48 protein-coding genes and 1 tRNA gene (1 of these 49 running past the window's edge) are annotated in these 57671 nt (G+C 59.5%); 23 read left to right on the top strand and 26 right to left on the bottom strand.

Going from position 1 to position 57671, the window contains the following annotated elements:
• Window positions 1-483: the 5' portion of a response regulator transcription factor gene (locus GH656_RS00240; RefSeq protein ID WP_153074048.1), read on the bottom strand. The gene continues 60 nt to the left of window position 1, outside the view; the window shows 483 of its 543 coding nt (coding positions 1-483); it begins with the start codon at window positions 481-483; the stop codon falls past the left edge of the window.
• Between the two features lie 74 nt (window positions 484-557).
• Window positions 558-1808 carry an ATP-binding protein gene (locus GH656_RS00235; protein ID WP_153074047.1) on the bottom strand — a complete coding sequence of 417 codons (1251 nt, stop codon included), beginning with the start codon at window positions 1806-1808 and terminating at the stop codon, window positions 558-560.
• Window positions 1809-1994: 186 nt separating this feature from the next.
• On the opposite strand from GH656_RS00235, the gene GH656_RS00230 reads away from it, so the two are divergent.
• The 8 genes from GH656_RS00230 (at window position 1995) to GH656_RS00195 (ending at window position 10893) form a co-directional block, all read left to right on the top strand.
• A complete protein-coding gene (locus GH656_RS00230; RefSeq protein WP_153074046.1) occupies window positions 1995-3635 on the top strand; it encodes a tetratricopeptide repeat protein in 1641 nt (546 codons plus the stop codon).
• Between the two features lie 611 nt (window positions 3636-4246).
• Entirely contained in the window at window positions 4247-5146 is a 900-nt protein-coding gene (gene argB, locus GH656_RS00225) for an acetylglutamate kinase (protein ID WP_153074045.1), read from the top strand.
• Window positions 5143-5901 carry a pyrimidine 5'-nucleotidase gene (locus tag GH656_RS00220; protein ID WP_174769663.1) on the top strand — a complete coding sequence of 253 codons (759 nt, stop codon included), beginning with the start codon at window positions 5143-5145 and terminating at the stop codon, window positions 5899-5901. The genes argB and GH656_RS00220 overlap by 4 nt, the downstream gene beginning before the upstream one ends.
• Window positions 5902-5939: 38 nt before the next feature.
• Complete coding sequence (slmA, locus tag GH656_RS00215; protein ID WP_153074044.1) at window positions 5940-6683, top strand: nucleoid occlusion factor SlmA; 744 nt, start codon at window positions 5940-5942, stop codon at window positions 6681-6683.
• Between the two features lie 126 nt (window positions 6684-6809).
• The gene (locus GH656_RS00210; RefSeq protein WP_217352207.1) at window positions 6810-7391 is read left to right on the top strand and encodes an HdeD family acid-resistance protein; all 582 of its coding nucleotides are present in this window, start codon (window positions 6810-6812) and stop codon (window positions 7389-7391) included.
• Between the two features lie 288 nt (window positions 7392-7679).
• A complete protein-coding gene (metX, locus tag GH656_RS00205; RefSeq protein ID WP_153074043.1) occupies window positions 7680-8825 on the top strand; it encodes a homoserine O-succinyltransferase MetX in 1146 nt (381 codons plus the stop codon).
• Entirely contained in the window at window positions 8822-9451 is a 630-nt protein-coding gene (metW, locus tag GH656_RS00200) for a methionine biosynthesis protein MetW (RefSeq protein WP_153074042.1), read from the top strand. The genes metX and metW overlap by 4 nt, the downstream gene beginning before the upstream one ends.
• A 32-nt stretch (window positions 9452-9483) precedes the next feature.
• Entirely contained in the window at window positions 9484-10893 is a 1410-nt protein-coding gene (locus tag GH656_RS00195) for an AmpG family muropeptide MFS transporter (protein WP_153074041.1), read from the top strand.
• Window positions 10894-10984: 91 nt separating this feature from the next.
• Here the strand turns inward: GH656_RS00195 and GH656_RS00190 are convergent, their stop codons facing one another.
• The 4 genes from GH656_RS00190 to gatC form a co-directional block, all read right to left on the bottom strand.
• Window positions 10985-11764 carry an exodeoxyribonuclease III gene (locus GH656_RS00190; protein WP_153074040.1) on the bottom strand — a complete coding sequence of 260 codons (780 nt, stop codon included), beginning with the start codon at window positions 11762-11764 and terminating at the stop codon, window positions 10985-10987.
• Between the two features lie 270 nt (window positions 11765-12034).
• Window positions 12035-13504 carry an Asp-tRNA(Asn)/Glu-tRNA(Gln) amidotransferase subunit GatB gene (gene gatB / locus GH656_RS00185; RefSeq protein WP_153074039.1) on the bottom strand — a complete coding sequence of 490 codons (1470 nt, stop codon included), beginning with the start codon at window positions 13502-13504 and terminating at the stop codon, window positions 12035-12037.
• On the bottom strand, window positions 13504-15036 hold the full coding sequence (gene gatA / locus GH656_RS00180) for an Asp-tRNA(Asn)/Glu-tRNA(Gln) amidotransferase subunit GatA (protein ID WP_153074038.1): 1533 nt from the start codon (window positions 15034-15036) through the stop codon (window positions 13504-13506). The genes gatB and gatA overlap by 1 nt, the downstream gene beginning before the upstream one ends.
• Window positions 15037-15211: 175 nt before the next feature.
• Window positions 15212-15511, bottom strand: a complete 300-nt coding sequence (gene gatC, locus GH656_RS00175) for an Asp-tRNA(Asn)/Glu-tRNA(Gln) amidotransferase subunit GatC (RefSeq protein ID WP_153074037.1) — start codon at window positions 15509-15511, stop codon at window positions 15212-15214.
• Window positions 15512-16054: 543 nt separating this feature from the next.
• Here gatC and GH656_RS00170 point away from each other — a divergent pair.
• From GH656_RS00170 to rodA, 5 genes are all read left to right on the top strand, one after another.
• Window positions 16055-17098, top strand: a complete 1044-nt coding sequence (locus tag GH656_RS00170) for a rod shape-determining protein (protein ID WP_004189550.1) — start codon at window positions 16055-16057, stop codon at window positions 17096-17098.
• 118 nt (window positions 17099-17216) lie between these two features.
• A complete protein-coding gene (gene mreC, locus GH656_RS00165) occupies window positions 17217-18398 on the top strand; it encodes a rod shape-determining protein MreC (RefSeq protein ID WP_153074036.1) in 1182 nt (393 codons plus the stop codon).
• Entirely contained in the window at window positions 18395-18907 is a 513-nt protein-coding gene (mreD, locus tag GH656_RS00160; protein WP_153074035.1) for a rod shape-determining protein MreD, read from the top strand. Before mreC ends, mreD begins: the two co-directional genes overlap by 4 nt.
• 119 nt (window positions 18908-19026) lie before the next feature.
• Window positions 19027-21297, top strand: coding sequence for a penicillin-binding protein 2 (mrdA, locus tag GH656_RS00155; RefSeq protein ID WP_153074034.1), 2271 nt, complete (start codon window positions 19027-19029; stop codon window positions 21295-21297).
• Between the two features lie 9 nt (window positions 21298-21306).
• Window positions 21307-22455, top strand: a complete 1149-nt coding sequence (gene rodA / locus GH656_RS00150) for a rod shape-determining protein RodA (RefSeq protein ID WP_153074033.1) — start codon at window positions 21307-21309, stop codon at window positions 22453-22455.
• A gap of 23 nt (window positions 22456-22478) precedes the next feature.
• Here the strand turns inward: rodA and queD are convergent, their stop codons facing one another.
• The 12 genes from queD to def all read right to left on the bottom strand — a co-directional run bounded on the left by queD (window position 22479) and on the right by def (window position 33661).
• The gene (gene queD, locus GH656_RS00145; protein ID WP_153074032.1) at window positions 22479-22934 is read right to left on the bottom strand and encodes a 6-carboxytetrahydropterin synthase QueD; all 456 of its coding nucleotides are present in this window, start codon (window positions 22932-22934) and stop codon (window positions 22479-22481) included.
• A gap of 6 nt (window positions 22935-22940) precedes the next feature.
• Window positions 22941-23573 carry a 7-carboxy-7-deazaguanine synthase gene (queE, locus tag GH656_RS00140; RefSeq protein WP_153074031.1) on the bottom strand — a complete coding sequence of 211 codons (633 nt, stop codon included), beginning with the start codon at window positions 23571-23573 and terminating at the stop codon, window positions 22941-22943.
• Between the two features lie 70 nt (window positions 23574-23643).
• Window positions 23644-24375: a 7-cyano-7-deazaguanine synthase QueC gene (gene queC, locus GH656_RS00135; protein ID WP_153074030.1), complete on the bottom strand. Its 732-nt coding sequence runs from the start codon at window positions 24373-24375 to the stop codon at window positions 23644-23646.
• A gap of 267 nt (window positions 24376-24642) precedes the next feature.
• Window positions 24643-24718 (bottom strand) — tRNA-Phe (locus tag GH656_RS00130).
• A 106-nt stretch (window positions 24719-24824) separates the two neighbouring features.
• Window positions 24825-25550 (bottom strand): response regulator transcription factor EsaR, encoded by a 726-nt coding sequence (gene esaR / locus GH656_RS00125; protein WP_153074029.1) that lies wholly within the window; start codon window positions 25548-25550, stop codon window positions 24825-24827.
• On the bottom strand, window positions 25551-27959 hold the full coding sequence (locus tag GH656_RS00120) for a sensor histidine kinase (RefSeq protein WP_153074028.1): 2409 nt from the start codon (window positions 27957-27959) through the stop codon (window positions 25551-25553). It lies immediately after the preceding gene.
• Window positions 27949-28536, bottom strand: coding sequence for a DUF4390 domain-containing protein (locus GH656_RS00115; RefSeq protein WP_153074027.1), 588 nt, complete (start codon window positions 28534-28536; stop codon window positions 27949-27951). Before GH656_RS00115 ends, GH656_RS00120 begins: the two co-directional genes overlap by 11 nt.
• A complete protein-coding gene (rsmB, locus tag GH656_RS00110) occupies window positions 28533-29966 on the bottom strand; it encodes a 16S rRNA (cytosine(967)-C(5))-methyltransferase RsmB (RefSeq protein ID WP_153074026.1) in 1434 nt (477 codons plus the stop codon). Before rsmB ends, GH656_RS00115 begins: the two co-directional genes overlap by 4 nt.
• 440 nt (window positions 29967-30406) lie before the next feature.
• On the bottom strand, window positions 30407-31264 hold the full coding sequence (gene htpX / locus GH656_RS00105) for a zinc metalloprotease HtpX (RefSeq protein ID WP_153074025.1): 858 nt from the start codon (window positions 31262-31264) through the stop codon (window positions 30407-30409).
• A 134-nt stretch (window positions 31265-31398) separates the two neighbouring features.
• On the bottom strand, window positions 31399-32043 hold the full coding sequence (locus tag GH656_RS00100) for a LysE family translocator (RefSeq protein ID WP_153074024.1): 645 nt from the start codon (window positions 32041-32043) through the stop codon (window positions 31399-31401).
• 100 nt (window positions 32044-32143) lie between these two features.
• Window positions 32144-33127: a methionyl-tRNA formyltransferase gene (gene fmt / locus GH656_RS00095; protein WP_153074023.1), complete on the bottom strand. Its 984-nt coding sequence runs from the start codon at window positions 33125-33127 to the stop codon at window positions 32144-32146.
• Between the two features lie 30 nt (window positions 33128-33157).
• A complete protein-coding gene (gene def, locus GH656_RS00090; protein WP_153076492.1) occupies window positions 33158-33661 on the bottom strand; it encodes a peptide deformylase in 504 nt (167 codons plus the stop codon).
• A 239-nt stretch (window positions 33662-33900) separates the two neighbouring features.
• On the opposite strand from def, the gene dprA reads away from it, so the two are divergent.
• From dprA to GH656_RS00075, 3 genes are all read left to right on the top strand, one after another.
• A complete protein-coding gene (gene dprA, locus GH656_RS00085; RefSeq protein WP_153076491.1) occupies window positions 33901-35145 on the top strand; it encodes a DNA-processing protein DprA in 1245 nt (414 codons plus the stop codon).
• Window positions 35146-35203: 58 nt separating this feature from the next.
• Window positions 35204-35584: a thioredoxin family protein gene (locus tag GH656_RS00080; RefSeq protein ID WP_153074022.1), complete on the top strand. Its 381-nt coding sequence runs from the start codon at window positions 35204-35206 to the stop codon at window positions 35582-35584.
• Between the two features lie 275 nt (window positions 35585-35859).
• Complete coding sequence (locus GH656_RS00075; RefSeq protein WP_153074021.1) at window positions 35860-38475, top strand: DNA topoisomerase III; 2616 nt, start codon at window positions 35860-35862, stop codon at window positions 38473-38475.
• Window positions 38476-38714: 239 nt separating this feature from the next.
• Here GH656_RS00075 and GH656_RS00070 read toward each other — a convergent pair whose 3' ends face one another.
• A complete protein-coding gene (locus tag GH656_RS00070; protein ID WP_153074020.1) occupies window positions 38715-39821 on the bottom strand; it encodes a LysR family transcriptional regulator in 1107 nt (368 codons plus the stop codon).
• Between the two features lie 233 nt (window positions 39822-40054).
• Complete coding sequence (locus GH656_RS00065; protein WP_153074019.1) at window positions 40055-40960, bottom strand: alpha/beta fold hydrolase; 906 nt, start codon at window positions 40958-40960, stop codon at window positions 40055-40057.
• A gap of 284 nt (window positions 40961-41244) precedes the next feature.
• Here GH656_RS00065 and GH656_RS00060 point away from each other — a divergent pair, with 284 nt between their 5' ends.
• The 4 genes from GH656_RS00060 (at window position 41245) to GH656_RS00045 (ending at window position 46865) form a co-directional block, all read left to right on the top strand.
• Window positions 41245-42204 (top strand): NAD(P)H-dependent flavin oxidoreductase, encoded by a 960-nt coding sequence (locus GH656_RS00060; protein WP_153074018.1) that lies wholly within the window; start codon window positions 41245-41247, stop codon window positions 42202-42204.
• A 538-nt stretch (window positions 42205-42742) separates the two neighbouring features.
• Window positions 42743-43243, top strand: a complete 501-nt coding sequence (locus GH656_RS00055) for a (2Fe-2S)-binding protein (protein ID WP_153074017.1) — start codon at window positions 42743-42745, stop codon at window positions 43241-43243.
• Window positions 43240-45501 carry a xanthine dehydrogenase family protein molybdopterin-binding subunit gene (locus GH656_RS00050; protein WP_153074016.1) on the top strand — a complete coding sequence of 754 codons (2262 nt, stop codon included), beginning with the start codon at window positions 43240-43242 and terminating at the stop codon, window positions 45499-45501. The genes GH656_RS00055 and GH656_RS00050 overlap by 4 nt, the downstream gene beginning before the upstream one ends.
• 56 nt (window positions 45502-45557) lie before the next feature.
• The gene (locus tag GH656_RS00045; protein WP_153074015.1) at window positions 45558-46865 is read left to right on the top strand and encodes a cytochrome c; all 1308 of its coding nucleotides are present in this window, start codon (window positions 45558-45560) and stop codon (window positions 46863-46865) included.
• A gap of 112 nt (window positions 46866-46977) precedes the next feature.
• On the opposite strand, the gene GH656_RS00040 is transcribed toward GH656_RS00045, so the two are convergent.
• On the bottom strand, window positions 46978-48057 hold the full coding sequence (locus tag GH656_RS00040) for a porin (RefSeq protein ID WP_153074014.1): 1080 nt from the start codon (window positions 48055-48057) through the stop codon (window positions 46978-46980).
• A gap of 76 nt (window positions 48058-48133) precedes the next feature.
• Here GH656_RS00040 and GH656_RS00035 point away from each other — a divergent pair, with 76 nt between their 5' ends.
• Complete coding sequence (locus GH656_RS00035) at window positions 48134-48382, top strand: hypothetical protein (RefSeq protein WP_153074013.1); 249 nt, start codon at window positions 48134-48136, stop codon at window positions 48380-48382.
• A 16-nt stretch (window positions 48383-48398) separates the two neighbouring features.
• Here GH656_RS00035 and GH656_RS00030 read toward each other — a convergent pair whose 3' ends face one another.
• Together GH656_RS00030 and GH656_RS17945 are read right to left on the bottom strand one after the other, a co-directional pair.
• Window positions 48399-48749 carry a hypothetical protein gene (locus GH656_RS00030; RefSeq protein WP_153074012.1) on the bottom strand — a complete coding sequence of 117 codons (351 nt, stop codon included), beginning with the start codon at window positions 48747-48749 and terminating at the stop codon, window positions 48399-48401.
• Window positions 48750-49474: 725 nt separating this feature from the next.
• Window positions 49475-49768 (bottom strand): hypothetical protein, encoded by a 294-nt coding sequence (locus tag GH656_RS17945; protein WP_246184163.1) that lies wholly within the window; start codon window positions 49766-49768, stop codon window positions 49475-49477.
• 53 nt (window positions 49769-49821) lie between these two features.
• Here GH656_RS17945 and GH656_RS00025 point away from each other — a divergent pair, with 53 nt between their 5' ends.
• Together GH656_RS00025 and GH656_RS00020 are read left to right on the top strand one after the other, a co-directional pair.
• Window positions 49822-51555, top strand: a complete 1734-nt coding sequence (locus GH656_RS00025) for a S8 family serine peptidase (RefSeq protein WP_246184162.1) — start codon at window positions 49822-49824, stop codon at window positions 51553-51555.
• Between the two features lie 25 nt (window positions 51556-51580).
• The gene (locus GH656_RS00020) at window positions 51581-52063 is read left to right on the top strand and encodes a hypothetical protein (RefSeq protein ID WP_153074011.1); all 483 of its coding nucleotides are present in this window, start codon (window positions 51581-51583) and stop codon (window positions 52061-52063) included.
• 120 nt (window positions 52064-52183) lie between these two features.
• Here GH656_RS00020 and gyrB read toward each other — a convergent pair whose 3' ends face one another.
• The 3 genes from gyrB to dnaA form a co-directional block, all read right to left on the bottom strand.
• Entirely contained in the window at window positions 52184-54655 is a 2472-nt protein-coding gene (gyrB, locus tag GH656_RS00015; RefSeq protein ID WP_153074010.1) for a DNA topoisomerase (ATP-hydrolyzing) subunit B, read from the bottom strand.
• A 113-nt stretch (window positions 54656-54768) separates the two neighbouring features.
• A complete protein-coding gene (gene dnaN, locus GH656_RS00010) occupies window positions 54769-55872 on the bottom strand; it encodes a DNA polymerase III subunit beta (protein WP_153074009.1) in 1104 nt (367 codons plus the stop codon).
• A 266-nt stretch (window positions 55873-56138) separates the two neighbouring features.
• The coding region (gene dnaA / locus GH656_RS00005) for a chromosomal replication initiator protein DnaA (RefSeq protein ID WP_153074008.1) at window positions 56139-57671 on the bottom strand (1533 nt) is incomplete at its 5' end.

The raw sequence follows: 57671 nt of genomic DNA, 5'->3' as shown, positions 1-57671 counted from the left end.
CGCCCGGGCCGTGGCGGACACATTGCCCGCATGCTCCGCCAGCACGCGCTGGATATGCTCCCATTCAAGCCGTGCCACCGATAGCGGCACGGGATGTTCCAGCGCTGCATCTGCCTGCAGCTCGCTGGCTTCGCTTTGCAGCGCGGACAAGATGGTTTCGACGTTAGCGGGTTTGGCCAGATAGTTGTCAGCGCCTTCCTTCACCGCCTGCACCGCTGTGGCAATGCTGGCGTAGCCGGTTAGCACCAGCATCCGCGAGTCAGGCTGCAGGTCACGCAGCGGGGCAATTAGCGTGAGTCCTGAATCGTTGCCCAGATGCAGGTCAATCGTGATCTGGCCAAACGTGGCCTGCTGCGCCAGCCGCAGCGCTTCGCTGGCGCTATGCGCCTGCTCGACGACGTAGCCGCGCCGCGTCAGGCCGCGCGCCAGGATGCCGGCAAATACTTCGTCATCGTCGATCACCAGAAAATTCATGTTGTTCATACCTGCTTCTCCGTTTGCGAAGGGGGCTTCATGCCCCGTGTCTGGTTGATCGTGCGTTGCTTTCTGCTTCTTGTTCATGCGGTTAGTGGTAAGCGCAGCACAGCGCGCGTGCCACGTGTCTTGCCTTCCTGGATATCGCTTAATTCGATTGAGCCGCCTAGTTGCAACGCGGCGGAAAACGCTAGATATAACCCGACGCCATGGCCGCCCTGAGTGCTATCCACTGGCATCGTGCCTAGCGAGCCGCGCAGGGCTAGTGGAATGCCCGGGCCCGCATCCCGTACTTCGAACTCGATGAATTCGCCAGAGGTGCTTTGCGTGACCTTGAGCGTTACGTGGTCGCTGCTAGCGCGTGCAGCGTTGTCGAGCAGGATGGTCAGAATCTGGCTGACTGCCACGGTGTCGTCCAGGCTGAGCGAAGCCGGGGCGGTGCCCAGGCATTCGAATTTGACATGCGGGTGGCGCAAGCGCCATTGCTGCACAAATGATTCGAGCCACGCGCCGAGGGTTTGCCGGGTGTCCGCGGTTGACGCCTGGCTGCGTAGCCGCGCGAGCGCCGAGATGCACAGCGACATTTGCTGCTCAAGCAAGTTGAGATCGGTCGAATAGGGTTTAAGGCCAGGATCGGTGCGCACGGCTTCCTGTAGCTCTTCAGTCAGCATCGAGATGGTGGAAAGCGGCGTGCCGATTTCGTGAGCGACGGTGGCAGCCTGCACGCCGAGCGCGACCGCCCGTTCATCGCGCAGCAAACGTTGCCGGGCGTTGCCCAGCGCTGCATCGCGCTGGCGCAGCGCACGTGACATCCGGGCAACGAACCACGCGATCAGCACGACGCTCACCACGAAGTTGATCCACATCCCGGCGCGATAGTAGTCAAACAGGTTCGCGGGATTGTCGAGGTTCAGCGGCACAGAATTAAAGCTGAGCACCGCATAACAGGCAACGGCGAAGGCGGCGAGCCACGCCATCAGATACCACGGCAACACAGCCGCGGCGATGGCCAGCGAAGGCAGATAGAGCGAAACAAACGGATTGGTGGTGCCGCCGGAAAGAAACAGCAGCGCGGATAGCGCCCCCAGATCCACCCAGAGCTGACCAAATAGCTCGAAACTGGATTCGGGTTTTTGCCGTGCGACCCGCAGCCAGGTGAAGCCGTTAAACAACACTTCGAGGCTGATGACCAGCAACATGGCCGGAAGCGGTAGATGGACCCCAATAAAAATCTGGACGAACGCGATGGTGACGAGCTGGCCAATGATGGCGAGGCTGCGCAGCCAGAACAAATGCCCGAGATTGACCCGTCCGGTATTGGTTATGCGATGCATCGCGGCAGTTTACCCGTTTGCCCAGGTTTCTTCGGGATGGCGTGACGGTAATCGTTGCTATGATTGCCGGCGATTTTTTCTGGCATTTATCAGACGTTTCCTGGGTGTTTCCGAGAAATTTTCTGGGAAATGCCCTTAGGCATTGCATATTTATCTGATTTTCTATGCCTTCTTATCTGACTTTCTATGTCTTCATCTGACGCTAACTACTCTGGCTTGCCCATCTTCACCGCGTTCCTGAATCATGCTGACGAAGCGCAGCAACAAGGGCGCGCCGAGGTCTGCGCGACCTGGCTGCAAGCGGCGAGCTATTTCCATCCAGTTGCTGACGCTGACCTCGAAGCGCTGGCCTTACAACTGTCCAGGGATCAACAGCAAGACGCTGCGCTGAAGGTGATTGGCAGTCTGGCCAGCATGCGGCCGGACAGCGTGGCGGCACAGTTTTTACATGGCTATCTGCTGCAACTGGCCGGGCTGCATGCCGAGGCGCTGGCACCCTACCAGCGCGCGCTCGAATTGAACCCCGATCATCCCAAGTTGCGCAATAACCTGGCATCTGCCCTTCAGGTGGTGGGCGAGAGCGTGGCGGTAAGGCTCCAGATGCTCGAAAGCGCCGCCCAGACTGACCCAACGGATGTCGACGTTCTGGCCAACCTGATGGGTGTGAGACGCGAGAGCGGGGATTTGCCGAGGGCGCTGGAGGATGGGCGTCGCGCGCTCGAACTCGATCCCGATCATCTGAAAGCGCTAAACAACTATTCGCTGGTGCTGAAAGAAGCGCAGCTTTGGGAGGAGGCCGAGCGCTGTGCGCGGCACGCTTCTGAGCTTGTGCCAGATGAAGCGATATACCGGTTGAATCTGTCGCTGCTGCAACTGGTCCGCGGAAATTACGCCGAAGGCTGGTTGACGCATGAGGCACGCTGGCTCGGTGCAGAGGAGCTTCGCGGCAACCGCCCGCCAATACCGGGTGCCCAGTGGCGCGGTGAGCCGCTTGCGGGCAAAACCTTGCTGGTCTGGGGGGAGCAGGGCGATGGCGATCTGCTGCAGTTTTGCCGCTTTATTCCATTGCTCGCCGAGCGGGTGCATCGGGACGGCGGCCGCATTGTGTGGAATTCATTTGCGCATATGGGCGCGCTGCTTGAACGCAACCTGGGCACATATGTGGATGCCTACTCGTCGGATCCCAGAGTCGAAGCGCTGCCATCGTTCGATTACGAACTCTCGCTGGCGAGTGCGCCGCTGGTACTCGACACGCGCGTAGACACGATTCCTGCCAAGGTGCCTTATCTGGCGCCGCTGCCTGAGGCACTGGCGGCATGGCGTCAGCGTCTTGCCGGAGAGAAGCGGCTGAAAGTCGGCCTGACATGGACCGGCAGTCTCAGGCATCAACGCAATCCGTTTCGCCGGGTGGGTTGGGAGCGTTATGCCGAGTACTTCGGCGGCATGGACAACGTGGTGTTTTATTCGCTTCAGCCAGGTGCGCAAGCAGATGTTGCCGCCGCGCGTGAGGCGGGCTTTGAGATCGTCGATTTCAGCGCGGAATGGCGCAGTTTTGATGACACAGCGGCTTTTGCCAGCGCGCTTGATCTGGTGATTACGGTGTGTACCTCAGTGGCCCATCTGAGTGGTGCGCTGGGGCTGCGCACCTGGGTGCTGCTCGATGTCAATCCGCACTGGACGTGGCTGCTGGAGCACGAAGACACCCCGTGGTATCCCACTGCACGGCTGTATCGGCAAGCAGAGTTTCTGCAGTGGGGGCCGGTATTCGAGCGTGTCAAGTCGGACCTCACCGCACTGGCGGCGCAGCACCGGCCATCTGGCGTTTAGTCTGGCTCGCTGCGGTCATTCAGCGGGGCTGGCGGGTTAGCGCTGCGAGCCAGTTCTGCTGCGAGGCAGGCTGGACAAAGGCAGCCCGTACCGGCCAGCCGATGCGCTGGCGCAAGCACCGGTAAAGCCTCACACCAGCAGGCAAACGGCGCGCTTGCCTCTACGCTTGCCTCCGCTTTTGCCATGCTCATGCCACAGATAAATTCAGCACCACAGCTGGCGCAATGGTTGTGGTTAGCGCTGAGGTGGGGCGGGGCGTCTGGCTGATTCATTGGAACCATTGGAATTATTGGCGTATTCGTGCGGTGGCGGGCTAGTCCGCCAGGGCAGCGCATCATGCCACGCGCCGTCTGCATTTTCGTTGGCCACATAAGGACATGCGCCGCGCAACAGGCATCGGCATAGCCATGCCGGATACGCGCTGAAAACCATATTGAACGGGCTTCTGCCGCTGATAGCCATCGGTGGCGGTGACTGCGCCTCAAGCCCTGCACGCATCTTCTGACAGCGCTTGAGCCGGTCTTTACCCAGCCTTGTCTGAACCCGGTTGTCAGGCACTACTCCTGTACAATCCGCCGTTGTTTTAACCGTCCGTGCCTGAGTCAGCCGCCATGTCCGAGCTTCCCGCCCTTTCGCAGATTGCGCCCACCCTGAAGGCAGAAATACTTGCCGAGGCGCTGCCTTATATCCGCCAATACCACGGTAAAACCGTGGTCATTAAATACGGCGGTAATGCGATGACTGAAGAGCGGCTGAAGCAGGGCTTCGCTCGTGATGTCATCTTGCTCAAGCTGGTTGGCATTAATCCGGTCATCGTGCATGGCGGTGGTCCGCAGATCGATCAGGCGCTCAAGAAAATCGGCAAGCAAGGCACCTTCGTCCAAGGCATGCGCATTACTGACGAAGAAACCATGGAAGTCGTCGAATGGGTGCTGGGCGGTGAGGTGCAGCAAGACATCGTGACGCTCATCAACCATTTCGGTGGTCAGGCCGTTGGCTTGACAGGCAAGGACGGTGGCCTGATCCACGCCCGCAAGCTGATGCTGCCGGATCAGGAGCATCCAGGCCAGTACATCGACATTGGCCAGGTGGGCGAGGTGGATTCGATTAATCCGGCTGTGGTCAAGGCGCTGCAGGACGATGCGTTCATCCCGGTGATTTCCCCGATAGGTTTTGGCGTAGACGGCCTGTCGTACAACATCAACGCCGATCTCGTCGCAGGCAAGCTGGCCGTGGTGCTGAACGCCGAAAAGCTCGTGATGATGACGAATATTCCAGGCGTGATGGACAAAGCCGGCAACCTGCTGACCGATCTGTCCGCCCGCGAAATCGACGCGCTTTTTGCCGATGGCACGATCTCCGGCGGGATGCTGCCAAAAATCTCGTCGGCACTCGATGCCGCAAAAAGCGGTGTGCGCTCGGTGCACATCATTGACGGCCGGATCGAGCATTCTGTTTTGCTTGAGATTCTGACCGACCAACCGTTCGGCACGATGATCCGTTCGCATTGAAACCCACCCCCCCTTCAATTCACTCACGGCGGCGCGCTCGCACAGCTTCGCGCCGCCGTCCTCAGGTCGAAGCGGGCCAGCCGGTCTGGCTCTTCGATCTCGACAACACCTTGCATCACGCGACGCACGCCATTTTTCCGGCGATCAACAGCGCGATGACGCAATACATCATGGATACCCTGCAGCTCGAACGCGCCGAAGCCGATGAGCTGCGCACGGGTTACACGCAGCGTTACGGCGCCACGCTGATCGGCCTCGCGCGCCACCATCCCGTTGACCCCCACGAGTTCCTGCACTACGTGCATACGTTTGCTGACTTGCGTTCGATGCTGCGCAGCGAACGGGGCCTCGCGCGGCTGCTGGCCGCACTCCCTGGCCGCAAGATCGTGCTGACCAATGCCCCTGAAGCGTATGCCCGGGCGGTGCTGGCTGAACTGGGCATTGCCCGTCTGTTCGAGCGCGTGATTGCGATTGAACACATGCGCGAGCGCCGTCATTGGCGTGCCAAGCCGGATCTGGCCATGCTGCGCCAGACCATGCGTGCTGCGCGTGTGCCGCTGTCCGACGCGATTCTGGTTGAAGACACGCGGGGGCATTTGAAGCGTTACCGGCGGCTTGGCATCCGCACCGTGTGGATCGTGGGCCACCTGCCACTCAAGGCGCGTACCGCTGGCGGGGCCGCGCGGTTGCCCGGAACCGGCCGGCCGCATTATGTTGATCGCCGCATTCAGTCGTTAAAATCGCTCAGAGCCTGACCCTCTGAATTCGCCCACGGTGATGGAAAGGATGCCTCATGGCGCCAACCCGCAAGCTTGACGATGTCCCATCAGGATCAGCCGTCGCTAACGGCGTGCGTGCGAAACGGCTCAAGCCAGGTGAGCGGCGCGTGCAGATTTTGCAGACGCTAGCGACGATGCTGGAAACACCCAAAAACGAAAAAATCACGACCGCCGCGCTCGCGGCGCAACTGGAGGTTTCCGAAGCCGCGCTCTACCGGCATTTCGCCAGCAAGGCGCAGATGTTCGAAGGGCTGATTGAATTCATCGAGCAGACCATCTTTGGCCTGGTGAACCAGATCACCACCAAAGAGCCAAATGGCGTGCTTCAGGCGCGGGCGATCGCGCTGATGCTGCTGCACTTCGCCGCGAAAAACCCTGGCATGACACGAGTGCTGACCTGCGAGGCGCTAGTCGGCGAGCATGCGCGTCTGACCGAGCGCGTGAATCAACTGCTCGAACGTGTCGAGGCGTCGCTCAAGCAATGCTTGCGGCTCGGCTGGCAGGAGGCCAGTCGCGCAGAGGCCGCAGAAGCCTCTGCCGCGCAGGAGGCCACGGCGCTGGCCGCACCTGCGCTGCCCGCTGCTGTGCCCGTTGCACTGCCAACGGCTGTGCCGCTGCCTGCGGGCTATGACGCCGCGCTGCGCGCCAGCCTGGTGCTGAGCTACATCATTGGCCGCTGGCATCGCTATGTTCGTAGCGGCTTCGCGCGTGCGCCGGACGAACAGGCCGATGCCCAGCTAAGACTCATCCTGCAGTAATCCGGTAACTCAGTAATCCGTTCGTCATGGTTTGCTGCAAGTCGGCGGTGGCGCGGTACATCAGGTGAGGTACCGCGCCACCGCCATTTCAAAGCGTTGTTCTTGTTCATCAGGAGTTGCCACGTCATGAATCGTCCTATGTTGTCGTCCTTTCCCCCCAGTCTGAATGCGCTCACGGCGCATTGGGGCTGGCTTGCGGTTCGCGGTCTTGCCGCTATCGTGTTTGGCGTGCTCGCGTTCACCTGGCCGGGCCTCACGCTCGCTACGCTGGCGCTGTTCTGGGGGGCTTACGCGATCATTGATGGGGCGTTCGCCCTGATCTACGGGGTGCGCGGTAGCGGCGGCACACGGCGCTGGACCTATGCCGTGGTTGGCGTGCTGGGCGTGCTGGCGGGGCTGATCGCGCTCTTCTGGCCCGGTGAGACCGCGTTGATCCTCGTGATGATTATTGGCGCGTGGGCACTGGCCATTGGCGTGTTCGAAATCGTGTACGCGATTCAGTATCGGCGGGCCAATGCGCATCCGTGGGTGATCGGTCTGTCGGGGCTGTTGTCGGCAGTGGTGGGCTTTTTCATCCTGATGTACCCAGGCGCAGGCGCGTTGTCGCTGATCTGGCTGATCGGCGCCTATGCGATTTTTTATGGCGTGCTGCTGATCTTCGCCGCAGTGCAACTGCGCCGTTTCCGCCATCGCGCGGCACTCAACTAAACCCCATCTGGTGTGGCATCTCACTAGCGTCACCGCTAGCGATGCCGCACCGCAGGCTTGTCTCGATTTTTGACTTTCCGCTATACTCGCCACCTGTTTTGCCCTGCGCAGCGGGAATCCTCGCTGTTGCTGACGCGCCGATTTGCTGACTCGATTGCGGGCGCGCGAACCTGCCTGGATTGCTCCCGGGTTCACTAGAAATGCGGCTAAAGAGGTTGTCAGCCGCGCAGCTTTTCCCTCCCGCGCTTAGCCGACGCCATTTAGCCGCCCTGTCTGAAGGCGGAATGAATGGAATCAGTCGGTATCGTCACCCCCCAGAAAATGCATTTCCCCGAGCCGCTGCCGCTGCAAAACGGCAGCGCGCTCGCGGGCTATGACCTGATGGTCGAAACCTATGGCACGTTGAATGCCGCGCGCAGCAATGCGGTGCTGGTGTGTCACGCGCTCAATGCGTCGCATCACGTGGCCGGGGTGTATGCCAGCGAGCCCAAAGAGGTGGGCTGGTGGGACAACATGGTGGGCCCGGGTAAGCCACTTGATACCAACCGCTTCTTCGTCATTGGCGTGAATAACCTTGGGTCGTGTTTCGGTTCAACGGGCCCGATGAGCGCGAATCCTGCTACTGGCCGGCCGTATGGCGCGAGCTTTCCGGTGGTGACGGTGGAAGATTGGGTCAATGCCCAGGCGCGCGTCGCGGATGCGTTCGGTATCGAATGCTTTGCAGCAGTAATGGGCGGCAGCCTCGGCGGCATGCAGGCGCTAGCGTGGAGCCTGATGTATCCAGCGCGCGTGGCGCATTGCATCGTGGTGGCATCGACGCCCAAACTATCCGCGCAAAACATCGCGTTTAACGAAGTGGCGCGCTCGGCGATTCTGTCCGATCCAGATTTTCATGGTGGCGATTACTACGCCCATGGCGTCAAGCCCAAACGCGGGCTGCGCGTGGCGCGGATGATTGGCCACATCACGTATCTGTCCGATGACGATATGGCCGAAAAATTCGGCCGTGCGTTGCGGCGCGCCGAAGGTGCGGTGGACGATTACAACTTCAATTTCGATGTCGAATTCGAAGTGGAATCGTATCTGCGCTACCAGGGCGATAAATTTGCTGATTACTTCGACGCCAATACCTATTTGCTGATTACCCGCGCGCTTGATTACTTCGATCCGGCGAAGGCCTTTGCCGGTGATCTGACGGCGGCGCTGGCGCATACCACGGCGAAGTATCTGGTGGCCAGCTTCTCGACCGACTGGCGTTTTGCGCCCACCCGCTCACGCGAGCTGGCGAAGTCGCTGCTGCATCACAAGCGTCAGGTGACGTATGCCGAAATCGACGCACCGCACGGGCACGACGCCTTTTTGCTCGACGATCCGCGCTATCACAACCTGATGCGCGCCTATTACGAACGCATTGCGCGAGAGGTCAACGTATGAACCAGCACGCACTCGATTTTCTGGCCAGCCGCCCTGACTTTCGCGCCATTGCCCGCTGGGTGGAGCCGCGCGCGACGGTGCTGGATTTAGGTTGTGGCGATGGCTCGCTGCTCTCGCTGCTCACTGAAGAGCTGGATGTGACGGGCTATGGCATCGAGATCAACGATGCTGGCGTGCTGGCTTCGACGCACAACGGCGTGAATGTGATTCAGCAAAATCTTGAAGATGGCTTGCGGCTGTTCGAAGACGCCAGCTTCGATTTCGCCATCCTGTCGCAGACGCTGCAAACCATCCACCAAACCGCTGCGATCTTGCGCGAGACGGTGCGGGTGGGCAAAGAATGCATCGTGTCGTTTCCGAACTTCGGCTATTGGGCGCACCGTTTGTCGGTGCTGCGAGGCCGCATGCCGGTGTCGCAGTCGCTGCCCTACCAGTGGCACAACACGCCAAACGTGCGGGTGCTGACCATCCGTGATTTCGAAGCGTTAGCGCCAGAAGTGGGCATCGAAATTCTCGACCGGGTGGCGCTACACGATGGTCAGGCAGTGCGCTGGGGTGAGAACTGGCGTGGTAGCCTCGCCGTTTATCGCGTCAGGAAAAGCTCATCTAGCCGCTCATCCAACTGAGCACCCAGCCAGCGCTAACCCGATCTGCCCGTATGACATCTCCTTTGCACGAAAGCCCCGCCTTAAGCGCGCATGAAGCCCACACCGGTTGGCGCGCATTCCTGAATAAAAACATGCTGATCTGCGTGTTCCTCGGCTTCACCTCGGGGTTGCCGTTGTTCACGCTGGTGTATCTGGTGCAGGCATGGCTGCGCTCCGAAGGCGTCAATCTGAAAGAGATTGGCCTCTTCGCGCTGATCCAGTTTCCGTACACCTGGAAGTTTCTCTGGGCACCGCTGATGGATCGCTACGTGCCGCGTTTTCCTGGCTGGCGGCCAGGGCGGCGGCGTGGCTGGATGCTGGCGACGCAAATTCTGGTGGCGGGTGCGATTGCCTCGCTGGGGTTTGTCTCGCCGCGAGACTCGATCTGGACCGTGGCGGCGCTGACCGCGCTAGTGGCGTTTTTTGGCGCGAGCCAGGACGTGGTGATCGACGCCTACCGGCGCGAGTTGCTGACCGATACCCAGCAGGGGCTGGGCAACGCCGTTCACGTTAATGCGTACAAAGTCGCCGCGCTCGTGCCGGGGTCGCTCGCGCTGATCTTGTCGGACCATCTGCCGTGGTCCACGGTGTTTGTTGTGACCGCGTTGTTCATGCTGCCCGGCATGGTGTTGACGCTGGTGGTGCGTGAGCCAGAGGTGCATGGCGTGCCGCCAAAAAACCTGCGTGAAGCAATCGTGCTGCCGTTTAAAGAATTCATTCAGCGTGATGGCTGGCGCGGTGCGTTGTTTGTGCTGGGTTTTATCTTTTTGTACAAGTTAGGCGACACCATGGCGACGACGCTTTCTACGTCGTTCTTTCTGGATATCGGCTTTTCGCGCACGCAGATTGGCGTGATTGCGAAAACCACGGCGTTTGGCGCGAGCCTCGCGGGCGGGATTATCGGTGGCATCTGGATGATGCGTATCGGCATTGGCCGTGGGCTGTGGATTTTCGGTGCGCTGCAGATGGTGTCGACGCTGGGTTTCGCGTGGCTGGCGCATCTGGGGCCCGCCTCGCCAGGGCTGGCTGCGCTCTACGACGTCGCGGTGATGTCGAGCGAAGCGTTGACGCGTTTGCTGGCGCTGGTGGGGGTTCACTGGACGGTGCAGTTTGATCCACGCTCGCTGGCACTGGCGCTGGTGTATGGCTTCGAAACTTTCACCACCGGGCTGACCATGGCCGCGTTCGTGGCGTATATCGCCAGCACCACCGATCCGCGTTATACCGCGACACAATTCGCGTTGTTCACCAGCCTGGCTTCGGTGCCCCGCACCCTGGCGTCAGCGGCGAGCGGTTATGTGGTGGCGCAGATTGGCTGGTTCGATTACTTCATCGCCTGTACCGCGCTGGCGCTTCCCGGCATGGTGCTGCTGTTCTGGATTGCCCCCTGGAAAACCACGCTGGCCTCGGGGCGCAGTTAGTAGCCAGGTTTTCGAGTCACATCAGTACAACGGGCGGCGCGGCGCGTCGCGGTGCGGAGTGCGCTACCCGCCATTCGCCGCCCGCGCCGCGCTAGCGGGTGATGGCAAAGTCGTAATCCACGGTCAGCGGCGCATGGTCGCTGAACTTGATCTCGCGGAACACCTCAGTGGCTTTGGCTGTGCTGGCGATGCCCTGAGTAGCGATCTGATAGTCGATGCGCCAGCCCACATTTTTTGCATATGCCTGGCCCCGGTTGCTCCACCAGGTGTATTGCTCGGGCCGCTGGTCCAGGGTGCGGAACACATCCACATAGCCGACTTCATCAAACAGTGTTGTCAGCCATGCTCGTTCTTCGGGCAGGCAGCCAGAGTTCTTCTGATTGCTTTTCCAGTTCTTGATGTCGATTTCCTTGTGCACGATGTTGACGTCGCCGCACAACACCACTTCGCGCTCGCGGCTGAGTTCCGCGAGATGCGGCATGAATTCCGCCATGAAGCGGTATTTCGCCTGCTGCCGCAGGTCCCCGCTTGAACCCGACGGCACGTACACCGACACCACCGACAGCTTGCCGAAGCGCACTTCGACGTAACGTCCTTCGGCGTCGAACTCTGCGCTGCCGAAGCCGATGATGACTTCATCCGGTTCGTGACGGGTATAGACCCCCGCACCGCTATAGCCCTTTTTGACTGCGTGCTGAAAGTAGCCCGTGAAGCCATGCGGAGCCAGAAACTCAGGGGTCATGTCGTCTTGCGCGCATTTGATTTCCTGGACGCATACGATGTCGGCGTTTTGCGCGCCAAACCATTCGAAGAAGCCTTTTTTAGCCGCAGAGCGGATGCCGTTCAGATTGGCGGTGATGACGCGCAGCATGTCTTTGCCTTATTGCAGAGGAGAGTGTCGGGTTCAGCGGGCAGACCGGTGAGCCGTATCACGGTTGGATGTCTGTGAGCGCATTGCAGAGGCGGGGCGCTTATTCGCCGCTGAGGCGTGTTGATGCATGGTAGTTGCGTGGGCGCTGTGGCCGGTGCAGGCACCGTATTGCGCCGAGGCGCGGCAGCTGCGCGTGGTGCGCTGCTGCCGCTGTGAGGCCATTTGCCGCCTGATGCATCGCACCCCGCACCCCGCCAAAGAATCAAAAAATCAGGCCAGCTTCTTCTTGAGCAGATCGTTGACTTGCTGCGGATTGGCCCGGCCTTTGGTGGCTTTCATGGCTTGGCCGATCAGCGCGTTAAAGGCTTTTTCCTTGCCCGCGCGGAATTCTTCGACCGATTTTTGATTGGCCGCGAGCACCTCGTCGATGATCGCTTCCAGCGCCCCGGTGTCTGAAATCTGCTTCAGGCCCTGGGCTTCGATGATGCGGTCGGCGGCGGTGTCGTCAGTGGCTTTCTCTTCCCAGATCGTGAGGAAAATATCCTTGGCGATCTTGTGCGAGATAGTGCCGTCCGCCACGCGTTGCAGCAGCAGCGCCAGTTGTACTGCGCTGACTGGGCTGTGGGCGATATCCAGCGCATCGCGGTGCAGTTGCGATGACACTTCGCCTGCGACCCAGTTCGCCGCAGCCTTGGCTTGCGCCGCGCCGGCTTTGAGCACCACCGCTTCGTAATACGCCGCCAGCGCTTTGCTGGAAGTCAGCACGCCCGCATCGTAGGGCGTGAGGCCATATTGCGTGACGAAGCGCGCCTGGATCGCGGCAGGCAATTCGGGCATGGCGTCTTGCACTCGCGCGATCCATGCCGCGTCGATCATCAGCGGCATCAGGTCAGGGTCGGGGAAATAGCGGTAATCGTGCGCGTCTTCCTTGCTGCGCATCGAGCGGGTTTCACGTTTGTCCGGGTCATACAGACGCGTTTCCTGCACCACGGTGCCGCCGTCTTCGATCAGTTCGATTTGACGTCGCACTTCGTACTGGATGGCTTCTTCAAGAAACCTGAATGAATTGAGGTTTTTGATTTCCGCACGTGTGCCGAATTCGGCTTGCCCGACGGGGCGCACTGAAACATTGGCATCACAGCGAAACGAGCCTTCCTGCATGTTGCCGTCGCAGATGCCCAGCCACACCACCAGGACGTGCAGCGCTTTGGCGTAAGCCACGGCTTCGGCCGCGCTGCGCATTTCGGGCTCGGTGACGATTTCCAGCAGTGGCGTGCCCGCGCGGTTCAGGTCGATGCCGGTCATGCCCGCGAAATCTTCGTGCAGCGATTTACCCGCATCTTCTTCAAGGTGGGCGCGAGTCAGGTTGATGGTTTTTTCGTAGGCAGCGCTACCGGTTTTGTCGTTGGCGGGCACTTGAATCGTCACCTGGCCGCCTTGCACTACCGGAATTTCAAACTGGCTGATTTGATAGCCCTTCGGCAGATCGGGATAAAAGTAATTCTTGCGCGCGAAAATGCTGCGCGGTGCGACCGTCGCCCCCGTGGCGAGGCCAAAGCGGATTGCCCGCTCTACCGCGCCGCGATTCATCACTGGCAGGGTGCCGGGCAAGGCCAGATCCACCGGGCAGGCCTGGGTGTTGGGTTGCGCGCCGAACTGTGTCGCCGCGCCCGAGAAAATCTTCGAAACCGTCGAGAGTTGCGCGTGGGTTTCAAGACCAATGACGACTTCCCATTGCATTATTTTTTCTCCTGCGATGCCGTGGCCGATGGCATTTGACGATGCCAATCCGTGCTGCGCTGGAACGCATCCGCCACCTGAAGCATCCGTGCTTCGCTGAAATAGTTGCCAATGATTTGCAAGCCAACTGGCCGCTGGGCATTCGCGCCGCTACCGAAGCCGCATGGCACGCTCATGCCGGGCAGGCCAGCCAGGCTGACTGACAGTGTGTAGATATCGGCCAGATACATCTGCACCGGGTCATCGCCTTTAGCGCCCAGATCCCACGCGACGGATGGCGCGACCGGGCCCATGATGACGTCGCACTGGGCGAAGGCCTGCTGAAAATCCTGGGCGATGATGCGGCGAATTTTTTGCGCCTGAAGGTAATACGCGTCGTAGTAGCCGTGCGACAGCACATAGGCCCCTACCAGAATGCGGCGTTTGACCTCAGCGCCGAAGCCTTCGGCGCGCGACTTCTGATACATGTCGGTGAGATCGGTGTACTGCGCGGCGCGATGGCCATAGCGCACGCCGTCGAAGCGCGAGAGATTGGACGAGGCTTCGGCGGGGGCGATCACGTAATAGACCGGAATCGACAGCTCGGTTTTGGGCAACGAGACGTCGACGAGCGTCGCGCCGAGCGCTTCGTATTGCTTGAGCGCGGCATTGATGGCGCTGCGCACTTCGTCGCTGAGGCCCGCGCCGAAATATTCTCGCGGCAGGCCGATGCGCAGGCCTGCCAGCGGCTTGCTGGCATCGCTTGACTGGCTGGTGTTGGCGGAAGAAGGCGTGGACCAGGCTTGGCCGAGATAGCGCGCGTAATTTTCGTCGGCGCGGGTGAGGCTGGTTGAATCGCGCTCATCGAATCCGGCCATGGCATTGAGCAGTAGCGCGCAATCGGCGGCGCTTTGCGCCATGGGGCCGCCCTGGTCGAGCGACGAGGCGAACGCGATCATGCCGTAACGCGAGACGCGTCCATAGGTGGGCTTGATGCCGGTAATGCCGGAAAACGACGCGGGCTGGCGAATCGAGCCGCCAGTATCCGTGCCGGTGGCGGCGGGTGCCAGGCGCGCGGCCACAGCAGCGGCCGACCCGCCCGATGACCCGCCAGGCACGGCGGCCTGATCCCACGGGTTACGCACTGGGCCGAAAAACGAATTTTCGTTGGACGAGCCCATTGCAAATTCGTCCATGTTGGTCTTGCCGACGCACACCATGCCCGCGCGCTGCAGCCGCTCAACCACGGTGGCATCGAACGGGCTGGTGTAGCCTGCGAGCATTTTCGAGCCCGCCGTGGCGTGCCAGCCGCGCGTGACGAAGACGTCTTTGTGGGCGATCGGGATGCCGGTCAGCGGGCCAGCGCTGCCATCGGCCAGTTGCGCGTCGGCGGCTTTGGCCTGGGCGAGCGTGAGGCTGGCGTCAACCTGAATAAACGCATTCAGATGAGTGGCCGCGTTGATCCGCTGGAGGTAATGCTGCGCGAGTTCGACGGCGGAACATTCCTTGGCCGCGAGAGCGGCACGCAGCTCGGTCAGGTTTTTTTCGTGCATGGTGCGTGGTTCCTGAAGAGCGCGGCAGCGTCAAGGCGCTGCCGTGAAAAGGGGTAATGGGCGCGAAGGCTGGCGCTGTCAAGGCTGTTGGTGCTGGCGGCGTGGCGGTGCATATCGGGTGCCGCCCGTGTAGCAAAACACCGCGTTGGGCCGCCCGGTGCGGGCGCTGACTGGCTTACTCGATCACCCGGGGCACGAGGTACAGGCCATCTTCGACAGCGGGTGCGGGCTGTTGAAGCGCGGCGCGGTCGACGGCTTCCGTGACGGCGTCGTCGCGCAAACGCAAGGCGACGTCCTCGATTTGTTCAATTGGATGGGCCAGCGGCGCGATGCCTGCGGTGTCGACAGCCTGCATCTGTTCGACGAGGCCAAAGAAAGCATTGAGCTGGTCGAGCATCGGGCCAGCTTCGGCATCCGGGAGCTCAAGCCGCGCGAGATGCGCGATGCGTTCCACATCGGTTAGGGTCAAAGACATGCGGTCACCGGAAAAGTGTCTGGCGGCTGCTGGCGGAAAACTGGCCATTGGCTGCGCGTTGGGTGAGGGGTGCGGACCCTTGGAAAAGGGGCCAGCGAAGGCGAAAAGTGCCGCCCGTTTCCTTTAAATGAGGCGAAATTATAAGGTATCATTACGCGTTCGACCCAAAACCCGGACCGGCTTATCAGGGCTTTTCTGAACCATTTCGCTGCAAATCGTTCAGAGTCTGCTACGCAGGCAGTATTCGAAGCTCGAAGCATTTGCAATTTGTATTCGATATTCAATGCGGTCAATGCGGTACTGGCAGCCTGAATGCAGCACAGTGTCTGGCTGGTATGAAGCTGGCACAGCGTGCTGGCCCGACAGCATAGGCGTTGTTCTGGCCCCCGGTAGATTCCCTCGCGGCTTCAAGTTTTCTGTGGCGTTATTTTCTGCTCGTGCCTGGCACGAGTCTGATTTGAGCCCGGCTGAGGCCGTTACTTTTTCCGCTGCCTCCCGGCGCATTGATTGCGTCGCCCGGCCCCAAGCGAGACAGGATTTTGAATGTTCGGTTTTTTGCGCAGCTACTTCTCCAACGATCTGGCGATTGACCTTGGCACCGCCAACACGCTGATTTACATGCGTGGCAAGGGCATCGTTCTTGACGAACCGTCAGTCGTATCCATCCGCCAGGAAGGCGGTCCGAATGGCAAGAAAACCATTCAGGCAGTCGGCAAGGAAGCCAAGCAGATGCTTGGCAAGGTGCCCGGCAATATCGAGGCGATCAGGCCAATGAAAGACGGCGTGATCGCCGATTTCACGGTCACTGAGCAGATGATCAAGCAGTTCATCAAGACCGCTCACGAATCCCGCATGTTTTCCCCGTCACCGCGCATCATTATCTGCGTGCCGTGTGGCTCAACCCAGGTTGAGCGGCGCGCGATCAAGGAAGCTGCGCACGGTGCTGGTGCTTCCCAGGTGTATCTGATCGAAGAGCCAATGGCTGCGGCCATCGGCGCGGGCCTGCCCGTATCTGAAGCCACGGGTTCGATGGTGGTGGATATCGGCGGCGGCACGACCGAAGTCGGCGTGATTTCGCTCGGCGGCATTGTGTACAAAGGTTCGGTCCGGGTTGGCGGCGACAAGTTTGACGAAGCCATCGTCAATTACATCCGCCGCAATTACGGCATGCTGATCGGCGAACAAACCGCCGAAGCAATCAAGAAAGAAATCGGCTCCGCCTTCCCGGGTTCTGAAGTCAAAGAAATGGAAGTCAAGGGCCGTAACCTGTCGGAAGGCATTCCGCGCAGCTTCACCATCTCCAGCAACGAAATCCTCGAAGCACTGACCGATCCGCTAAACCAGATCGTTTCGTCAGTAAAAATCGCACTTGAACAAACCCCGCCAGAGCTCGGCGCGGACATCGCTGAGCGCGGCATGATGCTGACAGGCGGTGGTGCGTTGCTCCGTGATCTCGACCGCCTGCTTGCCGAAGAAACCGGTTTGCCGGTGCTAGTCGCCGAAGATCCTTTGACATGCGTGGTGCGGGGCTCCGGAATGGCGCTCGAACGTATGGACAAGCTCGGCAGCATCTTCTCTTACGAGTAAAGAGAACCTTTCTTTATGCCAGCGTCGCGGACCTACCGGCTGATTCCCACAGCCGCCGCGCGCTGAATGCGGTTTTCGCACCGCATTCCCCCAACCGCTCACGCCCCCGGCGCAGACCATGGATTACAGTCCGCCGCCTCTGTTCAAACAAGGTCCGTCCGCGCTGGCGCGGCTGATCTTTTTTGTGCTGCTTGCGCTTGCTCTGCTGGTATCTGACGCGCGTTTCAAGACGCTTGAAATCGCTCGCGGCATTCTCGGTGCGAGTCTTTATCCGTTGCAGCGCGCGGCGCTAGTGCCGCGCGACATGTTCATGGGCGCGGCTGATCTGGCTGTGACCAGCGCCACGCTGCGTCATGAGAACGAAAAACTCCGCGCACAAAATCTGCAATTGGCCCAGCAAGCGCACGAGGCGACCCAGGTCGGCGCGGAAAACACCCATTTGCGCAGCTTGCTGCAACTGTCCCAGCGCACCACGACGCAAGCGATTCCCGCAGAAATCCAGTACGACACGCGCGATCCATTCACACAAAAGGTGGTGATCGGCCGGGGCACGCAGCAAGGCATCCGGGAAGGCTCGCCGGTGGTGAGTGAGGATGGTGTGATCGGTCAGGTGACGCGGGTCTTTCCGCTTCAGGCTGAGGTGACGTTGCTGACTGACAAAGACCAGGCCGTGCCTGTGCAGATCGTGCGCACGGGGCTGCGTAGCGTGATTTACGGCACGCCGAAGGGCGATTCGCTTGATTTACGTTTTGTGCCGATCAGCGCTGATGTGCTGGCGGGTGATGAGCTGGTGACGAGTGGTCTGGATGGAATTTATCCACCGGGGCTGCCGGTGGCCAAAGTGATCCGGGTCGATAAGCAAGCGGATACCGCGTTTGCCCGGGTGGTCTGCATGCCGGTGGCACCCGTGCGTGGCGCGCGTCAGTTGCTGGTGCTGCACTACCAGAATGACGTGCCGCCGCGTCCGGAAGTACCTGATGCCATGGCCGCCGAAAAAGACGCAAAAAACAAACGCAACGTCAAAACACCAGACAAAGCAGCGCTCGCCGCTGCCCAGCCGATCAGCAAGGCGGCAAAAGCGCTAGCTGGCAAGCAGCCAGCGGATAAAGCGCCTGCCGCTGACAAGGCATTAGCTCCAGCTCCAGCCCTAACCCCAACTAAAAAACCGCCGCAAGCGGTACCCGCTCCGGGCAGCACCGCCGCTGCGGCGGCTACCCGCGCCAGCTCAGGGCATCCATCAGGGCATCCATCGGTGCCGCCCGCGACCAATCCGCAACCGTCGCCGGGAGCGGCACCATGAATCGTCCGCAATACATCCTGCAACCAGTTAATCCTTATTTCATTGCCTTCAGTCTGGCGGCTGCATTCCTGCTGAACCTGATGCCATGGGGCCGCCTCGTGGGGGTGCCGGATTTTGTCGCGCTGGTGTTGCTGTTCTGGAACGTGCATCAGCCGCGCAAGGTCGGCATGGGGCTCGCGTTCCTGCTTGGGCTGTTGATGGATGTGCATAACGCCAGCTTGCTTGGCGAACACGCGCTGGCTTATACGCTGCTGTCTTACGGCGCGATCATGATTCACCGCCGGGTGCTGTGGATTCCGTTGCCACTGCAAATCTTCGCCGTCATGCCATTGCTGGTGATCGCCCAGATCGTGCCATTTGTGATTCGCCTGCTGACGGGCGCGGCATTTCCTGGCTGGGGTTATCTGATTGATGGCTTTGTCGAGGCGGCGTTATGGCCGCTCGCCAGTTTGTTGCTGCTGATGCCGCAGCGCCGTCCGGCCGATCCGGACGACACCCGTCCCATCTAGCCTTTGAGCACCGGAAATTCCATTGAAAGCGTCTTCGTTGCCCCGGGCCGCTCAGTCTGGCCGCCATCGCGCGACGCCTGGCTGGGAACTGAAACCCGCACTGTTTTTCATTTGCCCGCATGACTGAGTTCAAGGACACCCAGCAACAACTGTCGAAGTTTCGCCTGAGGGTGGCGGCGGCGGGCGTGTTCGTGTTCATCTGCTTTGGGCTGATTGCCTTTCGCTTTTTTTATCTGCAGGTCTGGCACTACAGCAAGTACGCGTTACAGGCCAACGAAAACCGCATTTCGGTTGCGCCGATTGTGCCCAATCGCGGCATCATCGTCGATCGCAACGGGGTGGTGCTGGCAAAAAATTATTCGGCTTATACGCTCGAAATCACCCCATCAAAACTCAACGATTCGCTGGAAAGCACCATCGACCAGCTAGCGACGGTGATCTCAATTGACGCCCGAGACCGGCGTCGCTTCAAAAAGCTGCAGGAAGATTCGAAAAACTTCGAGAGCCTGCCAATCCGTACCCGGCTGACTGATGAAGAAGTGGCTCGCTTCACGGCGCAGCGGTTTCGTTTTCCTGGCGTCGAAGTGCGGGCGCGGCTATTCCGCCAGTACCCGCTGGGCACCACGGCGGCGCACGTGATTGGCTACATCGGCCGGATCTCGCAGCGTGACCAGCAGCGTATCGACGATGCCAGCGATCAGAACGACCTCGATTCGGAGCATTTTGATCCCCGGCTCGATGCGAACAATTACAAAGGCACCGATTACATCGGCAAGGTTGGCGTTGAGCAGAGCTACGAAACTGAGCTGCACGGGCAGACTGGTTTCGAAGAAGTGGAAGTGACTGCGGGCGGGCGGCCAGTTCGCACGCTGTCGCGGACGCAGGCGACGCCGGGCAACAACCTCGTGCTGTCGCTCGATATTGGTTTGCAGCAGGTAGCGGAGCAGGCTTTTGCTGGGCGGCGCGGTGCGCTGGTCGCCATTGAGCCGGCTACGGGAGATGTGCTCGCGTTTGTTTCCGCGCCGAGTTTTGATCCGAATTCGTTTGTGGATGGCATCGACCAGCAGACATGGGATGAACTGAACAACTCGCCGGATCATCCGCTGCTCAACCGGCCATTGCATGGCACATATCCCCCGGGTTCGACCTACAAGCCGTTCATGGCGCTGGCGGCATTGCGGCTGCACAAGCGCACGCCTGGTTGGGGCTTCCAGGACCCGGGCTCGTACACGCTGGGCGGTCATACGTTCCGCAACGACGTGCCGCAGGGGCAGGGCTGGATTGACATGAACCGCGCGATCATGGTCTCCAACGACACGTATTTCTACATGCTGGCGCACGACCTTGGCGTGAACGCGATGGCGGCTTTTATGAAGCCATGGGGTTTTGGTCAACTGACCGGAATTGATATCGCGGGTGAGGCGCGCGGCATCCTGCCTTCGACCGAATGGAAGCGCAAGGCTTACCGCAAGCCAGAACAGCAGCGCTGGTACGAAGGCGAAACGATTAGCCTTGGCATCGGCCAGGGCTACAACTCTTTCACGATCCTGCAACTGGCTCACGCCACCGCGACGCTCGCCAATGACGGCGTGCTGATGAAGCCGCATCTGGTGAAAGAGGTGGAAAACCCGCTGACACGCGGCACCCATCTGACCGTGCCAAAAGAAAGCGGCCGGATCGACGTGACGCAAGCCGATATTGATGTGGTGAAGCGCGGCATGGAAAACGTGAACATGAATCCGTCTGGCACGGGTTACAAGGTGTTCGCCAACGCGCCGTATACCTCCGCCGGAAAGACCGGCACGGCACAGGTGTATTCGCTGCAGGGCGGCAAGTATCTTAGCCATGCGATTGCCGAACGCTTGCGTGACCACGCGTTGTTTATCGCTTTTGCACCAGTCGAACATCCCACGATCGCCGTCGCGCTGATTGTCGAAAACGGCGGCTGGGGCGCGCAGGCAGCGGGCCCTATCGCGCGCCGGGTGCTGGATTTTTATCTGGTTGAGCGCTTGAAGCCGGGTGCGGAAGCCGCGGCCGTGGCTGCCGCTGCGTCCGCTACCGAGGCGGTATCGGTGCCGGTGACGGGCAATGTGCCCGAAGCCACTGGTCTGCCGACCCCCGTTGCGGCTGGTTTCAAGGCGCTGCCGTTGCCTCAGCCTGGCGTGGGTCGCGCCGTGGGCGGGGGGGCTCCTACGGCAGCGGCATCGGCTGCATCGACATCGGCAGCTCCGGTTTCTGCTTCCTTGCCGTCACAGGATGCACCGGCCACGGCCGGGGGAGCGGCGGCACCAGCAAGAATCCTGGTTCCGCGTAAATCCGGCCTTCATAAACCACGCGTGGCCGGCACGCCGGCCTCTGCTGTGGCAGTCAACGGCTCGGCTGCCGAATAAGGAAAACCCATGCACTTTGACAAGCGTGCCTGGTTCGTCCGCATTAAGCGAATGTTCGCAGGCTTCGATGGTCCGCTCGCGCTGATCGTGTTTTTGCTGCTGTCGGCTGGCATCGTCACGCTGTATAGCGCCAGCCTGGACGTGCCGGGCCGGGTCGAAGACCAGTTGCGCAACATCATGCTGACCTTCGTGTTGATGTGGGCGCTGGCCAATGTGCCGTCCACCACGCTGATGCGTTTCGCGGTCCCGCTTTATACCTTTGGCATTGCGTTGCTGGTGGCGGTGGCGTTGTTCGGTCTGACGCGCAAAGGGGCCAAACGCTGGATCAATGTCGGCGTTGTGATTCAGCCTTCCGAGATCATGAAGATCGCCACGCCGCTGATGCTGGCGTGGTATTACCAACGCCGCGAAGGCGTGATGCGCTGGTACGACTATCTGATGGGCATTGTGATTCTTGGCTTGCCGGTTGGCTTGATCGCCAAGCAGCCTGACTTGGGCACGTCGGTGCTGGTGTTTGCCGCTGGTTTTTTCGTGATTTATTTCGCTGGGCTGAGTTTCCGGCTGATCGTACCGGTGCTGGTCGCCGGGGTGCTGGCGGTGGGTTCAGTCGCGGTGTTTCAGGATCGGATCTGCCAGCCGGATGTGACCTGGCCGATGTTGCATGACTACCAGAAGCACCGTGTTTGCACACTGCTTGATCCGACTTCGGATCCGCTTGGAAAAGGCTTTCATACGATTCAGGCAGTGATTGCCATTGGCTCGGGCGGCACCATCGGCAAGGGCTGGCTGAAGGGGACGCAGGCCCACCTCGAATTTATTCCCGAGAAACATACCGACTTTATTTTTGCGGTGTACGCCGAGGAGTTCGGGCTGGTAGGCGGGGTCGTGCTGCTGGTGCTGTATATGGCGCTGATTGCGCGCGGGCTGTACATCGCGGCGAACGGCGCGACACTTTTCGGACGCTTGCTGGCGGGTTCGCTCACGATGGCGTTCTTCACCTATGCGTTCGTCAATATCGGCATGGTGAGCGGGATTTTGCCAGTGGTTGGCGTGCCGTTACCGTTTATGAGTTATGGCGGCACCGCATTGACCACGTTGGGCGTGGCGGCGGGGCTCATCATGAATGTCGCGCGGCAAAAGCGCTTGATGCAGAGCTAATGCCTGGGGGTGCGACGCGGGTTTTAGCTCTGTGGGTCGCGCACGATGTCGGCCCAGCAATTGGGCGTTTCGTACAGACGTAGATGCTGCAGGCGCAGATTGACGCCATAGTGCGCGTCATACACCTTCGCCAGAATGTCGAACGCGACTATCGCCAGATTTTCGACCGTCGGAATGCAGTCGAGCACCACGGTTTTGTGACCGGGCATCGAGTCCAGAAAGCCGCGCACTTGCGTATCGCCTGCATAGACTAGAAATGCGTGATCCCAGAGGTCTACCAGATGCGTGTTGGCGAGTGCTTTGACGTCAGCAAAATCCATCACCATGCCGCGATCAGGCGCGCCTTCGGTTTCGACCAGATCACCTTGCAGGGTGACTTCGAGCACGTAACGATGGCCGTGCAGGTTGCAGCACTGGCTACGGTGATCAGGAATGCGATGGCCTGCGTCGAACTCGAGTTTTCGGGTAATGGTTAGCACGATCAATCAGGGAATGTTCAGATACTTGTGGGTTTGCATCGACAGCCGCCATTGTGGGTGGCGTTTGCACCAGTCGATGGCGAGCTTGGTGTTGATGTCGCGTGAGGGGCCGTCCATGGGCTGGACGAGGTAATACTCAAAATCGAGCTGGGCGTAATCGGCCAGGCGCTGGTTATCTTGCGGAATTACCACCTTCAGCTCGTTGCCACGCGTGACCACCAGTGGCGCATCGGCCTTGGGGCTGACGCAGATCCAATCGATGGTATTGGGCACGGGCAGTGAGCCGTTGGTTTCGATAGCGATTTCAAACTGTGCGGCGTGCAAGGCGTCGATCAGAGCGGCATCGAGCTGCAGCATCGGCTCGCCGCCGGTACACACAACAAAGCGTTGACCTTCACCCGGGGGCCAAAGTCCTGCGATTTGGGCGACGAGTTCATCCGGGCTGCGATATTTGCCGCCATTTTCACCATCGGTGCCGACGAAGTCGGTATCGCAAAAGCGGCAGACTGCTTGCTCGCGGTCTTCCTCACGCCCTGACCATAAATTGCAGCCTGCGAACCGGCAAAACACCGCCGGACGTCCGGCGTTCGCGCCTTCGCCCTGCAAGGTGTAGAAAACTTCTTTGACGGCGTAAGTCATGCTGCGGTTACCCAATACTTCGTGAAAGTGTGTGCGTCTGGAGCGATGGTTTGGCGGGGTTCACTGGGCTTTAAGCCGGCTCGGTGACCTGGCCGCCACTCAGATAGGCGTCGTAGCCGCGCTGGCGTAACTGGCAGGCAGGGCATGCGCCACAACCGTAGCCCCATGCGTGCAACTCTGTGCGCTCGCCGGTATAGCAGGTGTGCGTTTCGACGCGAATCAGTTCAACCAGCGCGTCGCCGCCTAGTTCGTGGGCGAGCCGCCAGGTGTCCGCCTTGTCGAGCCACATCAGTGGCGTGCTTAGTACAAAGCGGCGATCCATGCCGAGGTTCAGCGCGACTTGCAGCGCTTTCATGGTGTCGTCGCGGCAGTCGGGGTAACCAGAGAAATCGGTTTCGCACATGCCGCCGACCAGCACCTGCAAGCCACGGCGGTAAGCCACGGCGGCGGCGATGGTCATGAACATCAGGTTACGGCCAGGCACGAAGGTGTTCGGCAAGCCACTGGCGGTTGCTTCGATCTGGATCGCGCGGGTCATCGCGGTGTCGCTGATGGCACCGAGCACAGACAGGTCGATCATGTGATCGGCACCGAGGCGCGGGGCCCAGGCCGGGAATGCACGGGGGATCGCGTGGCGGAGCGTGTCACGGCAAGCAAGTTCGACGCGGTGCCGCTGGCCGTAATCGAAACCGAGCGTTTCGACGGTTTCATAGCGGTCAAGCGCCCAGGCAAGGCAGGTTGCTGAATCCTGGCCGCCAGAAAAGAGCACCAGAGCGCTATTTTTCGCGTCTTTGCGAGTCACCAAAAACTCCGTGGATGAGGCGTTATGCGCACTGCTGAGGGAAATGAAATACCCGGTGAGGGCGGTTCAGTGAGCTGAGCCCCAAGTGCTGTAGTGCTGTAAATGAAACAGGACTTGCTTGAAGAGCCAAGCAAGTCCTTGAGTTCGCGGGATTTTATCACGCGCTCCGGAAGCGCGTTGCCGCGCGGGGTACCGGGCGCGGCAAGAAAGTATTTCCCGAAAAAGGAAAAGCCCCAGGATTCTGGCGAATTTCCTGGGGCTGAATCTTGGTGGCCTGGGTCGGAATCGAACCAACGACACGCGGATTTTCAATCCGCTGCTCTACCAACTGAGCTACCGGGCCAATGAAGAAGCGAGAGTATATCAAAGCACTTTGCGGCGCTCAAGCTCTCTTTGAAAATTTATCGGCGGGCTTCAGGCCAGGTTTCGGACCAGGCTATTCGGCCAGGTTATTCGCTCTTGGCCGCATCAACATTTTTAACGGGCCTGCTGATCGCTAGATTGACTCCGAGCTGTTTGAGCTTGCGATACAAGTGGGTGCGTTCGAGTCCGGTTTTTTCCGCCACGCGCGTCATGCTGCCGTTTTCACGGGCGAGGTGGTATTCGAAATAGGCTCGTTCAAATGCGTCGCGTGCATCGCGTAGCGGGATATCGAATGGAATCGCGGTGGTCTGGTCTGGGCTGATTCGTCCTGGCGCGCCATCGGTGCTGACCAGTTGCGGCAGTACCGCCGCGGATGGGACCAGCGCGGGATTGACCGGCGGCGGTGCCGGTGCCGGGGCTTCTGGTTCAGGTATCGGCGCAGGAGCACCCTGGCGGTTCAGGCCGAGTTCGACGGCCTTCAGCAGCTTTTGCAGCGCGATGGGTTTTTCGAGGAAGTTGAGCGCGCCAATACGGGTTGCTTCAACGGCAGTGTCGATGGTCGCGTGACCAGACATCATGATGACCGGCATCGTCAGCAGCCCTTGTGCCGCCCACTCCTTGAGCAGCGTGACGCCATCGGTATCGGGCATCCAGATGTCCAGCAGCACCAGATCCGGTTCCTGGCGTACGCGGAAGTTACGCGCTTCCTGTGCGTTTTCTGCGGCTTCTACGACGTGTCCTTCGTCGCTGAGAATCTCCGAGAGCAATTCCCGGATGCCCATTTCATCGTCTACCACCAGGATGGTTGCCATTTATGCTGCCCTTGTTTTCACGGTCGCTTTTACTGTTGCGACACTGTCGTGTTGCGACTGCGGTCCGCTGCCTGGAGGGGGCGGATCGTTTGCCAGTTGAAGAAAAAGAATAGAAATCTGCGCGCCTTCAATTACATCGCCCGCTTTAAGCCGGTTACGAATGTCGATGCGCGCCCCGTGCTCATCGACAATTTTTTTAACCATCGCCAGCCCAAGCCCGGTGCCTTTGGCCTTGGTGGTGACATAAGGCTCAAAGGCGCGCGTCAGAATTCGTGCAGAAAAACCGGGGCCATTGTCGGAAACAGTCAGGCGGACTGCTACGCGGACTTTGCCCGCAGCATCAGGGTCGCCGTATTCTACTGTCCTTGTTTCGAGATGCACGCGCGGGTGTTCGACCTCGGCCACTGCGTCTTGCGCGTTTTGCAGCAGGTTGTGAATGACCTGGCGCAATTGCGTAGCGTCACCGCAAATGACGGGTAACTCGGCCAGTTCTACCACAATCGGGCTTTTTCCTTCCTCGATGCCATAGAGCGTCAATACTTCGCTCACCAGATCGTTTAGTTGAAGGTTGGCCAGCACGGCGGGCGGCGTGCGGGCGTAATCACGGAAATTGTCCACCATCTGCTTCATCGCCGCGACCTGATTGACGATGGTCGTCGCGCCACGTTTGAGCACATCGGCGTCGGCAGGGGCGAGTTTGTCGGAGAGCTTCATCTGCAGGCGTTCAGCCGAAAGCTGGATGGGCGTCAGCGGATTTTTAATCTCGTGGGCCAGGCGCCGCGCGACTTCGCCCCATGCAATCGAGCGCTGGGCTGAGATCACGTCAGAGATATCGTCGAACACAATCACGTAGCCGGAGGTCTGGGCGTCTTTCGCATCGCGCTCAGTGGCCGAGAGCAGGCGCGCGCCGCGGACCAGTAGCGTCAGCGGTTCAGGCTCGCCGCTGACTTGCACCGAGAACTGCTGCTGCCAATGGCCCATATCGTCGTGACCGTCGCCGCTGGCGGCTTCGCGGTCGGCGAAAGCCTTGCGCACCATGGCACCAAATTCATTGAGCACGCTGATGCGGTCGAGCGCCGAACCAAGCTGAGACTGAAACGGTTGGCGGAAAATGCGCTCCGCGCCACGATTGGCCGTGGTCAGGCGGAATTGCCGGTCGAACACGAAGACACCGGCGGTCAGGTTCGCCAGAATGCTTTCCAGATAGGTCTTGGAGTGTTCGAGCGCAATCCGGTTGTTTTCGACGCTCGCGCGTGCTTCGGATAACTGCCGTGTCATGGCGTTGAAGGACTGCGTGAGAAAGCCGAGTTCGTCACGCGATTTGATTTCGCGCTTGGGGGTGTAGTCGCCTTCGGTAATTTCCTTGGTGCCCTGCGCCAGCAGAAAGAGCGGCCGCGCCAACTGGTTGCCCAGCGCCATCGCCAGCATCATGGCGATAAAGGTGGCGAGAAACAGCGCTAGTGTCAGCGTGCCGATATACATCTTGCGCAGGCCGGTGCGGCCCAGCGACTTTTCCTGGTACTCCCGATAGGCGTGCTGCACGGCGTCGGCGTTGCGCGCGAGCGTGGGCGACACGGGCTGGGTGAGTTGCAAAAAGCGTTCGGTGGGCTGTAGCAGGGCGGAGTTGGCGTCCGGGATGCGTTGTACGACTCGCAGCCGTAGTGCGCCTTTGGCTCCGTGCGCGTGAGGGTCGCCGCCCAGTTCGCCTTCGATCGCGGCAAAGCCGTCACCACGGGCCTGGTTAATCATCACAGGCGTGGGCAAGTCGCTGGGCAGGAGTGTCGCGTAATTGCCCGAGACCTGTGCGACGACGTGCATTTCGGGCGTTGGGCCAGACATGCTGCGAGTGGGCTCGACGATGGTGGCGTCCTGCACGCCAAACTGGTCGCGCAGGCGCAGCAGCGTGAGCGTCGTGCCCGCCGAGCTGGCGCTGGCGAGCTGTTCCGCCATCAGGCGGCCTTTGGTCTGCAGATCGGAGAGCGAGGCATCGAGCATGCCGCGGCCCAGATTCAGACCGGAGGTCAGCGCGGTTTCGACATTCACATCGAACCAGGATTCGATGCTGCGCGACACGAACTGATACGACACGACGTAAATAATGCCCCCGGGCACCACGCCCACGAGCGCAAAGAAAAAGGCCAGTTTAGCGAGCAGCCGGGTGCCGAATTTCCCCTTGCGCAGGCGTGACAGGATGATCGTGACGAGCACCGTGACGATCAGCAGGAAGATCACGGCCACGGCCAGATTGGCCGCGTATAGCCACTGATAATAGCGGTCGAAGAATTCGGTGTTGGCGCTGGCGGCTGCCAGCAGCACCAGCAGCAACACGGCCGTGACCGCAACCGTCGAGACCAGCAGGCGTACGACGAAGCTGCGGGCGTTGGTGGCGCGGCGCACTTTATTTAGCACGTTCAGTTGCGATGAAAGTGAAGCGCTTCCAGTCGGAAGCGAGGTTCCAGTCGCGGTTGTTGACCGCATCTATCTGGAATGGCTTGGGCATCAGCGCGATGTCGAGCTGCATGCGCACCGATGCGGTGTAGGTTTCGTCGGTGTGAACTTGATTGCGGTCGATCACATGCCATGAGGTGACGTGGCGAATCACGGCGAGCGCGTCTTTCAGCGTGCTGAAGCCCAGTTGCAGGCCGCCGCTGGAGACGCGATATTCGCGCGTGAGTGGCTGGAACGACAGGCGGATGCTTTGCGATACGCTGACCGGCTGTTCGTCGAACCAGTACCAGCGCGGACGGCGGAGTTCGAAGTCGGTCGTGAAGTAAAGCGGAATGCCTTTGTTGACCACCTCTTCGAGGCTGCTGTTCAGTTCGAAATCGAAGCGCGCATCAAGACTCCAGCCGCTGCCATCCGCTTGCAGCGAAGCGCGTTGCACGCCGATGGCATCAGCGTGGGCGAGTCTTGCTCCGAAGCAAAGCGCTAGCGTGATGCACAGCAGAGCCGCAAGCCGAAGCGGGAAAAAGCGTTTGATAGTCACCGTTTCTGAAAACGTGCGTAGAAAAATCCGTCGTGATCGGGGAGCGGGCTGGAGCCCTGTCTCGTATCGAAGGCTGCTGCCTGAGCAAGCGTGCCGGGTGTGCCTGCCGTAGCGGGAAGAAGCTGCCCGGGGGCGTCCAATCGTACCGCATCCTTCCAGGTGCCTTCAAACCACTGCGCTTGTTGTTCGCCTTCTTCGGGGAACACCGAGCAAGTGACGTAAAGCAGTTCCCCGCCCGGTTTAACGAGTGGCCAAAGCGCGCCGAGGATGCGCCGCTGTTCGGCGACCAGCGCTGGAATATCAGACATGCGCCGCAACCAGCGGATATCTGGATGACGCCGGACGATGCCCGATGCTGAGCACGGCACGTCAGCGAGAATCCGGTCGAATAGCGGCTCATCGGCGTTGCGCCATTGAGACGGCGCGCCTGCATCGCCGATGCGGATTTCAGCGCTAAGCCCTAGCCGCTGCAAGTTTTCATTGATGCGCCGGGCCCTGGAGGCGTCGCTTTCTAGTGCGATGAGGTTGATATCAGCGAGCTCCAGCAGATGGCCGGTTTTGCCGCCGGGTGCGGCGCAGGCATCGAGCACGCGCATCCCATCTTGCACCTTGAGCCATTGCGCGGCTAGCTGAGCGCCCGCATCCTGCACCGAGACCACGCCCTGGTTGAAACCCGGGATGCGCTCGACCGGCATTGGCGTATCCAGCCGCACGGCATATTCGCCCGCACGCGTGGCACCGATCTGGGTTTCTTGCAGACGCAGCAGGTAAGCCTCGACGGTAGCGTGACGCGGATTGACTCGTAGCGTCAGGGGGCCTTGCTGGTTGCCCGCCGTCAACAAGTTTTGCCAGTTCGCGGGCCATGCCTGCTGGAGCGCCTTGATCCACCAGACAGGGTAATTCCAGCATGCGACCAGGTCCGCTTGGGCCGCTTCAGTGAGGGTTGTGCGCTCGCGTAAAAAATGACGCAGAACTGCATTGACCAGGCCTTTGGCAAAAGCGAATTCACGTCGCGCGCTAATCGCATTGACCGCTTGATCGACCACGGTGAACGGTGCGTAGGCGGCGTTTTGAGCCTCATCGAGCAGCAAGGCCAGCGCGCAGGCCAGCACATTGGCGACGTGCGGCGGCGGGGCCTTGCGAACTTGCCTGGCGATAAGCCAGTCAGCGGTCCCGAGACGCCGCATGGTGCGGTACGCGATATCCTGGGTGGCACCGCGCGATGCCGCTGCAGCACCTTCTGGCGCTGAGACGAACACGGATTGCAACGCGGCGGGCAGCGCTGAACCGAGCCGGACGGCACCGATTGCCTGAGCGGCGCAATCGAGTGCAAAACCGAGCGATTCAGGCGCGAGATGCAGCGTTGACAGACGGGATTCGCGCAAGCGCGGTGACGGAGAATTCGGTCGCTGAGAGGGCTTGGCGGTCATGAAAGAAGGCGGGGGCTGGCCGAACGGGACGCGCGGCACAAACGGCGCATTGTAGCTTGGTGAATTGTCTGGCGAGTTGCCCGGTGGATAGGTGCGGCTGGTTTGGCCTGGTTTGGTTGTTTGACTGGCGTGGGAATCGGGCTGGCGTGCGGATGTTTTTATGTTGTGTGGGGGAGGGCGGTGGCGCGGGAGTCGGTTGTGTGAGACTGGGTTTGGACTGGGTGCTTGGTTTCGGCAATCTGCTCACGCATGCATGAGGTGTTTTTCTTTTTGAGGCGTGCTTAGCCATGCCTGTGCGGGCTACTGGCTTGGAGTCCATGGAAACCCAGCGTCTTGCGTTTTTGAACCTCAAAAACACCAAGGGGCGAGCCTTGAAGCTCGCCCCTTGGTGGCTTGACCTGGCAGTGGGCAAGAAAACGTTTTCCTTGCCGTGCGCCCGGTTATTCGAAACGCCCTGTGCGCGCCATTTCCATCAGACGGGCGATGCGTTCTTCCGTTGCCGGGTGGGTGCTGAACAGGTTGGCGATGCCCCGGCCGCTCAACGGATTCATGATCATCATCTGTGCCGTGGCGGGATGCGCTTCGGCGGTTGGGAACGGAATGCCGCTTGCGTAGCGATGAATTTTATCCAGCGCGGACGCCAGCGCCTGAGGGTCCCCCGAGATTTGCGCGCCACCCCGGTCCGCTTCGAATTCGCGTGAACGGGAAATGGCCATCTGGATCAGCCCGGCCGCGATCGGAGCCAGCAACGCGACCGCGATACTCACGATCGGGTTGGACTGCCGGCCATTTTCATCGCGGCTACCGAAGAACATGGCGAAGTTCGCCAGTGCCGAAATTGCACCTGCCATCGTGGCCGAAATAGTTGAAATGAGAATGTCACGATGCTTGACGTGCGCCAGTTCGTGCGCCATCACGCCGCGCATTTCACGCTCTGACAGCACGCGCAGAATGCCGGTTGTGGCGGCGACTGCCGCGTGTTCCGGGCTGCGGCCTGTCGCAAAGGCGTTGGGTGCGTCTTCGTTGATGAGATACACGCGCGGCATGGGCAGATTGGCGCGGGTAGCAAGCTCACGCACCATTCGGTAGAACTGTGGCGCGCTGGCTTCATCGACTTCCTGGGCGTTGTACATGCGCAGGACCATCTTGTCGGAGAACCAGTATGAAAAGAAATTCATGCCGATGGCGATAAGGAGCGCGATCATCATGCCTTTCGAGCCGCCCACCATACCGCCGATGATGATGAATAACCCCGTGATAGCTGCCATTAGCACGGTGGTTTTGATCCAGTTAAACATATTCAGTGCTCCTTGCCCGCATGCGGGTTTCTGTCTGGTTGCTACGGTATTTCCGCTGCGCAAGCGGGTATGGGCTCGCGCAGGCAGCTGATTGTAAGTGATTTGTTAGATAGGGGTGTGTGCGGAAAATTCAATCACTGCACGGTGGTGGCGAGTTTCACGCCAAGGCCGACGAAGGCTCCGCCCACCCCCCGGTCCAGCCATTTTTTTGCGCCAGGTTTGCTGGAGAAGCGGTGCGTAACGCTGCCTGCGATCCATGCCACGAAGCTGTTCCACGCCATGCTCATGATGACGAACACGACGCCAAGCGTTAAAAACGCGAGGGTTTTGTGTGTGCTGGTGGTGCTGACGAACTGCGGGAAAAACGAAATAAAAAACAGCACGACCTTTGGATTGAGCACATTGGTCCAGAACCCTTGCAGGAACAGTTGACGCAGTGATTTATACCCGCTGGCCAATGGCGCAGCACCGGCTGGGCCAGACGCGGCCGGGGCCCGGGTAAGGATCAGGCGGATGCCGAGATAGACGAGATAAATCGCCCCCGCGAATTTGATGACCGTAAAGGCCGTGGGCGAGGCCGCCAGCAATGCGGTTAGCCCGAAAGCGCAAGCCAGCGCGTGGACGCAGCATCCCGCCGAAATGCCCAGCGCCGACATCAGCCCAGCGCTACGGCCCTGCGCCACGCTACGGCCAACGATGTAAGCGGTATCTGGCCCGGGGGTGACATTCAGCAGAAAAACCGCGAGCAGAAAAAACGGGAAATGAACGATATCGAACATGAAAACCTCGGATACAGGGCGGCGCACGGGAAATTCTAGCGTGCGCTAACGCGGCTGGCGACTAGGCCAATTGGCCGATGGTGCGAGGAAAAACGGCCTGCTACTGTGATTCCTGTAGCGAGAAATGCTGCCCTGCTGCCAGGGTTGAGCCCGTGAGAAAGTCCGCAGCAGGTAGCCGCTTGCCTCCTGGTTTCTGAAGTTGCGTGAGACGTAGCGCGCCCGTGCCGCAGGCCACGACAACGCCTTCTGGCGAGATCTCGATGATGCTGCCAGGCGTGGCGTTATGAGGCGTGGCGAGAGCGGTGGCCGCCCAGATTTTCAGCGTGGCACCGTCTAGCGTGGCGATGCCGCCAGGAAACGGATCGAACGCACGCACCTGCCGGGCTAGTTCGATGGCTGGGCGTCGCCAGTTCAGCAGCGCTTCGTGCTTGCTGATTTTTGCCGCGTAGGTCACGCCGCTTTCGGGTTGGGGTGTGGCGGGCAGGGTGCCTGTGCGTTCAAGTTCTTGTAGGGCTTGCACGATTAATTGCGCGCCCGCTTCTGCCAGGCGGTCGTGCAGTGAGGCGGTTGTGTCGTCATCGTGAATGGGCGTGCGGGCTTCCGCGATCATCGCTCCGGTGTCGAGGCCCGCGTCCATTTGCATCAGCGTGATGCCGGTTTCGCTGTCACCGGCTTCGATGGCCCGGTGAATAGGCGCAGCACCGCGCCAGCGCGGCAGCAACGACGCATGAATATTGACGCAGCCGTGCGGCGCGATTTCAAGCACTTCCTGCGGCAGCAGCAAACCGTAGGCGGCTACCACCATGACATCGTGGGGGGTGGCGCGTAACTGGTCGATGGCGGCGGCGGCTTCGGCGGGAAATTTGCCATCGCGGCGCAGGGATGGTGGCTGGGCCAGGGCGAGATGCGCTGCTAGCGCATCGCGTTTGACCGGGCTGGCCTGGTGTTTCATGCCACGTCCGGCTGGGCGGTCCGGTTGGGTGAGCACGAGCGGCACAGTGAAGCCTGCTGCGCGAATCGCGTTGAGCGCCGCGGCAGCAAATTCTGGTGTGCCAGCGAAGACAACGCGTAGCGAATGGCTCATGTAGGGGTAGCGAAAGCAGAAAAAGAGGGGTTACATCGCGTGCGCGAGTTTTTTCAACCGGCTGCGGATTCGGGTTTGCTTGAGCGGTGACAGATATTCGACAAATACCCGGCCCATTAAATGGTCCATCTCGTGCTGAATGCACACGGCGAGCAGCCCTTCGCAATCAAGTTCGAAGGTTTCGCCGCGCTCATTGAGGGCTTTTACGCGCACTTTTTCGGCACGCTCAACGTTGTCGTAGATGCCCGGCACGGAAAGACAGCCTTCTTCGTATAGCTGCTTTTCAGCGCTTGACCAGATGATTTCCGGGTTGATGAAGGCGAGCAGTTCGTCGTGTGTTTCAGAGACGTCGATCACGACCACACGCTCATGCACGTCCACCTGGGTTGCCGCGAGCCCCACGCCGGGAGCGGCATACATGGTTTCAGCCATGTTTGAGACGAGTGTGCGGATACGGTCGTCTACCACTTCGACGGGCTTGGCGATCTTGTGCAGCCGTTTGTCGGGGTAATGAATGATGTTGAGCAAGGCCATGATTTTGAAGTGATGTTTGAGTGCCGTTTGCACCCGGAGGGAAGGTTGCCTGATGAAGCCATGCAGGTGGCGTTGCAAGAGGTGAAATCAAGCGGTAGCCGGGCTTTTCAGGGCCGCTTGCACGCTGTGTGGGCCAGGTGCTCGCGCAGTGCCAGACGGCTTTCTGGAAGATTTTGAATGGCGAAAATTCTAGCATGGCGCTGTGCCACCCGCTGGCCGTGCGCCAAGGACTGATCTATATGCAAACCCTGCCGTTGACTGAAACCGAGCTGGCCGCCTGGTTGCGGCTTTCCACTGCGGCAGGGCTGAAGCCTGCCGCAGTGCGCACCTTGCTTGAGCTGTTCGGTTTGCCGGATGCGATATTCGGGCAATCGTTTGCGGCGTTGGCTAGCGCGACCAGTGTTGCTACCGCGAGGGCCGTGCTCAACGAGCCTGGCCCGGATTTTTACGTCCGCGTCGAGGCGTTATGCCTATGGTGCGCGACGCCTGGGAATGCGCTGCTGACCTTAGCCGATCCCGCGTATCCACCCGCCCTGCTCAATATGGCTGATCCGCCGCCATTGCTGTACGCCAAGGGGCGTATCGAACTGCTGCAGCGCAAAAGCGTGGCGGTAATTGGCAGCAGGAATGCAACGGCACAGGGGATTAGCGATGCCTTCTGGTTTTCGGGGGAGTTTTCCAGGGCTGGGCTTGCGGTGGTCTCCGGATTGGCGCTTGGTATTGATGGCGCGGCTCATCGTGGGGCGCTCGCTGGGCCCGGTGGCACCGTGGCGGTGATCGGGACGGGGGCCGATATCGTTTATCCCGCCTCGCATCTGGCGCTATCCAGCGAGATCGCGTCAACGGGCGTGATTCTCTCGGAATGGCCGCTGGGCACGCCGCCGCGTGCGGCGCACTTTCCGCAGCGCAACCGGCTGATCGCCGGGCTGGCGAGTGGGGTGTTGTTGATTGAGGCCGCGATCCGTTCGGGTTCGCTGATTACCGCGCGGCTCGCCAATGAAATGGGGCGCGATGTTTTCGCGTTACCGGGTTCGATTCACGCACCGCTTTCGCGTGGCTGTCACCAGCTCATTAAGCAAGGGGCGAAGCTGGTCGAAACGCCACAAGACGTGATGGAGGAATGGGGGCTGGCTACGTCCGGGCAGGCCGCAGCCACTGCCACCACAGCCGCTGCCACCGCCACCGCCATTAAGGAAGTTGCTAGCCGAGGCAAAACCGTGAGAACTGCGCGTGCCCGCTCGCAGGCGGGGTTGCATGCTGGCGTTCAGCCTCTTTCAGCGGCGGAGAACCTTGCCAGCCTTCCACCGGACGCTTTGCAACTACTGGATGCGCTGGGCCATGCCCCTGCTCCGCTGGAGACGCTGGTGGCACGCACGGGCCTTTCCGGTCCCACGCTGCAAAGCACGCTGCTGTTGCTTGAACTGGCGGGGCATTTGACATTGATGCCGGGAGGACGCTATGCCCGGACGCACACTCATAGGTAAATTCACCGTGCTACATTCGCGCCACATTTATTTCGTCTCAAGCTTGTAAGGACCACCCATGCCCGCGCTGAACCTCGACACCGATTCGGACCGGATCGCCGAGCGCGTCAAGCATCCCGAAACATTGTTCGTCGCATGCTTATGCGCCGATTGGTGCGGTACATGCCGCGATTACCAGGTGATGTTTAATCAACTGGCCGAGCGTCATCCCGCCATCTGTTTTATCTGGATTGATATCGAAACCCACGCGGATCGTTTCGATGACCTCGATGTGGAGAATTTCCCGACGATCCTGATCGAAGATGCAGAAGTCACGCGCTTTTTTGGCATGGTGCTGCCTCAGCCAGCGATCATCGAACGCATGCTGGTCGACCTGAGCGCGCTGCCCCGTGTGGTAGGGGCGCCGAAGCTGCGGCCTGCCCTGGCGCTGGTGCCGTAGCGCGGGTGCCGGAGCATCACTCAGCGCAGGGATGGCCCCATTGAAGCGCGTAATACAGTCATCACATGGCGCCGTAACCTGCCTTAACCGGATGCTCAGGCAAACCCGCTGGCATCACTTGCCCCTTTTTATTTGCTGGCACGCGCCGTTGTAGCGCCGTGTGCTATAAAGCGGTCGTTAACAGATAGCCAACCAGGGTTGCTCGCCTGGGGCCAGCTATGCTGGGGCTGCAAACCCGCAGTAAAAACCCCCGATTTCCCAACTCACATCCAGTCATGTCCAAAGCACTCATCATTGCCGAAAAGCCTTCTGTTGCGAACGATATCGCACGCGCTTTGGGTGGTTTTACCAAGCATGACGACTATTACGAAAGCGACGATTACGTCCTTTCTTCAGCGGTGGGCCATCTGCTGGAAATTGCCGCGCCAGAAGAATACGAAGTCAAACGCGGCAAGTGGAGTTTCGCCAATCTGCCCGTGATCCCCCCGCATTTCGACCTTAACCCGATTGCAAAAAGCGAATCGCGCTTAAAAGTGCTGACGCGCTTGCTCAAGCGCAAAGATGTCGATGCCCTGATTAATGCCTGTGACGCGGGGCGCGAAGGCGAGCTGATTTTCCGCCTGATCGCGCAGCACGCGAAAGCCAAACAGCCGGTTCAGCGTTTGTGGCTGCAATCCATGACTCCGGCCGCAATTCGTGATGGTTTCGCCCATTTGCGCAGCGATCAGGATATGCAGCCGCTGGCTGACGCCGCACGCTGCCGCTCCGAGGCCGACTGGCTGGTGGGGATCAACGGCACGCGGGCGATGACGGCGTTTAACAGTAAGGGCGGCGGTTTTTTCCTGACGACCGTGGGCCGGGTGCAAACCCCGACGCTGTCGATCGTGGTTGAGCGTGAAGAGAAGATTCGCCGTTTCGTGCCGCGTGATTACTGGGAAGTGAAGGCTGAGTTTGTTTGTGCCGCGGGTTTTTACGAAGGCCGCTGGTACGACCCAAAATTCAAGCGTGATGAGTTTGATCCAGAAAAGCGCGATTCGCGGTTGTGGAGCTTGCCTGCTGCTGAAACCATTGTGGCCGCCTGTCGTGGCCAGATTGGCGTGGTCAGCGAAGAATCAAAGCCCTCTACGCAACTGTCGCCTGCGCTGTTCGATCTGACCAGCTTGCAGCGTGAAGCCAATGGACGCTTCGGTTTCTCGGCCAAAAACACACTGGGCCTGGCCCAGGCGCTGTATGAAAAGCACAAGGTGTTGACTTACCCGCGTACCGATGCTCGCGCTCTGCCGGAGGACTATCTGGATACCGTGCGCGGCACGCTCGATATGCTCAAGGAAAGCAACAACTATCTGCCGTTTGCCAAGCAGGTGCTGGACCGGGGCTGGGTCAAGCCGAACAAGCGGATTTTCGACAACTCAAAGATCAGCGATCACTTCGCTATCATCCCGACGTTGCAGGCCCCCAAGGCTTTGTCTGAGCCGGAGCAAAAGCTGTACGACCTCGTGGTCAAACGCTTTCTGGCGGTGTTTTTCCCGGCGGCTGAATACAAGGTCACTACGCGTATCACTGAGGTGGCGGGGCATCAGTTCAAGACTGAAGGGAAGGTGCTGGTTGAGCCGGGCTGGCTGCAGGTTTATGGCCGGGAAACCAGTGGAGAAGATGCCAATCTGGTTGCGGTGCAGAAAAACGAGAAGGTCAAAACGGACAAGATCGCGGCTCAGCAATTGGTGACCAAACCGCCTGCGCGCTACAACGAAGCCACGCTGCTGTCGGCGATGGAAGGCGCGGGCAAGTTGGTCGAAGATGACGAACTGCGCGAAGCCATGGCGGCCAAGGGGCTGGGCACACCAGCCACGCGTGCGGCGATTATCGAAGGGTTGCTGGGCGAAAAATATCTGGTCCGCGAAGGCCGCGAGATGATTCCAACGGCCAAGGCGTTTCAGTTGATGACGCTGCTGCGCGGGCTTGGCGTAAAAGAGCTGACGGCACCTGAGTTAACCGGCGAATGGGAATACAAGTTGTCGCAGATGGAGCGCGGCAATTTGCAACGCGATGCGTTCATGCAGGAAATTGCCCGCATGACCCAAACCATCGTTAAGCGTGCCAAAGAATACGATTCGGACACGATCCCGGGCGACTACGCGACGCTCCAGACGCCCTGTCCTCATTGCGGTGGCCAGGTGAAAGAGAACTACCGGCGCTTTGCCTGCACCAAGTGCGAATTTTCGATTTCGAAGATTCCTGGCGGCCGTCAGTTTGAAATTCCCGAGGCTGAAGAGTTGCTGCAAAAGAAAGAGATTGGGCCGCTTTCAGGGTTTCGTAGCAAGATGGGGCGGCCATTTTCCGCGATCCTGAAGCTGACGTTCGACGACGAAATCAAGAACTACAAGCTCGGGTTTGATTTTGGTCAGGATGCGGGAGGAGAGGACGGTGAAGTGCCCGACTTTTCTGCACAGCAACCCGTGGGGGCGTGCCCAAAATGCCAGTCGAATGTGTTTGAGCATGGCATGAGCTACGTCTGTGAAAAGTCGGTGGCCAATCCTAAAACCTGCGATTTCCGTTCCGGCAAAGTGATCCTGCAACAGGAAATCGCCCGCGAGCAGATGGCTAAGCTGCTAGGTGAAGGGCGAACTGATTTGCTGACAAATTTCAAATCATCGCGTACTGGCCGTAACTTCAAGGCGTTTCTGGTGAAGCAGGGCGACGGCAAGATCGGCTTTGAGTTCGAGAAAAAAGCGCCTTCGGCCAAAGCTGCGGCGAAGGCCAGTGCGGCAGAAGGCGATGACGCAGAGGTAGCGGCCAGCGTGGTACCGGCTAAAAAAGCCGCTGCGAAAAAAACTACCGCAGCGAAAAAAGTGCCGGCGAAAAAGGCCGTCGCGCGCAAGACGGGCTCTTGATGCGAAGGTGGCGGACCTGGCAGTGACTGGACGATTGCTGCCTGGTTCGCACGCTGGCCGATAAAAAAAGCACGGTACGTGTCGCCACGTATCGTGCTTTTTTATTGCCCGGAAGCTGCTGCGCCGCAGTGCTGGTTTTCTATCCGCTGCCTGAGTGGTGCTGAGTGCTGCCTGAGCGGCCTATAGCGGCCTATTCCCGCAATACACGCCAGCGCCTGGTATCTACCCAACTCATTTCGCTATAGCGACGAAACAGCGGCCACCCGTGAAGGCGCAGATTTTTTCGGCGCTGGGGTCGGCGTCAACGGCTGTTCGTGCTCAGCTTGCCCGGATTCGGCCCCCGTGTTGTCGAATGCCGCCTGAGCCGGTGCCACCGGGCTGCCCGGGTTGTGCGCTGCTCCGAGGCCTGGATGGACCATACCGTCCTTGATCCATTGTTCGCCTAGCAAACCATTCGGCGTCTGGCCGAAATGTTCGACCAGATGGTCAATGAAGGTTCGTACTTTGGCGGGCAGGTGACGTCGGCTTGGATAGGCGATGTTGATCTCGACTTGCGGCAGCCGGTAATTGCCGAGCAGGCGGACCAGCTTGCCTTGCGTCATGTCCTGGCCGATCAGGTAGCTTGGCAGGATCGCAATGCCCATGCCGAGCAGCGCGAACTGACGCAGCATTTCGGTGTTGTTGGCCGCAATTACGTTCGATGGCCGCACGCGCACCTCGCCATCTGGCCCGGTGAAGACGCGCTCGTCACCCCAGTACTCCGATGGCAGGCTCAGGCACGGATGCTCCAGTAAATGCTCGGGGCGGGTTGGCATGCCATGGGTTTCGAGGTAGCCAGGGGTGGCACAGACCGTCATGCAACCGGTTGTCAGGCGGCGTGTCACGATACTCGCGCTGCGCATTTGCCGGGCAATCACGATGCCAATGTCGAAACCTTCTTCCACCAGATCCACCTGGCGATCTACCAGCGTCACGTCTGGCACGACTTTCGGAAATTGCTCGATGTAGGTCTGGAGGACCGGCGCGAGGTTATGCAGGCCGAATACCACAGGTGCCACCAGGCGCAGTGTGCCCACGGGTTCGTGATTGCGCGCTACCACCATTTGTTCGACGTCTTCCAGCTCATCGAGAATCTGGCGGGCGCGTTCGATATACACCTGGCCTGATTCAGTCAGCGACAGGCTGCGCGTGGTGCGGTTCAGCAGCCGAGTGCCAAGGCGGCCTTCCAGGTCAGCAACGTGGCGTGTGGCCACGGCATTGGAGATATCCATCGAACTGGCGGCGCGGGCAAAACTGCCCAGATCAGCCACCCGGACGAATACTTTCATCGACTGTAAATGGTCCATGAGACAGAACTCCGATCGTCTTTAAGCTTGATGTAAGCGATGAAGGTGACTAGGAATTGTCTTATGACATTCTTAGTTGAGAAGAAGTTGCTGAGTACAGTGCATTTTTCATTTGAATGTGTGCAACTGCACGGTTTGATTGCATCTTTAACGCATGGATTGGGCCCTCTCATGCACACAATGTGCCGCGTTGACGGCGGCCATGCGGCGTATTTTTTCTTCGGTCCGCTTTTTTAGCAGATTGCGGGCAGGTTATCGCCGTCTGTCTCGAAAAACAACAGCATTTCAGCCAGAAGTTCGTTTACTGCTTGTTCTGGGGGGATGTGTGGGTCTGGCAGCGCTCGTCCGCTGACATCGCGTCCAACCCGGCGCCATTCATCCAGTGGTGCAAAGCAGCGCTCAAGCGTGCCATCGCGGTGCCAAAGAATGCGTTGCGGGCAGGCGATCTTGCGTCCGCGTTCCAGGTCATCTCGTTCGTGTCGGAGATCAAGCGTCGCTGAGGCGCGGAAGTCCTCGCACATCGCATGTACGGCGCTGTCATGGTGCAGTGTTTGCTGCCAGGCAGCGAGTGCTTCCGGAGTGGCTGACAAGAGTCCGGCTTGCTGGTGTCTGACGCCGGCGAAATAAGCCTCGGGGTCGGCGCTAATCAAGCGTTCTGGAACCGGTGCGGCTTGAAGCAGAAAAAACCACTGGAAATAAGCCGTGGCGATGGTTTGGTTGACTCCCCCGTACAGTGCCAGTGCGGGGACGGCATCAAGCAGCATCAAACGTTCTATCGCATCGGGGTAATCCAGCGCCATGCGCTGGGCGACGTGCGTGCCCCGGCCATGGGCGCAGAGCAAAAAACGCTCGAAACCCAGTTGGCGCATCAACTCGATCTGGTCGGCGGCCATCGCGCGTTTGGCGTAAGCCGCGTGCTCAACGTCGCTACGCGGTTTGGCCGATGCGCCATAGCCGCGCAAATCGGTAGCGATCACGGTGAAGTGCCGGGCCAGTTCGGTGGCGTGTTGAGCCCAGATCTGGTGGCTTTGCAGCGCACCATGCAGTAGCAGCAAGGCGGGCCCGGTGCCGCCCTTGACGCCGAAAATCTCGACGCCGTTGGCGGCGATGCTGAACGGTGTAAAGCTCTCGAATGACATTCCTGCCTCGCTTTGACCCGTGCTGGAGTGCGCATTGTAGGAGCGCGGCGGACGAATCGCTGGCGTGGGCGTAGAACCTGAACACTCCCTCCAATGACGCAGCATTAGCTGGCCCAGGCTGCACGCCTATAATCGAACGATCGTTCGCAAACGAGCGCCTCTGCGTTGCACCGCTTCATGCCGCTACCTGTCATCTGGCCGAACGCTATCTCGCTACACTCATTCCACTCATCCCCGCTGGGCGTCGTTCATACGCCAGCCCATTTATTCAGGAGACTTGCGCCATGGCCCTGCCTGCCGTTCTGCAGAATCTTGCGCTTCCCGTTGTGGCTTCCCCGATGTTCATCGTCAGTTATCCCGATTTGGTGCTGGCGCAATGCAAGGCGGGCATCGTGGGTTCGTTTCCTGCGCTTAATGCGCGCCCGCCTGAACTACTCGATCTCTGGCTTACCCAGATTCAGTCCGCGCTGGCCGAGCACAAGGCCGCGCATCCCGATGCCGTGATTGGTCCCGTTGCCGTGAACCAGATCGTTCATCAGTCGAATGAGCGGCTTGAGCATGATGTGCGTGTGTGCGTTGAGCATCGCGTGCCGATTTTCATCACCAGCTTGCGGGCACCGGCGAAAGAGATTGTCGATGCGGTGCATAGCTATGGCGGCATCGTGCTGCACGATGTCATCAATTTGCGTCATGCGCAAAAGGCGCTTGAGGCAGGTGTGGATGGGCTGATTCTGGTGGCGGCGGGGGCGGGGGGACATGCGGGTTCGACCTCGCCTTTTGCACTGGTAGGCGAAGTGCGCCGTATCTTTGATGGCCCACTGGTGCTTTCGGGGGCCATTGCCAATGGCGGCTCGATTCTCGCGGCTCAGGCAATGGGGGCGGACCTGGCGTATATGGGCACGCGTTTCATTGCGACCAAAGAAGCCCATGCAGTGGAAAGCTACAAGCAGGCCATCGTGCAGGCCAATGCGGCCGACATTATTTATACGAATCTGTTTACCGGGGTGCATGGCAATTACATCCGCGAGAGCATCGTCAACGCGGGGCTAGACCCCGATGCGCTGCCTGAGTCCGACAAGACCCGGATGAATTTTGCGGGCGACAAAGCTAAGGCCTGGAAAGATATCTGGGGTGCGGGCCAAGGGGTCGGCCTGATGGATGACGTGCCAAGCGTCGCCGAACTGGTCGCACGCCTGACACGCGAATATGACGCCGCGAAAGCGCGTCTGGGAATTCGTCACTGATGGCGGTTTGCTGCTGATGCGCAGCGGGTGACGGAGAGTGGCCCGTCACCGCATCAATGGGTGGGGCGTGCAAAAGTAAAAGTAAAAATAAAAGCACATGCTCAACCCGGTTCGCTGTTGTTTGGTTCACGATTGCCGCTGGCAAGACTCTTCCATTTCAAATTACACGTCTAGCCAGCTGTGCTCAGCGCGGCCTGACTCGCTAGCTGCACCGGCAGCCCATCACACCAATCGCAGCACCAATCGCAGCACCATCCCTCAGGAAAAATTCTCCAACCCGATAAATCATTGGGTTAGCGAAGCAATTTTTCCGCCTCTATTTTCAGGATGTTCGTTTGACGCCGGTGGATAGAATCCCTGCCGTCGAAGCTGCCGAGCGGGCCGTAGATGGGTCTGCCGAGGGCTGCGCTGCCGACATTCTGTCCCGCTAAACGAACCAGCCTGCGTTGCATGGCCGTGGCGGCTGGAAGCGATACAACACAACTGATACCAATCCTTGCCGTCCCGCCGTCACACGCCGAGCAAGGGGGAACCCTACATGAATACGACTCTCACGCTGACCGTCAATGGTCAGACTCGACACGTCGACGTCGCGCCCGATACCGCGCTGCTCTATGTGTTGCGCAATGACCTGGCGCTCAACGGCCCCAAGTTTGGCTGTGGTCTGGGCGAATGCGGTGCTTGCACCGTGATCGTCGATGGCGTGGCGACGCGTTCGTGCGTCATGCCGGTGTCTGCGGCTGCTGGCCATGCCGTTACGACGCTCGAAGGCCTGGGTGACGCGGCGCAACCGCATCCGGTGCAGCAAGCTTTTATCGACGAACAGGCGGCGCAGTGCGGCTACTGCATCAACGGCATGGTGATGACCGCGAAGGCATTGCTCGATCGCAATCCCAATCCGACTGAAGCTGAGATTCGTCAGGAGCTGGCTTATAACCTGTGCCGCTGCGGCACACACGTCGAAATTCTCAACGCGGTGCGCCGTGCCGTGGTCTTGCTGCGCGACGCGCGCAGCACCCCGGGGAAGGTCAGCTCATGAGCGCGCTCTCGTTGTCCCGTCGCTCTTTTCTCAAGGCTGGCGGCATGCTGCTGGTTACGCTCAATCTGCCCGCACCGCTGGCGGCCGCACTGGCCAGCCAAAGCCCATCCGCCGCGCGCGATCTGCCGCTTGACCAGGTGGACACGTTCATTGCGATTGCCGCAGATGGCCGCGTGACGGCGTTCAATGGTCACGTTGATCTGGGTACAGGGGTGCGCACGGCGCTTGCGCAAATCGTGGCGGAAGAACTGGATGTGGCGTTCGATCAGGTCGAGATGATTCTGGGAGATACCAGCCGCACGCCGAACCAGGGGCCGACGATTGCGAGCGCAACGATTCAGGTGACCTCCGTGCCATTGCGCCAGGCAGCCGCGGAAGCCCGGCGCTTTTTGCTGGAACAGGCTGGCCAGCGTTTTGGCGTGAGCCCAGAGCAACTCAGCGTGAGCCATGGAGTGGTGTCGGCCCAGCATGGCACGCGCAAAACCGTCAGCTATGGCGAACTGGTCAAAGGTCAGCGTTTCAACCTGAACCTCGATGGCAAGACGCCGCTGAAACCGGTGAAGGATTACCGCATCGTCGGCCAGCCGGTGCCGCGCGTCGATATCCCCGCCAAGCTCACTGGCCAGCTCACGTATGTCCACGACATGCGGCTGCCTGGAATGCTGCATGGCCGCGTCGTGCGCCCGCCTTATACCGGCGTGGATAACACCGCGCCGATTGGCAAGAGCCTGATCTCGGTGGATTTACAGTCGGTGGCGGGGCTGCCTGGGCTGGTCAAAGTGGTGGTGCTGGGCGACTTCGTTGGCGTGGTCGCTGAGCGTGAGGAGCAGGCGATTCGCGCCGCGCGCCAACTGAAGGTGCACTGGCAGCCATGGAAAGGGTTGCCTGATCTGAGCCTGGATGGCCTCGAAAAAACCCTGAAAGCACATCCGAAAAATCCTCGCATGCTGCAGGACGACGCACAGATTGAAGCTGTGCTGGGCACCGTAGCGCAACCGCTGAACGCCACTTACGTCTGGCCGTATCACCTGCATGCATCGATTGGCCCGTCATGCGGCTTGGCTGATGTAAAGGATGACGAAGTACACGTGTGGTCCGGCAGCCAAAATCCCCATGATCTGCGTGCCGATCTGGCGAAGCTGCTCAAGCGCAATGAAGCAGAAGTGCACATCGTGCGGATGGAAGCATCCGGATGCTATGGGCGTAATGGCGCTGACGATGTCTGTGCCGATGCCGTGCTGCTGTCCCGCGTGGTGGGCCGCCCGGTACGGGTGCAACTGATGCGTGAGCAGGAGCATGGCTGGGAGCCGAAAGGCACAGCACAGCTGATCGAAGTTCGTGGCGGACTGAATGCGAATCACGAAGTTGCGGCCTATGACTTTGGCACCTGTTATCCATCGAATGGCGCACCGACGCTAGCGTTGCTGCTGACCGGTACGGTGGATGCCAAACCTGAAATCGCGCCGATGGGCGACCGTACTGCGATTCCGCAGTACCACTATCCGCATATGCGCGTGGTCGCTAACGATGCCGCGCCAATCGTGCGGGCTTCGTGGATGCGTGGGGTCTCGGCGCTGCCCAACGTGTTTGCGCACGAGTCCTATATCGACGAACTGGCGCACCTGGCGGGGGCTGATCCGCTGGCGTTTCGCTTGCGCTATCTGGACGATGCCCGGGCGCTGGCGCTGATTCACGCGGTGACCCAGCGTGCGGGCTGGACGCCACGCCCGTCACCGAACCCGCAAGCACGTCAGGGCGGCGTGCTGAAAGGGCGCGGCATGGCTTATGCACGTTACTTCCATAGCAAGTTTCCAGGCTTTGGCGCGGCGTGGGCTGCCTGGGTGGCCGACGTCGAAGTGAATCCAGAGACTGGCGCGGTGAAGGTGACGCGGGTCGTGGTGGGTCACGATTGCGGCCGCATGATTAACCCCGACGGCGTGCGTCATCAAGTGCACGGCAATGTGATCCAGTCGCTGAGCCGGGTGCTGCATGAATTTGCGACGTTCAACGATCACTCCGTGACGAGTCTTGAATGGGGCGGTTATCCCATCTTGGGTTTCCCTGATTTGCCGGAGATTGACGTCGTGATGCTCGATCGTCCCGACGAGCCACCAATGGGTGCAGGCGAATCCGCCTCCGTGCCGAGCGCAGCAGCCATTGCCAATGCGATTTTCGATGCCACAGGCGTGCGTCTGCGGCAAGTGCCTTTCACGCCTGAGCGCGTCAAGGCTGCCTTGCAACAGCACAACCCTGCCTGAATCTGGCGCGCGCTTCTGTCACGGAAGCACGCGCCCGCAGCACTTTCTTTTTAATCATGAAAACCAAAAACAAAGTTCTCTGGAGCATCGTTTGCCTTGCTTTGCTGATCGCCTGTGGCATCGCCCTGGTTTGGCAGCCACGCATTGCGCCGATCACGCCGCCGGCCGCCGTGCGTTTCGATTCCGCACAAATTGCGCTGGGTCAGCGCCTGGCAGCGCTGGGCGATTGCGCGGTGTGCCATACCCGCGATGGCGGGGCGCGTAATGCGGGGGGGCGTCCGCTTGCCACGCCATTCGGCACGATCTACAGCACCAATCTCACGCCCGATCCGCAACACGGAATCGGCAGTTGGTCATATGAAGCGTTTGAACGGGCGATGCGCCACGGCATCGACCGCGAAGGCCGGCATCTTTACCCCGCGTTTCCGTACACCGCGTTTACGCACACCAGCGATGACGATCTGAAGGCGCTCTACGCGTATCTGATGAGCCAGAAGCCGGTGAATGAGCCCACGCCCGCTACGCAGTTGCCATTCCCGTTTAACCAGCGTTACTTGATGGCGGGCTGGAATCTGTTGTTTCACAAGAGCGGGCCGCTCAAGAATGACCCCAGCAAGAGCATCGAGTGGAATCGCGGCGCTTATCTGGCGGAAGGTCTCGGACACTGCAGCGCATGTCATACGCCGCGTAATTTTCTGGGCGCGGAGCGCGGCGGTGCGGCGCATTTTGGTGGCGGCGTGGCTGACGGTTGGGATGTGCCCGCGCTGAACGCGGCTTCGCCTGCGCCGATTCCATGGACCCAGGCTGATCTCAGCAGCTACCTGCGGCAAGGCTTCACGCCTTTGCACGGCATTGCAGGCGGGCCGATGGCACCCGTGATCGACGGTGTGTCCGGCTTGCCAGAAGATGATCTGGATGCCCTGGCGACTTATCTGGCCTCGTTCGGCAAAAAGCCGCCAGACGCTGAAGCACAGGTCAAACGTGCGGCCGAGCTGCGGGCGCAAACCTACGGCCGCATGCAACCGGTGACGGGAGAAGGTGCCCGTATTTTCTCGAGCGCCTGCATGGCGTGCCACCACGATGGCAGCGGACCGCACCTGTTTGGCGTGCGACCTTCACTGGCGTTCAATACGAACCTCCATGCCGAGCGTCCCGATAACCTGATTCGCACGATCCTCGATGGCGTTACCCATCCGGCGAAAAGCGACCTGGGTTATATGCCTGGTTTTCGTCATAGCTTGAACGATGACCAGATCAGCGCGCTGGTGGGCTATCTGCGTGAGCATTTCGCGCAGCAACCTGCGTGGCGCGATGTGCGCGGCACAACGGCGGCGTTACGCGCAGAGACTGCCGGGAAAAACTGATTAGCTGCAGGGTGCGCTGACATGGCACTGATTGCCGCGCGTGGCTCTTTCCGGGCCACGCGCGGCAATTTTTTGCACGGCATGATTGGGCGCAGCAAGTGCGCGCTGGGGTTCAGAAGCGGGAGCGGATGCCGGCGCCGAAGGTGTTGCCGTTCGATTGACCGCTGAGATGGTCGTTCAGATAACCCGCGTAGATATCGGTGCGCGGCGATAGCGAATAGTCGTAGCTGATAGCCCAGGTTTGACGGGTCTGGTCGAGCCCGCCGCCATCACGCGACCAGGCGTAGGACGCCAGCACTTTGCCTGGCCCGGCAGGGATGGCGACCCCGCCCTGGGCAGTGTTGACATGCCAGCTACCTTGCTCTGCCTGATCGTTTTTTGTGTACATGTACTGGCCGTACAGCTTCACGAAGGCCAGATCGTAGGTCATACCGAGTTGCGCGATGCTCTGGCTTTTCAGGCCGGTGACGAGCCCTGTCAGGTCGCCGGGCGTGCTGTTGAAATTCAGGTACTGAAACACCCCGGTAGCCGCGAATGCCCCTCGGGCGTAATTCAATTGCGCGCTCCATTTTTTCGCACTGTTTTGTCCGGCTGAGTTGCCCATTGCGTACATCGCATTGAGGTTCAAGCCATTGAAACCGGGCGAGGAGTATTGCACCGCGTTGCTCCAGCCAGAATCACCCACCGAGCCCTGATCCGTGATGTAGGGCTGAAAAGTGCCGAGCCCAAGATACGTGTGATAGACCATCGGCGAAAAGGTATAAGAGTCGCCGAACGGATTGAAGAGAATGGTTGAGAGAAAGAGCTCGGTGGTCAGACGGCCAGCGATCAGGCGGCCATAGGGCGAATCAATCCCGACGTAAGCGTTGCGGGCAAAAAAGGTATCGCCAGTGAAGCGCCCGTACTGGCCGCTTTCTGCACGGAAAAAACTCTCCAGCGCGAATACCGCTTTATAGCTTCCGCCCAGATCTTCCGTGCCCTTCAGGCCCCAGAACGAAGTGGACATGCCACCGCCAGATACTTGCCATGCGCGCTCGCTGCCAGGCAGTTTTTCCGCGCCAGCCCATTCGTCCACCAGGCCATAAAGCTGGACGCTCGATTGCGCGAATCCTGGCGAGACGCCTGCCAGCAGGCTAGCGACAGCGCAGACCTTGAGAGCGGCCTGGAGCGCGCCGCAGCATGGGACTTTCATACAGTCTCCTGTTCTGTTTTTTGACACAGTGTGTGCGTCGTGTGCGTCGTTGTGACGCCGTAATTGGGGGGACACCTTGGTGGCTGCTTTGGCTTGCGTGAGTGCGAGCACGGTCATCGTTATTGCCATCGCCATTGCCACAGGGGGCAATCTTTACGGACCATTTTTCCGGGAAAAAATAGTGCAGCTTATGACCGGTATAACGATGGGCGGCGATTTGCTGGGGGGATTGATGCTAGAGGCGCTGGAATGGCAGAGGGGTTTCGCGCACGTGCTTCAGGCCGGGAACGGCCATGGCTGGCTAATGCTGGCTAATGCTGGCTAATGCGGGCTAATGCGGGCTAATGCTGACGATAAGGAGGCGGGGCGGGAGGGCGATCACGCGTATGCGGCACAGCCTCGGTAGCCGATTGCGGGTTGTTTCCCCGGCCGCGTTCGTTGTTGTAGCGCGTCACGTCATGACGGATGGTGTTGGTGCGGACTCGTGGCAGCTCGTTAGTGGGGTGTTCGTGGGCTGGAGTGCGTTCTGCGATGACGGGTCTAAAGCCAGTGATAACCGTGCGCGAAGGGTTGTTCCAGAGCCCGCTGTCAGCGCGGGGCGGCCGTGGCCACTGGCCATGGGCGAGTGGCAGCAGTGCTGCGATGAGCGCGCTCGCCAGCCAGAACTTCATTCTCAGCGATGCTTGATTCACGAAGGCTCGCCTGCGTGGTTGAGGTGTCTGTGATCCGGCCCGGTCTGCTGCTTCTCGCGGCTGGGCCGTGAGATCTAATCTATGAGGCTGCTCTGCCGCTGTCGAGGCAAAAGATGTTAGGCCGCTGCGGCGGTTGTAACGCGATGTGAATGCGGTAGCAGCACATTAATATCAAAAATAATTAAAAGATAATGCCGTATTGAAATATTGGGTCGCCGAATAAATATCAAGATATGTTGAAAATAACGATTTATTAAAAGATAGACGAATATCAAAATTAATTGAGGAAAATTTGATAATTTTCACGGATATGGCTATGGAATCGTGATAATGTTTCGCGGTTAAATTTCAATCGGTTTTTATCTCATTATATTGTTGGACTGGATTTGTTTTTCTCCCGCTGATTGCCGGTTATTTCCGTTTTAGCGCTTTGCTGGCAAGAGCTGATGCCGCATTCATGATTCGTTGATGAGGCTGAAAGCCCGATCGAAAACTATTGGCGAACTAGTTAAATCAGCGGCCTTTCTCGATAAAGCGCGATGTTCTCCGCAATACGGCCAGTGTTTCTGCCGGGCTCTGTGCCTGGATAGGCTGAGCCTCAGCCATCGTTGAAAATTAATGAGCTTCAATATCGCGCCCCTGATTTTTCGGGTTTCTTGGCGCGACCGTTTTTTTAGGATGTTGTATGCGTAAAGTTTCTAGAATTTTTGGGGTGATGGCACTGGTCATTCTGGCCGGCTGCGGCGGCGGTGGTGGCGATAGCAGTGACGCTGCGCCACAACCCAACCCTGCTCCGAAGCCCGTTCCGCCGAAGCCGGTGCCACCGAAGCCTGTTCCGCCGAAACCGGTGCCACCGGATCCCGTTCCACCGAAGCCGGTGCCACCCGATCCCGTTCCACCGAAGCCGGTTCCACCTGATCCTGTTCCGCCGAAGCCGGTGCCACCGGATCCCGTTCCACCGAAGCCGGTTCCGCCTGATCCTGTCCCACCGGATCCAGTTCCACCCGATCCTGTCCCACCGGATCCGGTTCCTCCACCCGTTCCAGTTGCTTGTGCTGAAACAGGGGTGGATGTGGCCTATGCCTGTAAAACGGGCAGTACCGAGCCGCTCTATACCTATCAATGGGCACTCAAACTGATCGAGAGTTTTTTTAGTGCGTTTTCCACGGCTAAGGGTGGCAGTGACTTGAATGTCGAGCCTGCGCACCTGGCCGGGATCAAAGGTCAAAACGTGCGCGCACTGGTGCTGGACTCCGGTATCGACGTTAATCACGAAGATCTGGCGGCCAATGTGGATGCCGCGATGACCTACCTTATTGCTCCCGATGACATTGCCCATGGCACGGGCGTAGCGGGCATCATCGGCGCGGCACAAAACGGTAAAGGAGTCATGGGGATTGCACCGAGAGTGATTCTGGGGGGCACCAACTTTTTTACGTACAGTTCCCCCACCACGACGGAAGCCTATGGCGGCGCGCCCTGGTCCAGCTCCGCCGACTTGATCAATGCCTCTTATGGCGTTAATCCCTACAGCCCGCCTAGTTTCGAAACCGATTCGGCTTCAGCCGAACAAACCGCTATCCGTGCGTTCCCCAATCTGCGTGGCGGCAAGGGTCTGGTGTATCTCAAGGCTGCAGGCAACGAATTTAATAGCGAGGCCTCGACGCGCCGCGATTGTCCGGCCGGCGTCCAGGGGGCATTGAGTTGCGAAAATCCGGCTCACGACACCGAGACGCTGGAATCGAACGTGATCAGTGTGGCCGCAGCCAACGCGAATGGCATGAAATCCAGCTATTCCAGTGTTGGCTCGGTGAACTGGATTACTGGCCTGGGCGGGGAATTCGCCAACGGTGGAAGCCATGGCCAGAGTGGCACAGGTCCCACGATTTTCAGCACCGACCTGGTGGGCTGCAGCCGTGGCTCTAGCGAAAATACGAGTTCGCTCAGCGCATCGTTCATTGATTTCCGCCGAGGCGTGACCGTCCGTGATGGCAAGAAAGAAAATGCCAATTGTGACTACAGCATGCTGAATGGCACTTCTGCGGCCACGCCCACGATCAGCGGCGTGGTGTCCCTGATGCTGTCAGCCAACCCGAAACTCACGTGGCGCGATGTGCGTGAGATTTTGCGTGCCACGGCCAGAAAGATTGACCCCACCTACGGTGAGCGGAGCAACCGCAATATGCTGCTAGATCTGACTAGCGGCACTTTCACCAGCACCAAAGTAGGCGGCAGTGCTGATTTGATGGATGGCACCACCACTGCTCGCGTGGAATATGGCTGGCAGACCAATGGTGCTGGATACGCTTATTCCAACGCCTACGGCTTTGGCTTGGCCGATGCAGCAGCAGCTGTGACCATGGCCAAAAACTACACTAGCTACCGCAGTGCAGCTTTGAATATTCCCGCTTTCAGCAATGCATTTCCTCCTGTTACCTCGTTGAATTACGGCCGGGTCACCCGTCTTGGCACGATCAACGTTAGTGGTGCAGGCCAGGTGGATGCACTGCAGTTGCGCCTGTCGGGCCCGCTGTGTGTGGGCAGCGTAGGTGTATTCGTTAAATCCCCCGCCGGTACGGTGTCGGCACTCTCGGTGCCCTACAACATCTATTACAAAACTGGCGACAGGCTGGCCAAACAATATGGTTTATCCAGCTACGCCTTTTTTGGCGAAGCTAAGGCAGGCACTTGGGAAGTGTTCCTCGTCAGTGGCACTCCGATCGCCAGCGCTGCTGGCGCTTGCCTCGCCACTCCATCTGCGGCTAGTCCACTGACTGTGGAATACCGTATCCTGGGCCGCGTTTAAACATGCAAACATTTAGGAAACCGTTATGACCTGCATCCGTTTTGTCGCCACGCTCTGCCTGACGCTTGGCCTGACACCGGTGTTCGCCGCTACCCCTCTTGATCTAGGCACGCAACTCAGCGCCTCAGAACGCAAAGCTTTCGTTAGCGGTGCTCCGGTGCAACTGGGCCAGGAAAGTTTTCAGATCGTTTCCCCAGCGATTGCTGCGAAAAGCGCGAGTGGATATGGCAGCAATGAAACCTGGGTGGTGAATGACCGGGGTGTGGTGGGACGTAATGCGAACGAAGTTCTGGTCGGACAAATCGACCCGAACTTGGTAAAGACGGTAGCTGATTCAGGAGCGCTGCCACGCGTTGCTGCCGCGACCTACAACCCCACCACTCGTATCAGCAGCCTGCGCTTTGGCAGTTTTGCCGACGCGGTTAAGGCCCGCGCGGTGCTTGCCAGCCGTTTGAGCGGTGCAAGTGTCACGGTGCCGGTGCAGTACGACCGGCCTAAAATGAGGTAGGTTTTTTCTTGTTTTGAATCCGGCCGTTGGGCCGGATTTTTTTTGAGCGTTTTTGTCGGGTGGGCGGGGTGTTGGGGTGTTTTTTTGATGATGCTGGCACCCTACACCAACCCTTAACCCTCAAACATCAATATTCCCAGCTCGCAACGCATTCGATTCAATAAATGCCCGGCGTGGTTCAACATCATCACCCATCAGCGTCGTGAAAATGCCATCAGCTGCAATCGCATCTTCGATCTGCACGCGCAGCAAACGCCGGACGTTCGGGTCCATGGTGGTTTCCCAGAGCTGGGCCGGGTTCATTTCACCGAGGCCTTTATAGCGTTGCTTGGACACGTTGCGCTCAGCATCCGCAAGCAGCCATTTCATCGCACTCTTGAAGTCGCCCACCGCCATGCTGCGCTCGCCGCGTTTGATAAGCGCACCCTCGCCAATGAGGCCCTTGAACGTATTCGCGGTGTTAATCAGTTGCTGATAATCCGCGGATAACTGAAAGTCTTCGTCGATCACCGAGACCTTCACGTTGCCATGGTGATATCGCTCCACACGCAATGAGCGTGCTTCGCGCACGGGGTCGTAGGTTGGATAAACGCTGACTTCCGGTTTCAGCGGATTGCTACGCAACTTTGCCTGCAGTGCTTCAGCGGAAGCCTGCGCTGAGGCTTCACTTGAAATATCCAGCGTCACGCCATCCATGATGGCTTCCAGCGCGCTTGAGTCATACAGGCGGCTGAGACGTTCCACCACGGCTTGTGCGAGCAGATACGAGCGCGCTAGTTCTCCGAGGGCATCGCCTGCAATAGGCGTGGCGTTTTCAGTGGCAATCAATTCGGAGCCTTGCAGCGCCAGTCGCAACATGTGGGCGTTCAGCTCGCTGCCATCTTTCAGATAACGCTCATCCTTGCCCGCTTTGACCTTATAAAGCGGCGGCTGGGCGATGTAGACATAGCCACGCTCAATCATGTCGGGCATCTGGCGGTAGAAGAACGTCAGCAGCAGCGTGCGGATGTGTGCGCCGTCGACGTCAGCGTCGGTCATGATGATGATGCGGTGATAACGCAGCTTGTCGAGGTTGTAGTCGTCTTTGCCGATGCCGCAGCCCAGTGCGGTAATCAGCGTGACGATCTGTTCCGATGACAGCAGCTTGTCGTAGCGCGCTTTTTCGACGTTCAGCACCTTGCCGCGTAGCGGCAAAATGGCCTGAAATTTACGGTCGCGTCCTTGCTTGGCTGAGCCGCCTGCCGAGTCGCCCTCGACGATATAAATTTCGGACTTGGCCGGATCTTTCTCCTGGCAGTCTGCGAGCTTGCCCGGCAACCCTACGCCGTCCAGCACGCCTTTGCGCCGGGTCATCTCACGTGCTCTGCGAGCTGCATCGCGCGCCCGCGCGGCGTCGACGATCTTGCCGCAGATGATCTTCGCGTCGTTTGGTGTTTCGAGCAGGAATTCTTCGAGCGCCTTGGCTACCACGTCTTCAACGGGGGCCCGGACTTCGGATGACACCAGCTTGTCTTTGGTCTGGGCACTGAATTTTGGCTCAGGCACTTTCACCGATAACACGCACGACAAGCCTTCGCGCATATCGTCGCCGGAGGTTTCGATCTTTGCTTTTTTGGCGATGTCGTGATCGGTGATGTACTTGTTCATCACGCGCGTCATCGCTGCACGCAAGCCGGTCAGGTGGCTGCCGCCGTCACGCTGGGGAATATTGTTGGTGAAGCACAGCACGTTCTCGTTGTAGCTGTCATTCCATTGCATGGCTACTTCCACGCCGATGCCGTCTTTCTCGCCAGTGACGTAGAAAATATTCGGGTGCAAAACACTTTTGTTCTTGTTGATGTATTCGACAAAGCCCTTCACGCCGCCAACAAAAGCGAAATCGTCTTCTTTGCCTGTGCGCTGGTCGGTCAGGCGGATTCGCACGCCATTATTCAAAAACGACAGTTCGCGGATGCGCTTGGCGAGGATGTCGTAGTGATATTCGACATTGCCAAAAATGGTGTCGTCGGCCATGAAGTGCACTTCGGTGCCGCGTTTCTCGGTGTCGCCTGTGACCGGGATCGGTGAGAGATTTTCACCGTCCACGGTTTCGATTACCCGGTTTTGCGGCACGCCACGGTGAAACTCCATGAAATGCTTTTTGCCGTCGCGGCGCACGGTGAGGCGCAGCCAGGCCGATAGCGCGTTCACGCATGACACGCCAACACCGTGCAGGCCGCCGGATACCTTGTAACTGTTCTGGTCGAACTTGCCGCCAGCGTGCAGTTCGGTCATCACGATTTCGGCGGCGCTGCGCTTTGGATCGTGCTTGTCGTCGCGCTTGATGCCGGTAGGAATGCCGCGGCCGTTGTCGGCGATGGAGATCGAGTTGTCGGCGTGAATGACGACCTGGATGTCGTTGCAATGGCCGGCCAGGGCTTCGTCAATTGAGTTGTCCAGCACCTCGAACACCAGGTGATGCAGGCCAGTGCCATCCGACGTATCGCCGATGTACATCCCGGGCCGTTTGCGCACCGCTTCCAGACCCTCAAGAATCTGGATGGACGAAGCGCCGTAGCTGTTGTCGGGTTGTGTGTGGTTCGTTTCAGTCATGGATTTTTTCCGGTTCTGCGTGACAACTTCAATACTGCTCGGGACTTTTCAAAACGCCATAAAAACGCCAAAGGGGCGCTGTGCCCCTTGGTGTGTTCGTGGTGTCGATGGCGTCAGATGCGCATTGGCATGACAACGTATTTGAATTCTTCGTTGTCGGGAATGGTAATGAGCGCGCTGGAACTGGCGTCGCCCAGGCTGACTTGCAGCATGTCGACTTTCAGGTTCGCCAGCACGTCGAGCAGATACGTGACGTTGAACCCGATATCGACGCTGTCGCCGTCATAGGCAACCTCCAGTTCTTCCTGGGCTTCTTCCTGATCCGCATTGGTCGACATGATTTTCAACTGGCCTGGCTCGACGATGCAGCGCACGCCCTTGAACTTGTCGGAGGTCAAAATCGCAGCACGCTGGAGTGAGCGCTGCAATTCGTCGCGGCCAATCAGGAACATGTTCTTGTGCGACTTCGGAATGACCCGCTGGAAATCCGGGAACTTGCCTTCGACCAGCTTCGACACCAGTTCGACCTGACCGAAGGTGAACTTGATTTGGGTGGCACCGACGTCGATGTTTAATGGATCGTCGATGTCTTCCAGCAGGCGTTGTAATTCAAGGATGGTTTTGCGCGGGATGATGACTTCCTGACGTGCAAACGCGCCTTCAATTTTCATCGACGAAAACGCGAGGCGGTGGCCGTCGGTGGCAACGGCCATCAACTGGTCGCCGTCTACGACGAGCAGCATGCCGTTCAGGTAATAGCGAATGTCTTGCTGGGCCATGGCGAAATGAACCATGCCGAGCAATTGGCGGAATGTGCGTTGCGGTACCGCGAGACTGGCTCCGAACTCGGTGGCCTGGGCGAGAGTCGGGAATTCGTCGGCGGCTAGCGTTTGCAGCGCGAAGCGGCTTTTACCGGATTGCACCGTCAAACGCTTGTCGGACAATGTCAGGGTGACCTGGCCATCGGGCATGGCACGCAGAATATCGAGCAGCTTGCGTGCAGCCACGGTGGTGGCGATGGTCTCGCCGCCCACGCCGAAATCAGCGCGGGTGGTGATTTGAAGTTCGAGATCGGTGGAGAGGAACGACACATCAGGGCCGTTCTTGGTAATCAGCAAATTGGCGAGGATCGGCAGCGTATGGCGGCGTTCGACAATGCCGCTGACGGTTTGCAGCGGCCTGAGGAGGTTATCGCGTTCGGTCTTGACCAGTTGCATAAAATTCCTTCGTTGATGTGACGGCCTGTGCGTCTTGCACGGCAGAAATAATGGCGCGTGGCCCAAGCCTCCCGCCAGCGCCACGCTATGCCGCGCCAGTCATGACGTGAAGCCCGCTTATGCAGCCTGCTTATGCGGCTTGCCCATATAGCCCGTTCACGCCCGCCAGACGGATAAACCGGTATTGTGCCTCAAAATAAAACCGCTTCCTCTGAAATGAGGGCGCGCGGCGAAATATACAGTCCGGCAGGTGGCGATGCGCCCGCTCAGCCTTTGAGGGTTTGCTCCAGCACGTGTAGCTCGTGGTTGAGCTGGGCATCCTTGCTGCGTTCGTCGGCGATCTTGCGTACCGCGTGCAGCACGGTGGTGTGATCGCGTCCGCCAAATAGCTCGCCGATTTCAGGCAGGCTTTTTTGCGTTAATTCTTTAGCCAGATACATCGCAATCTGACGCGGCCGGGCGATATTGGCTGGCCGTTTTTTGGAATACATGTCGGCAACTTTGATGCTGTAGAAGTCGGCGACGGTTTTCTGGATGTTTTCTACGGAAATCTGCCGGTTTTGCACGGTTAGCAGATCTTTCAGCGCTTCTTTGGTCAGCTCGATTGAGATCTCGCGGCCATGGAATTTTGAGTACGCCAGAATTTTGCGCAGCGCGCCTTCAAGCTCACGCACGTTTGAGCGCAAATGCTTGGCGACAAAAAACGCGACGTCTTCGGACAGGTTCACGCCTTCTGATTGCGCTTTGCGCATCAGGATGGCCACGCGCATTTCAAGTTCGGGCGGCTCGATGGCGACGGTCAGGCCGGAATCGAAGCGCGAAATCAGCCGGTCGTCGATGCCAGAGATTTCTTTGGGGTAGGTATCGCTGGTGATGATGACCTGGGCCTTGTTCGCCACCAGTGCTTCGAACGCATAGAAAAACTCTTCCTGCGTGCGGGATTTACCAGAGAAAAACTGGATATCGTCGATCAGCAGCAGGTCGAGCGAATGGTAGTACCGCTTGAAGTCGTCGAAGGCTTTGCGTTGATAGGCTTTCACGACGTCCGACACATATTGTTCAGCGTGGATATAGCGAATCCGGGCACCGGCCCGGTCTACCAGCAACTGGTTGCCAATGGCGTGGATCAGGTGGGTTTTGCCCAAGCCGACTCCGCCATACAGGAACAGCGGGTTGTAGGAGATGCCGGGGTTGTCGGCCACCTGGATAGCCGCTGCTCGTGCCAGCTGATTAGCTTTACCAGTGACGAAGTTGTCGAAGGTCAGTGCGGGATTCAGCTTGGAGCGCTCGTACATTGAGTCGTTCTCTCCGCTGCCGGTGCCTGAGCCGGGACGCCATGTGCGGCGCGCCGCTGCGGCTTCGTGGGCGTCGAGGCTGGGCAAGTCCAGATCGGCTGAATGGCTCTGCGCGCCGTCCTGAAAGCGTCCAGCTTGGGCTGACTGAACCGCGCCAAGCGCTGCATCAAGTGCGGCTTCGCCTGCGGCCTGGCGCGCTTGCGCCGGAGTAGGGGCCGGGCGTGCGGGAGCCGGAGTGCTGGGGCCGCGCGGCCCGGCTTTGGGATCAAGCACGAATTGAACCTCAACGGGTGCATGCCAGAAATCGCGCGCCATATCGGTAATGCGCCCGGCGAACTGACTTTTGACCCAGTCGAGCTTGAAGCGGTTAGGAGCGCCAATGCTGAGCGTATTTGCAGCGGCATCGAAGGCGAGCGGTGCCAGCGGCTTGATCCACGTTACGTACTGCTGGGGCGTAAGCTCGCGCTCCAGCAAGGCGGAACAGTGTTGCCAGAAATCGTTCAT

This window comes from Paraburkholderia bonniea (genome assembly GCF_009455625.1).
Lineage (GTDB): Bacteria > Pseudomonadota > Gammaproteobacteria > Burkholderiales > Burkholderiaceae > Paraburkholderia > Paraburkholderia bonniea.
This window is presented reverse-complemented; position numbering and strand designations above follow the sequence as displayed.

Bases quoted from the DNA above. Each gene is read 5' to 3' on its own strand.
- GH656_RS00235 (WP_153074047.1), bottom strand. From the start codon at position 1,808: ATGCATCGCATAACCAATACCGGACGGGTCAATCTCGGGCATTTGTTC.
- GH656_RS00230 (WP_153074046.1), top strand. From the start codon at position 1,995: ATGTCTTCATCTGACGCTAACTACTCTGGCTTGCCCATCTTCACCGCG.
- argB (WP_153074045.1), top strand. From the start codon at position 4,247: ATGTCCGAGCTTCCCGCCCTTTCGCAGATTGCGCCCACCCTGAAGGCA.
- slmA (WP_153074044.1), top strand. From the start codon at position 5,940: ATGGCGCCAACCCGCAAGCTTGACGATGTCCCATCAGGATCAGCCGTC.
- GH656_RS00210 (WP_217352207.1), top strand. From the start codon at position 6,810: ATGAATCGTCCTATGTTGTCGTCCTTTCCCCCCAGTCTGAATGCGCTC.
- metX (WP_153074043.1), top strand. From the start codon at position 7,680: ATGGAATCAGTCGGTATCGTCACCCCCCAGAAAATGCATTTCCCCGAG.
- metW (WP_153074042.1), top strand. From the start codon at position 8,822: ATGAACCAGCACGCACTCGATTTTCTGGCCAGCCGCCCTGACTTTCGC.
- GH656_RS00195 (WP_153074041.1), top strand. From the start codon at position 9,484: ATGACATCTCCTTTGCACGAAAGCCCCGCCTTAAGCGCGCATGAAGCC.
- GH656_RS00190 (WP_153074040.1), bottom strand. From the start codon at position 11,764: ATGCTGCGCGTCATCACCGCCAATCTGAACGGCATCCGCTCTGCGGCT.
- gatB (WP_153074039.1), bottom strand. From the start codon at position 13,504: ATGCAATGGGAAGTCGTCATTGGTCTTGAAACCCACGCGCAACTCTCG.
- gatA (WP_153074038.1), bottom strand. From the start codon at position 15,036: ATGCACGAAAAAAACCTGACCGAGCTGCGTGCCGCTCTCGCGGCCAAG.
- gatC (WP_153074037.1), bottom strand. From the start codon at position 15,511: ATGTCTTTGACCCTAACCGATGTGGAACGCATCGCGCATCTCGCGCGG.
- GH656_RS00170 (WP_004189550.1), top strand. From the start codon at position 16,055: ATGTTCGGTTTTTTGCGCAGCTACTTCTCCAACGATCTGGCGATTGAC.
- mreC (WP_153074036.1), top strand. From the start codon at position 17,217: ATGGATTACAGTCCGCCGCCTCTGTTCAAACAAGGTCCGTCCGCGCTG.
- mreD (WP_153074035.1), top strand. From the start codon at position 18,395: ATGAATCGTCCGCAATACATCCTGCAACCAGTTAATCCTTATTTCATT.
- mrdA (WP_153074034.1), top strand. From the start codon at position 19,027: ATGACTGAGTTCAAGGACACCCAGCAACAACTGTCGAAGTTTCGCCTG.
- rodA (WP_153074033.1), top strand. From the start codon at position 21,307: ATGCACTTTGACAAGCGTGCCTGGTTCGTCCGCATTAAGCGAATGTTC.
- queE (WP_153074031.1), bottom strand. From the start codon at position 23,573: ATGACTTACGCCGTCAAAGAAGTTTTCTACACCTTGCAGGGCGAAGGC.
- esaR (WP_153074029.1), bottom strand. From the start codon at position 25,550: ATGGCAACCATCCTGGTGGTAGACGATGAAATGGGCATCCGGGAATTG.
- rsmB (WP_153074026.1), bottom strand. From the start codon at position 29,966: ATGACCGCCAAGCCCTCTCAGCGACCGAATTCTCCGTCACCGCGCTTG.
- htpX (WP_153074025.1), bottom strand. From the start codon at position 31,264: ATGTTTAACTGGATCAAAACCACCGTGCTAATGGCAGCTATCACGGGG.
- GH656_RS00100 (WP_153074024.1), bottom strand. From the start codon at position 32,043: ATGTTCGATATCGTTCATTTCCCGTTTTTTCTGCTCGCGGTTTTTCTG.
- fmt (WP_153074023.1), bottom strand. From the start codon at position 33,127: ATGAGCCATTCGCTACGCGTTGTCTTCGCTGGCACACCAGAATTTGCT.
- def (WP_153076492.1), bottom strand. From the start codon at position 33,661: ATGGCCTTGCTCAACATCATTCATTACCCCGACAAACGGCTGCACAAG.
- dprA (WP_153076491.1), top strand. From the start codon at position 33,901: ATGCAAACCCTGCCGTTGACTGAAACCGAGCTGGCCGCCTGGTTGCGG.
- GH656_RS00080 (WP_153074022.1), top strand. From the start codon at position 35,204: ATGCCCGCGCTGAACCTCGACACCGATTCGGACCGGATCGCCGAGCGC.
- GH656_RS00075 (WP_153074021.1), top strand. From the start codon at position 35,860: ATGTCCAAAGCACTCATCATTGCCGAAAAGCCTTCTGTTGCGAACGAT.
- GH656_RS00070 (WP_153074020.1), bottom strand. From the start codon at position 39,821: ATGGACCATTTACAGTCGATGAAAGTATTCGTCCGGGTGGCTGATCTG.
- GH656_RS00065 (WP_153074019.1), bottom strand. From the start codon at position 40,960: ATGTCATTCGAGAGCTTTACACCGTTCAGCATCGCCGCCAACGGCGTC.
- GH656_RS00060 (WP_153074018.1), top strand. From the start codon at position 41,245: ATGGCCCTGCCTGCCGTTCTGCAGAATCTTGCGCTTCCCGTTGTGGCT.
- GH656_RS00055 (WP_153074017.1), top strand. From the start codon at position 42,743: ATGAATACGACTCTCACGCTGACCGTCAATGGTCAGACTCGACACGTC.
- GH656_RS00050 (WP_153074016.1), top strand. From the start codon at position 43,240: ATGAGCGCGCTCTCGTTGTCCCGTCGCTCTTTTCTCAAGGCTGGCGGC.
- GH656_RS00045 (WP_153074015.1), top strand. From the start codon at position 45,558: ATGAAAACCAAAAACAAAGTTCTCTGGAGCATCGTTTGCCTTGCTTTG.
- GH656_RS00040 (WP_153074014.1), bottom strand. From the start codon at position 48,057: ATGAAAGTCCCATGCTGCGGCGCGCTCCAGGCCGCTCTCAAGGTCTGC.
- GH656_RS00020 (WP_153074011.1), top strand. From the start codon at position 51,581: ATGACCTGCATCCGTTTTGTCGCCACGCTCTGCCTGACGCTTGGCCTG.
- gyrB (WP_153074010.1), bottom strand. From the start codon at position 54,655: ATGACTGAAACGAACCACACACAACCCGACAACAGCTACGGCGCTTCG.
- dnaN (WP_153074009.1), bottom strand. From the start codon at position 55,872: ATGCAACTGGTCAAGACCGAACGCGATAACCTCCTCAGGCCGCTGCAA.